This window comes from Luteibacter anthropi, assembly GCF_023699965.1.
In the GTDB taxonomy this organism is placed as follows: Bacteria; Pseudomonadota; Gammaproteobacteria; order Xanthomonadales; family Rhodanobacteraceae; genus Luteibacter; species Luteibacter anthropi.
The window spans coordinates 514,895-572,565 of the sequence record NZ_CP077072.1; the positions used below are offsets into that span (position 1 = coordinate 514,895).

The window sequence follows — 57,671 nt, forward strand, 5'->3', positions numbered from 1 at the left end:
CCTGCTCGCCGCGCTGTCTGCCACGTGCGGTACCGCGCTTGCCGCGAATCCGCCGGCGCCGGCAGGCGGACTGGGTGAAAGCTGGCCCAACGCCAGTGACGTCAGCAGCAGCTCCAACTGGCATGTCTATGTGTTCCAGCGCGGCAACACCCGCTACTTCCAGGTCAACGATGCGCAGGGCAAGGTACGCGGCGCATTCGCGCGGACACCCTATGCCCTGGTCGGCCTGCCCATTGGTTCGGATGCGGCGAACCTCGCCACGCCGGACGAGCCGTTGCCCAGGCCCGCCAGCGTCGCCGGCGAGACTATCTATCGCGGCAATGGCATCCAGGTGTTCGTGGCTCCGCAGACGGATGGCACCGCCCGCCTCATGGCTGTGATGGGGGATTGCACGAATCCTGCTGTGTGCAGCGTACCGCGACAGTAATCGGCACAAGGTGATGCCCGATGGTCATCACCTCTCTGATATCAGAGTCTCGCGAGATGCGTTCGGCAACCTTGCCGCGGTAAACAGACTTGCCGAAACCACCAGAGAAAGAACGACCTGAAACTGGATCATCTTCGGATCCAGCAGGGCGTCCGCGGTGGCCGCCGAAGCAATGCTCGATACCATGCCTGCAATGGCACCTCCATGCCAGCCATGCCGCCATGTCATGGCCACGACAGGAACCAGCATCGCAAATCGTGCCAGCTGTTTCGCAACTTCGTCGTGCGTCGAGAAGGCATACCAGCAAAGCATTCCCAGAATGGGGACGATAGCCATCGTGTCCCGGAAAAGCGGACTGCGCGTCAGCATGGTCATGCTGAAAAAACCCTGTTCGTCGAATCGTTGTTTAAGCGCCAGAATCATCGGCGTGAGCGTGAGCGCCCCGAGATAGGAACCCAGCAGGTAGGCCCAGAAATAAAGATGCAGATCTATGTCGGGCCATGCCCCCGGGGAGTCCATCAGGGCAGTAAGAGTCGTCACCGACGTTTTGATCGCAGTCAGCAAGGCGCAGGCAAGTGTGGCGCCTAGCAGAAACACCTTGTTTAGCCGCCCATCCGGGCTGTAGTAGGACCATCTGGCGCGCATGGGCTTTATGCATGCCATGCAGAGCACGATCATCGGTACGGAGGCCGATATAGCCCATGGAATCCCAAACTGGGGAATGCACAGCAAGGCGTTTTCCACCATGGGCAGCAATTCGCCCAGCGCCAGCGCAGGCCAATATCGGACAGGTACCAGCAGGAGGCAGCTGAGGCGCAGCCCTGCCGTCAGTATCCAATGCGGAAAGGTGACGTGACGGGTGACTTCGTAGCAAGCGGCATAGGCGCCGGCAATCGCGATGTATTGTCCCCAGGCTTTCCAGTGCTCCGTGCTCGCGCTCACGCCGTCCCCTTAGCGTCTCCATGGAAAGGTCGAGGGTGCCAGATTCCCTGCCCCCTGTCAGCGATGAAGATGAGAACTCGTTGGCTGAAAAGGATATTTGCCGAAAAAGCTCCTGCCCGAACATCGCCCGGCAAATTTACGCATGAACCGCTGGGGTGTCCCATGGCACGGCCGAACGTGGCCCAGATCACGCCCCGCCGTTGCCAGGCCGCACTTCCGGCCGCCAGCCCGCTAAAATGACCTCGTCCATCAAGATCCACAGGGGAATCGGGCGAGTGCAGTCACGAAATTTCGCGGTATCCGTCGTTCAGCCTGGCGGCAAGGCCGCCATCGAAATCGAATTCAACGAAAAGGTCCATGGCCTTTCCGGCGACACGCTGTGGCTGTCGCTGGATGAATCGGCCTCGCTCGAGGACGCCGAGGCGCTGCGCGCCCTGCTCGAGCGGCTGGGTCACCGGATCACGGTAACGAACGTACGCTCCTGACCGGCAGCTCGGCGGGTTCCACTACCGCCAGCGGCCGCAGGTGTGGCGACAGCCGGTGGTTGACGCCGTGCACCCGGCCGCAGCCCAGGCAGCGCCGGGTCTTTCCCAGCCCTTCGCGCACAGGCCGGGCAGCGCCCAGCAGGCAACCGCAGACGTAGCAACTGGCATAGGCCCCCCGCTCCCACTGCCTCACCCTCACCGTCTGGGCCACGGCCAGCAAGGCCGACAGCGTGGCCGCACCGGCGAAAAGCCAGCTCGGCAGGTGGGAATAAAGAGATGCGATGCCCAGTTCGCCCGGCAGGTCCTGCACTGCATGGGCAACCCATGCCGAGAGGGCACCCGCAGCCAGCACGAAGGCGCTGGGCAGGTACATCCGTAGATACATGCGGCCGGTGTGAGACATCGGTTTCCCCTTCCCGGAACGTCCGGTCGCCCGCAGCATGTGGACCCGGAGGTCTAGCGACCGTGAATGTACCGCGCGGATGATCCGCGCGGTACCTGCCGCCCTCAGATGCCAGGCGAACGGGTGTAGCGGTCCCAGAGGGTATCCACGCTGGCGCCGGTAATCTGCACCCAGGTATTGGCCGTGTACCGGCGTCCACGCAAGGCGGCGTCGAAACGCTGCACGGCACCCGGGAAGTGCTGCTCCACCCAGACCAGGAAGCGAGCGGTGACGCGGTAGCTGTCGGTGTATTTCTGCCCTGCCTGATAGGCCGGCAGCGACCATCCCGCGGCCGCGTTGTTCACGCCATAACGATAGCGCGCATAGTCTGCGATGCCTTCGACCAGCCAGCCCGGGATGTTCTGCTGACCGTAGTCCTGCACGATGTGCATGGACTCGTGCGTAACGGTATCGGTGTCCTTCGGGTGCGAGATCATGTAGTTCGCGCCATAGGTTTCCGTCGCATTGGCCGTGGCGGCCACGCCGTCGTACGACGGATCGAGCACGATGGTGACCGTCTTCGAGGTATCGGGATTGAAATCCCTGGCTTCCTCGGGATAGATCGTGAAGAACGTATTCACCATCGTGTCGACGGTGGACTGTGCCACTTTCGAATCCTTGTCCGTCACGATGAGCGTGTAGCCGTTGCGCTGGTAAGTCTTCGTCGTTTCCGCCGATGCGGTAGTCACGGCAAAGAACGACAACGCGAAGACGAACGGTACGGCGAAACGCGTGCCTTGCTGCATGGTGCGTGCTCCTGCGTAGGTGGTCTTCGCATGATGAGGGCCATGACTACCTGGTTTTGTTGCACCCGTCACAGCTCAGGCACCCTGTAGGAGCGCGCCTTGCGCGCGACCGGCCATCGCGTCATACATCATCGTTTCCGTTCTGCCGGTCGCGCGCAAGGCGCGCTCCTACAAGGGTGGGGTTAGTGGATGAAGTGGCGCAGGTCGGTGGCGAGGGCGGCGCGTTGCGTGGGGTCGTCGCCGATGGTGTGGCCGGCCGGGTAAGCCTTCGAAGTCCAGCGGGTCATGTCGATGCCGGTGTGCGACAGGGCGTAGCGGCCTGCTTCCAGCGGCGTATTCGTGTCGTAGTAGCCGCCGGCGGTGAACAGGCGCAGGTTCGGGTTCGCCGTCATGGCCGGTGCGAGGTACTGCACCACCGATCCGGGATGCGACTCGTCGCCATAGCGCCACTGGCGGTTGATCGTGAGGTTGAGGGCGCGATACGGCAGCGCAGGCACGTAGCCGAGGCTGCGCAGGTAATCGTCCATGACTGCGGACGGACGACGCCCCAGGCTCATGCCGGGGTCGTCGTAGGGAACCGGCAGCTTGTCCAGTGAATCATCCACGACCATGCGCGTGTCCAGACGGCCGACGCGCTTGCCGCCCGACAGCAGGCCCGTGCGGAATGCATCGGGTGAAAGACGCAGATGCATCGCTTCCAGGCGTTCTGCAGGGATGCCCGTCCGTTCGCTGGTCGCCAGCGCGACCTCGTGCAGATCGGCAGCACTCAGGCGATCGCCCTGAAGCAGGGCGCCGATATACGCCGTGCGTGCAAAACGCCATGCTTCGTCGTATGCCTCGCTCGCGGACGCGGCCGGCATCCCCTGCTTGTGGTGAAACCATGCCGTGGCGGCATAGCTGGGCAACAAGGCCATCGATTCCACATCGTCGTTGTCGATGCCGCCCACGTACATCGACAGCAAGGCCACGCCAGAAAGGTGCAGGCGCGGATACGGTGCATCCTCGTGCAGCATCGCCAGCGCACGCGTGGTGCCGTAGCTTTCACCGATCAGGTACTGGGGAGATGCCTCGCGGCCGTTCCTGTGCAGCCAATCACTGATCAAACCGACGAAGAAACGCGCATCGCCCGACAGGTTCCACAGACTGCCCGCATCGCCGCCTTCCACGGGAAAGCTGGCCCCGGTGCCAATGGGATCAATGAAGACCATATCGGTCACATCGAGCAGGCTGGCCGGGTTGTCACGCAATGTGCCACTGGCAGCGTCGTAGACCTTCGGGCCGAGGCCTTCCATGTGCAGCGGCCAGGACGATGCGCCGGGACCTCCGTTGAAGACGAAGGTCACCGGCCGACGGGCAGCATCCACCCCCTGGGCGACATAGGCGTAGGTCACGGCGATGCCTGCCGGCTTGCCATCGCTACCTTCCACCGTCGTTTCCTCGACGATGGCCCGATAGGCGATGCGTCGCCCGTCCAGTGCCAGCACGTGGTCGCTCGCCACGCGGCGATGACCCGCATCGGGGCGGCTCTGCGTCGGCGCGAAGGCTGCCCGTGCAGCAGCGTCGGCAGATAGATCCGTAACAGCGGCACAGGCAAGGGAAGGCAACAGAAAGGTGGTCAGGCCCAGCATCAGAAAGGACAGGGGCAGGCGCATGGTTATGGACATCTGTAAGGAAAGCCACGAGCGGAGCAACGAACATGCCATCCGGGGCAGGTGCCGTCGTCGGGCTTCCGGTTCCGGGCGGACTGTCTGCAACCGTCTACGTACATGTCCGCGGACAGTAGGCGCCGTCGCCGTCTGGCCTCTTCCCCAGGTAAGGGGTTGCCAAACCGGTCGGTACTGGATTACAAGCCCTCACCACCCCCAACCCTGATCATGCCGATGCGCTGCCTGCTTATCGAGGACGACATGCCCACCGCCTTCCTGGTCAGGGAGGGGCTGGTGGAGGCAGGGCACCGGGTCGAACTGTCTCATGACGGCATCGATGGCATGGTGCGCGCCTGCGGCGAACCCTGGGACCTGATCGTGCTCGACCGCATGCTGCCGGGTGAATACGATGGCCTGGACATCGTGGCGGCGCTTCGCTCGCGCGATGATCGCACCCCGGTGCTCGTGCTGAGCGCACTCAGCAGCCTGGACGAGCGTATCCGCGGCCTGCGTGCCGGTGGCGACGACTACCTGACCAAGCCTTTCTCGCTCGACGAATTACTGGCGCGTGTCGATGCACTGACGCGCCGTACTTATACCCACGGCGACGCGGAACGCCTGGCCTTTGGCGACCTGGTACTGAACCCGCGCATGCGCCGCATCTACCACGGCGATCGCCAGCTCTCGCTGCAACCACGCGAATACATGCTGCTCGAATACCTCATCCGCCATCGCGGCGAGGTGGTCACGCGCAAGATGCTGCTTACCGCTGTATGGGGTTACCACTTCGACCCCGAGACGAATGTCATCGACGTGCAGATGAGCCGCCTGCGCAGCAAGCTGGAGCGCGAAGGCGTTCCTCCCATCATCCGTACCGTGCGCGGCGCCGGCTTCACCATCGGCGCGCCGGACGGGTCCGACGACGGTGGCTGACTTCCGTCACTCCGTGGTTTTCCGCATGTCGGCGAGCTACGGCGTGGTGCTGATGTTGTCCGTGGCGCTGATTTCCACCGTGTTTTACGTGGGCACCGCGGGGCTGCTCGGGCGGAACATCGACACCCAGCTGCGCGGAACCATGCGCCAGCTGGTCGAAACACGCGAGCAGCACGGCGCCGATGCGCTGGTGCGGCAGATCCATGCACTACTGAGCGACGATCGCGACATCGACACCGAGATCTACCTGGTGACCGATGCGAGCGGACGCAAGATCATCGGCAACCTCACGGCATGGCCTACCGCGGCCATCTGGCCCGACGGACTGCGCACCATGCAGGTGAAGCGCCTGGGACGCGATGCGTCCAGCCGCTTGCTCGCCTATCGCTTCGGTGACGGCAGCCGCCTGCTGGTGGGTCGCGACATGCACGATGTCCGCGAGCTTGAGCGCATGGTGATCGAAGCGCTCGCCCTGGGTGGCGGCCTCGTGATCGTGCTCGCCACGGCCGGCGCCATGCTTTTCCGGCGCCAGCTGCAACGCCAGCTCAATGCCATCCATCGCGTCACCACCGAAGTGGCCGGTGGCAGCCTGGACCGGCGCATCGCCATCGGCCAGTCGCGCGACGAATTCGCACGGGTGGCCCGTGACGTCAATGACATGCTCGACCAGATCGAGCGCCTGATGGAAAGCGCACGTAACGTCTCCAATGCCATCGCGCACGACATGCGCACGCCGCTGGGCCGTATCCGAAGTTCCATGGAACAGGCCCTGCGCTCGCCCCAGCGCAACGAGCGACTGGTGACGGGCGCGGAAAACGCCATCACGGAAATCGATGGCCTCATCACGCTTCTCGACAAGCTGCTGCAGATTGCCGAGGCGGAATCCGGCGTACGCATGCAAAGCTTCGCACCGGTCCCCCTGCGTGAGCTGGTCGAAGACATCGTGGAGCTTTACCGGCCCGCCGCCGAGGCGCGCATGATCGACCTGGAAGCCGATGTCGTGGGCGAGCCGGTGGCCCTGGCTGATCACCACCTGCTGGCGGGCATGCTTGCCAACCTGCTCGACAATGCCCTGAAGTACGCCGGCGACGGCGCCACCGTGCGTGTCAGGGCCACGCAAGCCCAGGAGCCCGGCATGGTGGCCCTCAGCGTGCGCGACGATGGTCCGGGCATGCCGGAGGAAACCCTTGCGCGTGCAACGGAACGGTTCTTCCGTGCCGACGCCAGCCGCCATCGGCCAGGCAACGGACTGGGCCTCAGTATCGTCGCCGCCGTGATTGCCCTGCATCGCGGCAGGCTTGTGTTGCGCAACATGGCGCCGGGCCTCGAAGTCTGCATGCTGCTTCCGGTCGCAAACCTTTCCGGATCGTAACTGTCACCCGCCGTAACCCGGCGCTAAGGTGAAAACCGTCCCCGCGTCGAACTTCCCCATCGACGCCCCCCCCTGCCGATATGACGCGGGCGACACCTCTTTTGCCGGATGACGCACCGGCACACCACCCGGATGACGACGATATGAAAAACACGGGCGGAAGGCTCGTCACGACCGTATGCCTGCTGGCAGCCCTCGGACTCGCCCTGGAGTTCCGCCATGGAGGCGCCGTGGCGGCGGCCGCCACCGCCACGGCGCCGGCCGAGGACCCGCAGAAGGTCACCGTCGATGCCGAACAGGCCAAGCAGGTGCATGTCACCACCACCATCGAGCGTGACTTCGCGCCCCGCGTGGAGGCCACCGGTCGCGTCGATTTCGATCAGGACCGCCTCGCCCAGGTCACCTCGCCTTATGCCGGTCGCGTGCGCGATGTCTTCGTACGCGCGGGCGCCAGCGTGACCCAGGGTCAGCCGTTGTTCTCCGTGGACAGCCCGGACCTCACACAGGCCGAAGGTGCGCTCGTCGGCGCGGCAGGCGCGAGGGAACAGACGCATGTGGCCCTGCAACGGGCGAAGGGCATGGCCGCCGTGCAGGCCAATGCGCCGCGCGACCTGGAACAGGCCGTGGCCGACGAACAGACGGCCGAGGGCAACTACCAGGCCGCACGTCGCACCCTGCACCTGTTCGGCAAGAATGACGCCGAGATCGACCAGATCGCTGCCGGGCGCAAGGTCGATGGCGTGCTGCGCATCGACAGCCCCATCGCCGGCGTGGTCTCGCAGCGCAACGTCGCCCCGGGCGATCTGCTCCAGCCTGGCACCGGGGTGCCATTCACCATCGGCGTGCGTGATTCGCTGTGGCTGGTGGCCGATGTGCCGGAGAACGATGCGGTGCAGGTGCGCGTGGGGCAGCCGATGACCGCTACGGTGGCCGGCAGGCCCATCGACGCGACGGTCAACTACGTTGCCGACAGTTCCGATGCGAACACCCACCGGGTCACCGTGCGTGCCGTGCTCGACAAGCGCCCGGAGGGTATCCGCGCGCAGATGCTCGCCGCCATCGCCATCCGTACTGCAACCCCCGAACGCCACCTTGCCGTACCCGAGGATGCGGTGGTCCGTGAGTCCGATGGCGGCATGGTCGTGTTCACCACCGACGACGGCCTTACCTTCACCCGCCGCCCCGTTCACCTGGGCGAGCCGCGGGATGGCTATTACCCCGTGCTCTCCGGCCTGCCCGGCCATGGCCGCATCGCTGCCGAAGGCGCGCTCTTCCTGAGCAATGCCCTCGCCCTGCGCGCCCGCTAGTCCGAAGGAACCATCGTGCTCAGAGGTATCGTCGCCTTCGCCCTGACCCGCCGGGCCATCGTCCTGATGGCGCTGGTGGCCTTCGCCGTTGCCGGCATTGCCGCCTACGCCAGGCTTAACATTGAGGCCTACCCGAACCCCGCACCCGTGATCCTGGAGATCACCGCGCAGTCGGCCGGCCTGTCCGCCGAGGAAATGGAACGCAGCTTCACCCGTCCCATGGAGGTGGGCCTCGCCACCGTGCCTGGCGTGCAGAGCATCCGCTCCACGTCGTTCTACGGCCTGTCGTTCGTGCGCGTGACCTTCAATTACGGCACCGATTACTACTTCGACTACACCCAGGCCGCGCTCGCGTTGCAGCAGAACGTGAGCCTGCCCGGCGGCGTACAGCCGCAGATCCAGGCATCCAGCCTCGTCGGCGAGATCATGCGCTACCAGCTGGTGGGGCCTCCGGGCACCAGCCTCACCGAACTGCGCACGTTGCAGGACTGGGTGGTCACCCGCCGGCTGCTTTCCGTCCCGGGCATTGCCCAGGTCGTGACCTGGGGCGGCACCACGAAGGAGTACGACGTCGAGGCCGACCTGCACAAATTGCAGGGCTATAACGTGACCCTGCCCCAGCTGGTCGCGGCTATCGGCAATGCGAACACCAATGTCGGCGGCCGCACCGTCAACATCGGCCAGCAGTCGGTGAATATCCGTGGCGTCGGCCTGGTGAAGGATGTCGACGACATCGCCGAGGTCGTGCTCAACCAGAACAACGGCGCGCCGATCCGGGTGAAGGACGTCGCCACGGTGAAGATCGGCGCCGTGCCACGCCTGGGCAAGGCCGGACGCGATCACCAGGACGACGTGGTCACCGGCATCGTCGTGATGAACCGCACCTTGCAGACCAACGAGGTCGTGGCCGCGGTAAAGAGCGAGGTCGACAAGCTCAACAGCGACGGAACCCTGCCGCATGGGGTACTGCTGCAACCGTTCTACGACCGCTCCACGCTCGTCGGCGTCACCACGCACACGGTGCTGCACAACCTCATCTTCGGCTGCATCCTGGTGTTCCTGATCCAGTGGGTCTTCCTGGGCGACCTGCGCAGCGCGATCATCGTCAGCGCGAACATTCCCATTGCCCTGTTTTTCAGCATCATCATCCTGGTGCTGATGGGCGACTCGGCGAACCTGTTGTCCCTGGGTGCGGTGGACTTCGGCATCATCGTCGATTCGGCGGTGATCCTGATCGAGAATGTCTTCCGTAACTTCCAGAAGACCAAGGAAGAACGGCAGGCCCTGCTCCACGACAGCGCCCAGGGCGAACTGCGTGAATACCTGCACGGACCTGCATCGCGCGGCTGGACGGATCGCCTGCGCATCCTGTTCATCAGCACCCTGCAGGTGGATCGCGCAGTGTTGTTCTCCTCGGCGATCACGGTGGCGGCCTTCATCCCCCTGTTCACCATGCAGGGCGTGGAAGGCCAGATCTTCAATCCGATGGCGCGCACCTATGCTTATGCGCTGTCCGGTGCGCTGATTGCCACCTTCACCATCTCGCCCGTACTGGCCTCCCTGCTGCTTCCGCGCCATGTCGAGGAAGTGGAAACCTGGTTCGTGCGTGCGATCCGCAAGGTCTATTCACCGGCACTGCGTTGGGCACTTGAGCGCCGGGGGCTGACCGTCACGCTGGGCGTGGTCTTCCTGGGTCTCGCCGGCCTGCTGTGCACGCGTGTCGGCACGGAATTCCTCCCCGCACTGGAAGAAGGCAACCTGTGGATCCGAGCCACCATGCCCACCACCATCTCGCTGGAAGCCGGCGAAGACAAGGTGCATGTGCTGCGCGAGATCCTGCTGCGCCACCCGGAGGTGATCACCGTCGTCTCGCAGCATGGTCGCCCCGATGACGGCAGCGATGCGTCCGGGTTCTACAACGTGGAACTCTTCGTACCGCTGAAATCCCAGGACGATTGGCCGGCCGGCCACACCAAGGCAAAGCTCGTCGAGGACCTCACCCACGAGTTCGAGGATGCGCTACCCGGCGTGGATTTCAATTTCTCCCAGTACATCCAGGACAACATCGAGGAAGGGCTGTCCGGCGTGAAAGGCGCCAACTCGGTGAAGATCGTCGGCCAGGATCTCAAGGTGCTGGAAAACCTTGCCGACCAGGTGCAGGCCCAGATGCAGCAGGTACGCGGCATCGAGGACCTCGGCGTATTCCACGTACTGGGCCAGCCCAACCTCAACATCGTGGTGGACCGCAAGAAGGCCGCGCGCTATGGCCTCAACACCGGCGATGTGAACACGGTGCTCCAGGCGGCCGCTGCCGGTACGCAGGCATCGACGGTGCAGGAAGACGATCGCCAGTTCCCGCTGGTGGTGCGATTGTCGCCGGAGTACCGCAAGAGCCTCGCCGACATCGGCAATATCCAGGTCAACTACACGCGTTCCGACGGGGGCACGGGTTACGTGCCGCTGCGTGACGTGGCCGACATCAGCCTGGATACCGGTGCCTCGTACATTTACCACGAACGCAACGAGCGCTTCGTGCCCGTGAAATTCAGCGTACGTGGCCGCGACCTGGGTGGCACCGTGGCCGAAGCACAGGAGCGGATCGCAAAGCATGTCGTGTTGCCGTCGGGTTATCACCTCATCTGGGCGGGCGAGTTCGAAGACCTGCAACAGGCGAAGCACCGGCTTGCCATCGTACTGCCGATCGCCATGGGCCTGATCCTCGCCCTGCTGTTTGCCTTGTTCAATTCCTTGCGTGACAGCCTGCTCACGCTGGCAGCCATCCCCTTCTCCATCGCAGGCGGCATCGTGGCGCTGTATCTGACGGGGCTGGATCTCAGCGTGTCGGCGGCCATTGGCTTCGTCTCGCTGTTCGGCGTGTCGGTCATGAACGGCATCCTGGTGATTACTTACTTCAACCATCTCGTCCTCGAGGGACTGACGCCGCTGGAAGCCATGTATCGCGCGGCCGAGCAGCGCATGCGCCCGATGCTGATGACCGCCCTGTCGGCGTGCATCGGCCTGCTTCCCGCCGCGCTGTCGCACGGTATCGGCAGCCAGGTGCAGCGCCCACTGGCCACGGTGGTGGTCGGCGGCATGCTGATCGGTCCGGTCATGTTGCTTGTTGTCGCGCCGGCCTTGCAGGTGATGGTGGTCGAATGGTCGCAACGCCGCCGTCGCCAGCGTGGAGGCACGCCATGATCCGCTCCCTCGTACTGTGTGCCGCCATCGCGACGATATGTGCCGGCTGCGCTGCCGGCCCTGACTACAAGCGTCCGTCGCTGCCGGCACCTTCTGGCTACGTGCGCGGCGAGCAGCCTGCGGTCATTGGCACGGATACCGCGCAGGCACAGCGCTTCAGCCCTGCACCTGTGCAGGCCGAATGGTGGACGATGTTCGGCTCGGCCGCGCTCGATGCACGGGTGAAGCAGGCGCTGGCCCACAATGCCTCGCTGGATGCCGCGCTGGCGGCGCTGGATGCGGCGCGGGAAAACGTTGCGGCGCAGCGGGCCACTTATTTTCCGTCAGCGCAGCTGAGCTATGCGCCTTCGCGCCAGCGTGATGCCGTGGGCACCCTGTCGCCGACGCTCTCCAATAACGCCACGTATTACAGCCTGCATACCGCACGACTGGACGTGAACTATGCGCCGGATGTGTTCGGTCTCAACCGGCGCACCGTCGAATCGTTATCGGCTCAGGCCGAGGGGCAGCGCTACCAGCTCGACGCCGCACGGCTGACCATCGCAACCAACGTGGTCAACGCGGCGATCACGGAAGCCTCGCTGCGTGCGCAGATCGATGCGACCAACGAAGTCATTGCCGATGGTGAGCGTGCGCTGGCGGTTCTTCGTGACCAGGCGCGCCTTGGCTATGCCTCGGCGATGGATGTGGCCGCGCAGGAAAGCGCACTGGCACAGTCTCGCCAGGCCCTGCCCGGTTTGCGCAAGCAGCTGGCGCAGAATCGCGACCTGCTGGCCGTGTTATGTGGCGAGGCGCCGGCCGATGGCGGCTCGCCCGAGTTCGTCATGGATGGCCTGACGCTGCCTGCGACGTTACCGGAGGTGGTGCCGGCGAAGCTGGTGGACCAGCGTCCCGACGTAAAGGCAGCCGAAACCGATGTGCAGGCGGCCAGTGCGGCTGTGGGTATCGCACTGGCGAGCCGCCTGCCCCAGCTGAATCTCACGGCCAGCTATGGCAGCAGCGCCACGACGTTCTCGCGGATGTTCACGGATGACAATGTGTTCTGGTCGCTGGCTGGCAGCGTGACGCAGAGCGTATTCGACTTCGGTGCGCTGAAGCATAAGCAGCGTTCGGCCGAAGCGGAGTTGCGGCAGTCGGCGGCGCAGTATCGGGGCGTGGTGCTGGGGGCATTCCAGGATGTGGCCGACACGCTGTATGCGCTGGAGGAAGATGCTCATGCCTATGCGGCGGCGAACGATGCCGAGGTGGCGGCGCAGCGCACGATGAAGCTCACGGGTGAGCAGCAGCGACTGGGTTATGTAGGTACGCTGGCAGCGATTACGGCGCGACAGGCCTGGCAACAGGCACGCATCGCGAAGATCCAGGCCCAGGCCACCCGCCTGCAGGATTCGGCAGCCCTGGTGCAAGCCCTGGGTGGCAACTGGATGTAGGAGCGCGCCTTGCGCGCGACCGGAGGTTATCGCAACACCCGTCGCGCGCAAGCACGCTCCTACATGTAATAGCTACGTTGCAGGAGCGCGCCTTGCGCGCGACCGGAGGGCATCGCAACACCCGTCGCGCGCAAGCACGCTCCTACATGTAATAGCTACGTTGTAGGAGCGCGCCTTGCGCGCGACCGTGGTCTATCAGGCGGCGGGCTGGCCGTAGGACGGCGGGCGGTCGACCATGGCCTTGCCGAAGGCCTCGTTCGGCTTGTCGCCCATCACGAAGGTGAGCGTGCCGCCGGCGGCGAGTTCGGCGTGGGAGATCCACGTCTTCGACCACGGCTGGCCGTTCCAGGTAACCGACTGGATGTATGGACGGTCGGCACCGTTTTCCTTCGCCTCGATGGTGAGCACCTTGCCGCCGCCGAGCTGGATCTGCGCCTTGTCGATCACCGGGCTGCCGAACACATAGTTCGTGCTCACCGGGTCCACCGAATAGATGCCCATGGCGCTCATGATGTACCACGCGCTCATCTGGCCGCAGTCTTCGTTGCCCGGCAGGCCGTCCGGCTCCGGCATGTACATCGTGTCGAGCAGCATGCGCACGCGGGCCTGCGTCTTGTGGTGCGAACCCGAGTAGGCGTAGAGGTAGGGCATGTGGTGCCCCGGCTCGTTGCCGAACGCGTACTGCCCCACCATGCCAGCGATATCCGGCGGCGCATTGTCCGGCAGGCGCGGATCGGCATTGAACAGGCCGTCGAGCTTCTTCTCGAACGCCGCCTCGCCACCGAACAGCGTCATGTAGTGATACACGTCGTGCTGGTTGAGGAAGGTAGCCTGCCAGGCATTGGACTCGGTGAAGTCACGCCAGCGGTTCGAATGACCGATGGCGATCGGGTCGAACGGCTCGATCCACTTGCCATCCGCATCGCGCGGACGCGTGAACTGCGTGTCCTTGTCGAACACGTTGGCGTAGTTGCGTGAACGCTTGCGCAGCAGGTCGGCATCGTCGGTGTGACCGAGCGCCTCGGCCATGTGTGCCACGGCCCAGTCGTCATAAGCGTATTCGAGCGTCTTGCTGACCGCCTCGCCTTCCTTGTCGCTGGGGATGAAACCCATCTTGCGGTAGTACGGCAGGCCGAAGTAGTCGTCCTGCATCGCGCGACGGCGGAACACCGGCCATGCCTTCGCATAATCGATGCCCTTGAAACCCTTGGCCTGCGCCTCGGCAACGACCACGGCGGAGTGGTAACCGATCATGCATACCGTCTCGACACCCTGCAGCGGCCACACGGGCGCACCGCTCGGGCTTTCCACGGCCAGGCGCACGAGACCATCGACGATGTCCGGCACGCGATCGGCCTGGTACAGCGTGAACAGCGGATGCTCGGCGCGATAGGTGTCCCACAGCGAGTAGGTGCTGTAGTTGTGACGGCCTTCCGGCAGCGTATGCACCGCCTTGTCCATGCCGCGGTAACGACCATCGATGTCGCTGAACACGGTCGGGGCGAGCATCGAGTGGTAAAGCGAGCTGTAGAACGTCTTGCGGATCTTGTCCGAGGTGGTGTCGATCTGGATCTTCGACAGTTCGGTGGTCCACTCGGCCTCGGCCGAGGCACGCACGCCGTCGAAGTCCCACGCCGGGATTTCGCCATCGAGGTTGCGCATGGCGCCATCGATATCCACGCCGGAGATACCCACCTTGACCAGCAGCGGCTCCTTCGACGCATGGTCGAAGTGGATGGCAGCCTTCAGCGTATCGCTCCTGGCTTCGCTGGTGCCCTTCGGCAGGGCCTTGCCACCGTCGTACAAGGTGACTTCCTTGAATGGACGCGACACCTTCATCGCGAAGTAGATCACGCGACCCGAAGCCCACTGGTAGACGCGACGGCCACCCACCAGGGTGTCGTTGCCGATCACACGCACTTCGACGTCGCTGACGCGGGTAGCTTCGCGCGGGTTGTCCTGGAAGCCGTGGGTCATGTCCAGCAGCACGTGGGCATCGCCATCCTTCGCAAAGGTGTAGCGATGGATGCCCGCGCGCAGCGTGGCCGTGAGTTCGGCAAGGATGTCGTGCTTGGTGAGCTTGACGCGGTAGTAGCCCGGATGCGCCTGCTCGCCCGTGTAATGCGAGCGGTAGCCCTTCACGCCGGTCTTGTAGCCCTTGGGGGCCTTCTCGCCGCTGATCTTGGCCGCGTCATAGCGCGATACGTAGTTCACGCCGTCGTAATCGCGATCACCCGGCTGCAACAGCACCGGACCCATCGACGGCATCACCAGGAAGTCGAGCATGTCGCTCGCACCCGTGCCGGACAGGTGGGTGTGCGAGAAGCCCATGATCGAACCGTCGCCCTGGTGGTAACCGGACGAACCGTCCCACTCGGCGTTATACGTATCGGGGCTGAGCTGCATCATGCCGAACGGCCGGGTCGCACCGGGATAGGTGTGACCATGGCCGCCCGTGCCGACGAAAACGTCGACGTAACCCAGGATGCCCTCCGCGGCGGTGCCGCCGCTGGCGGAAGGCGTGTTCACGGCGCGCTGTACGCCATGGGCAAGCGCGGAGAGGGAGCCGAGCTGGCCGATGGCGGTGGCCGCAGCCATGCCCTGGAGAAAACGTCGACGAGTAACCATGAATCGCTCCAAACAGGGGCGGCGCGTCAGACGCGCCGCAGTGAATCGGGGGTCGTGCCGGCAAGATGCACGATGAGTTCGCCAAACAGCGTGTTGGCCCAGGCAAACCAGCTGCGCGTATACGTCGCCGGGTCGTCCTGGTCGAAAGCCTCGTGCATGAAGCCCGTGCCTGCGTGCGTGGTCTTCAGCCAGGTGAGGCACTGGCGGATTTCGGCCACGTCGTCGGTGGTGAAGGCCTTCATCATGATCGACATCGGCCAGATCATGCGCAGGCCCTCATGCGGGCCACCGATACCTTCGGCGGCCTTGCCCTTGAAGAAGTACGGGTTGTGCGTGCTCCACACCTGGGCACGCGTACGCGCGTAGCGGGCATCGCGCGGCGTGCATTCCAGGTACGGCAATGCCAGCAGGCTGGGGACGTTGGCATCGTCCATGAAAAGCTGCTGCCCGTAGCCGTCCACTTCGTAGGCCCAGTAGTCGCCCTGCTCGCCCTTGACCACGCCGTACTGTTCGATGGCGTTCGCCACTTCGTCGGCCAAGGCATTGCACTCGGCCGCGAACGTGGTGTCGCCATACAGGCTCGCGTGCATCTGCGCGAGACGGCGCAGGGTGATCACGGCGAACAGGTTGCCGGGGATATTGAACGGGTACAGCGTCGCGTCGTCCGAAGGACGGAACATCTGGTGGATCATGCCCACCGGACGGGTGGGATTGCCGTAGCCCTTGAGGAACTGGCTTTCGCTGGGGTGCGGCGACTGGCGCTGGAAATGATACGGACCCGGGCCATCCTTGCGCTGCTGTTCGCGGAAGGTGCGCACGATCAACTTCGACGCCTCGCGCCAGCTGTCGTCGAACGGCTCGCGGTCACCCGTGGTCTGCCAGTAGCCGTGCGCCAGGCGCACGGGATAGCACAGCGAATCGATTTCCCATTTGCGCTCGGCCACGCCCGGACGCATGTCCGTGTCGTCGGCCTGCGCCCAGTCGAGCGTGCTCTTGGCCTTCGGATCGGGCAGGAAGGCGTTGGCGTAGGGGTCGATGGAAATACAGCGCGACTGGCGACGGATCAGGCCGCGGAACAGCTTGCGCAGGGCTTCGTCCTTCGCAGCCAGCGGCAGGTACGGCCAGACCTGGGCGGACGAATCGCGCAGCCACATCGCATCGATGTCGCCGGTAACGACGAAGGTATCTTCGAAGCCGTCCAGGCGACCGACCTCGACCGTGGTGTCCAGGGTATTCGGGAAGCAGTTCTCGAACAGCCACGCCAGCTCAGGATCGGCGATCTTCTTCTTCGCGGCGACGATCAATGCCTCGACGGCCGGGCTCGTGAACTTGCGACGCTCCACCGGGGGGCGCTTGCTCACGAAGCGCGGCGCGGCGAAGGCCGTACCGACGCCGCCGGCCACGGCAAGACCGGGAGCCAGCGACAGCCACTTGAGCAGGTTACGACGGCTTGGATTCAAGGCATGTTCTCCTTCAGGGCATCGACCAGCGACATGACCGAGAGGGCATGGCGCAGGGTGGCGGCATCGACCTTGCCATCGACGGCGATCTCGCGGCTTTCGCCGGGCAGCAGGTCAAATGCATTGTCGGCAAGTCGCACGTCGGTGTCTGCGGTATCGATCCAGACGGCACGGGCCAGGCGCTTCGCCTTGACCGTAACCACCAGACCCTGACCGGCCTCGCGCACGTCCCATTGCAGTTCCGGCTTCGGCAGCGCCAGGTCGCGCGCCGCGCCGAAGTAAAGCAGGTGACGTGTTACCGGCGCGCCCTGTTCCACCAGCTCGAAGGACACCACGGTGTGTTTCGGATCGGCGCCCTTGAGCAGCGCGGCGTCATCGAGCTTCAGCACGGAGGTGCTGGACAGCGCCGGCGCATGCACGGGCTGGCTGGATTCGCGCAACAACTTGCCACCCATGTCGTAGACGCGCACGCGCAGGCTGGCATCGAAAGCGCTGGTGCGATCGGAGACCGCGAACACCTCGGTCACGCCGTTACGGCGCAGCGGCACCACGTCCACCGGCGCATAGAAGCGCTTCGCATGGAATTGCAGGGCCTTCCAGCGGTTGAAGTAATCGACCGAGGCCCAGGACGCGCCCGGCCACACATCGTTGAGCTGCCAGTACAACGAGCCCATGCTGCGCGGACGTGCGCTGCGCAGGTGCTCGGCGGCCAGCTCGATGCCTTCGGCCTGCATCACCTGGCTCAGGTACACGAACGACGGAAAATCCTTCGGCTCGCCGTATTCCTGGCGGATGTACAGCAGCAGGCGCTGGTTGCCGTCGCCGTTGGCGAATTTCTGGTGCGCACGCATCACCTTCGATTCCGGCTGCATGTCTTCCGGTTTCGCGAAGGCCTTGATCGTGGCCATCACCGGGAAGGACTGCAGGCCGTACTCCGACTGGAAGCGCGGCGTAATGTCGAGATAGTGAGAGATGGGCTCGGAACCCGACCAGACCTTCCAGTAATGGAAATCGCCGTCGTTCTCGACGTTGGCCGGACCATCGAAATCGGTGCTGGGCGAGCTGGCCCAGTACGGCACCTGCGGCGAGAGATCCTTCACCACCTTGCGCAGGGTCTTGTCGAAGATGTCGCGCATGCCGTCGTCGATGCGCCTGACCTCGTCGGCATTGACGAACTTGCGGAAGTCCTGGCGATCCGGCCAGTCGTCCCAGCCAGTCTGCACTTCGTTGTTGCCGGCCCACAGCACGATCGACGGGTGATCGCGCAGGCGGGTGACCTGCTCCACGGCCTCGATGCGGGTGCTCTCGCGGAAATCGGCGTCGTACGGTGTGATGGCACCGCCGAACATGAAGTCCTGCCAGATCATCAGGCCCATGCGGTCGGCCAGGGTGTAGAACGCGTCGTCCTGATAGGTGCCGCCGCCCCACATACGCAGCATGTTCATGTTGGCGTCGTGTGCCGAACGCAGGATGGCCTCCATCCGCTCAGGCGTGACGCGCGAGGGGAAGCTGTCGAACGGGATAAGGTTGGCGCCCTTGGCAAAGATGGGCACGCCGTTGACCACGAAGGCGAAGCCACGGCCCCATTGATCCTTCTCGCGACGCAGCTCGACACTGCGCAGGCCGGTCTCGCGATCGGTGCTGGCCAGCGTAGCGCCGTCGCTGGCGACCTCGGCATGGAACGTATAGAGACTGGGCTCACCGTAGCCCACCGGCCACCAGCGCTGCGGATGGGCAATGGCCACCGGCAACGCCACGTGATTCTCGCCCTTGGCAAGGGTCACGGTGCGCTCTTCGTGGCCGTGGCTGCCGTCGGGCGCTTTCCAGTCGACCTTGAGCATCACGGGGCCGGCCTTGTCGCTGCGCACGTCGAACTGTGCGTCGAGCTGGGCGTTGTCGGCATCCACATGCTGCTGGGCCACGTGGAAATCGGCCAGGCGCAGGGTGTCCCAGGTTTCCAGGCGCACCGGGCGCCAGATGCCGGCGGTGACGTAGCGCGGACCCCAGTCCCAGCCGTACTGGTAGTTGGCCTTGCGCACGTAATTGGAGGTCTGCTTGCCCTTGGGTTCGTCGCCGAAGGCGGAATCGAACTCGCCCGGCAACGAATACGGCTGTTTCATCAACCAGGGAAGCAGACGCGAAATGGGGGACTGGAAATGCACTTCCAGGGTATTGCTGCCCTTGTGCAGGGTGTCCTTCACCGGCAGGCGCCACTGGCGGAACATGTTGTCCGCCGCGACCAGCTTCTTACCGTTGAGATTAACCTCAGCAAAGGTATCCAGACCGTCGAAAACGAGATCGACGTGACCGCGTGCCAGGGTGGCCGCGTCCACGTCGATCTCGAGTCGATAATCCCAGTTGGCGAGGCCGATCCATTGCAGGCCGGCCTCGTTGTCACGCCAGAACGGATCCTCGATCCGTCCCAGCGCCAACAGGTCTGTCTGGACGGCACCCGGCACGTGGGCCGGCTGCCAGTCCTTCAGGTTTGCATGCGCGTCGGCTTCCGCCCCTTGGGCAAGGCGGAAGCGCCAGCCAGCGGAGAGGTCTCTCTCCGCCGGCACGGTGGCACTGGCCGCTCCGGCGGCCAGCCAGAACGCCAGGGCCAACGACGCGCGGCGCATCACAGCTTCAAGCCCAGCGACACCGTGTAGGTACGACCGTTCTTGTACGCATTGAGCGGCTCCGAAGGCGTGTTGTCATACTGGTAGTAGGTCTCGTCGAGCAGGTTGGTGGCATCCAGCGACACACGCATGTGGTCGTTGATCTGGTAGCCGACCGAGGCATCCAGTTCACGGAAGATGCCCGTGATCTGCTGCGACTGCAACTGTGCGATCGAGGTGAAGTACGACGAACGCCAGCTGTAGGTCACGCGAGCGCTCCACGGACCCTGCTCGAAGAACGGCGACAGGTTGAAGGAGTTCTTCGAGTTGTACGGCAGCGGGAAGTCGTTGCTGGTGTCCACATCCGAGTACGTGTAGTTGGCAAGCATGCCGAAACCGTACTTGAAGTTCTGCTGATAGGTCAGCGACACGCCCTTGACCTTGGCAACACCGGCATTGATCGGCACCTGCATCTGGTACACGGCGTTCTGCTGGGTCGTCAGGTTGAACTGCGTCTGCTCGACGTTGGTGTTGAGGATGTAACCCGAGATGCGGCGATAGAACAATTCGGCCGACAGCAGGCTGTTCTCCGAGAAGTACCACTCGGCCGAGAAGTCGTAGTTGGTCGACTTGTACGGCTTGAGGTTGATGTTGCCGCTCGAACCGGTAAGGGTTCGGTCGTCCAGCGCCACGTACGGGGTCATCTGCTGGTAGCGCGGACGGGCGATCGTCTTCGCAGCGCCGAAACGCAGGGTGACGTTCTCGGCCGCGTCGTAGGCGATGTTCAGCGACGGCAGCCAGTCGTGGTAGCTGCTGCGCTTGTTCACCGGTGCGTACTGGTTGTTGCCGATGTTGGAATAGCCGTTGACCGTGTCACGGGTGCGGAAGTAGCGCACGCCGAGGTTACCGCGGTAGTCGTCGCCCGAGAAATCACCCTGCAGGTAGAACGCGCGATTCTGCTCGGCGATGCTGTACGTCGCCTTCGGATCGAGCGAATAGCCATACTTGTCCTTCAGCGCGTTCACATAGTTCTTCAGACCGCTCTTGCTGATGGTCGTCCAGTCACCCATGTTGCCGGCAGGCGAGAGGCCATCGAGGAAACCGCTGGGGGTACCACCGCCGGCAATGCTGGACAGCGGCATGCCCGAGGCGGCAAGCACGTCGTTCGGGAAGTTCGACGAATACGCATCCTGGCCATCGAGATGGTTGGTGGCCTTGATGCCGGTTTCGATCTGGTTGAACGGCCCCCAGCTGACGTCGTGCGCGAAGTCGGCCTGGAAGTAACGCTCGCGGTCGTAGCTGGGCGCATGGCTGTAGCCTGCACCATTGATCAGCGACTGGTTCGGGTTGTCGCCGTTGTTGAAGTTGATCTGCGGATGCTGGCCGTCGAGGTTATAGGTGTAACCGCCGAGGCTCTTGAACTGGGCGTTGTAGATGCCTGCCGAACCACCCGTGGAACCGGTGTAGCCGATCTGGCTCGATGCCGTCCAGCCGTCGCCGTACCAGTCGGCGCGCAGCTGCGCGGTACCGGTGTTGACGGTGGATTCGCGCTCGTAGCCGTCGAGGTAGGTGGCGGCGTTCGGGCCGTAGGTGCCCGAGGTGGCCACGCCATTGTCGAAGCCGAGCTGGGTGGCGTCCTTGGCCGAACCGGACCATTCGCCGTAGTGGCTCTGGTTGAAGTTGTTGAACTTCTCGGTGACGTACAGGCCGGTGAAGTTCAGCTCGAAGCCGTCGTTCGGCTTCCACTGCACGCCGGTGGACACGCCGTCACGCTTGCGTTCCTGCTGGAACCACGCGGTGTTGACGGCCGTCGGGTAAACGCCCTGCTGGTTCTTCGGCACCACGGCCGGATCGAACTGGTGGCTTGCGTTGGTGTCGGTCGGGTCATTGACACGCTGGTAACCGAACACTTCGGTGCCCTGGCGATCGATGATGCGATCGGAGTGCATCACCGAACCCAGGATGCCGAAGGTGTTGTCCTGGTTCTTCCAGCTGTACATCACCGAGGCGTTCGGCTTGCCGCGGTCGGCGCGGTCGTTGTAGCTGTAGCTGACGTTGCCGGTAAGGGTGTTGGCCTTCAGGTCGAGCGGGCGACGGGTGTTCACGATGACCGTGCCGCCGATGCTGCCTTCGTCGATGTTCGCCTGCGGGGTCTTGTAGACCTGGGCGTTACCGATGATTTCCGAGGTGAGCAGGCTGTAGTCGAACGAGCGGCTGTCCGGGTTGTTCGGATCGGACGTCCAGTTCGTCGAGGCCAGGGTCTGGCCGTTGAGCAGCAGGCGGTTAAGCGCCGGGTCGGTACCCAGGATGCTGACCTTGTCGCCTTCGCCGAAATTGCGGTCGACGCTGATGCCCGGAAGGTGCGACAGCGACTCGGCCACGTTGGTGTCCGGGAACTTGCCCACGTCTTCGGCCGAGATGGCATCGACGATGGAGTCGGAGTTGCGCTTCAGGTCCAGCGACTTCTGCAGGCTGGCACGGATACCGGTGACGGTGATGCCGTTGAGGTTGGCGGCATCCTGCGCGGATGCCGAACCCGGCGCGCCGGCGGTCGGGTCTTCGTTCTTCTTGGCAGCGGCGGTCTTGGCGGGCGGGGTCGTCGTGCTTGCGTCCTGCGCCATCACGCTACCCGTGGCGAACAGCCCGGCCATGATGGCCATGCTCAGTGCGCTGATACGGTGGTTCACATCGATCTCCTGGAGATTGAATCGGATAGCCGGAACAAGCCGCTCGCGCGCACTGGTTGCCTTAGCCCCGCTGGTTTGTTTTCGCGAAGCGAACGCCACCGCGCTGGCTTGCGCCAGCGTTCCGAAGACGTTCGATCCCTTGAATGTTCCGTGCCCTGTTCGTTGTCGCCGCGGCCAAACGTGGGGAGAGCAACCGGCGGCGTTAACCCAGTGTCGTTGCACCGGTGTTACGAGGCGGATTCTTGGGTGGGCTGACAACGTTGTCAACCAATTTTTTAACTCGATCCAAGGATGACAAGTTAGCATCAACGTATTGATTTATATAACTTTGATGAAAATACCAAAATAGTGCAGTGCGGAAATTCTCAGGAGCAATTTGGATCGATCCATCTTTAGTCAATACGCTGGATATATATTTTCAACTTATTGGTTTTCATTGTTTTTATTTTCATCCACGAACAGAGGTGACCGGAACCGGCTTTGGATACCCTTGCTTGCTGCACTGCAGCGTAAAAACATCCCCAAATCCGGCAATTCGCCCACGCTGCGTCCAACACTCTTCTAACGCAGGGCGCCGTCGTCCCCCCGCAGGTTCCCGCGAAGTCCGACGCGTAGCTAAATGCCCCTGCAGATTCGCAAGTGATTACGGCAGCAGACAGCGCGCAGTCACGCAGTAAAACGGAATCTGGCGCCATGTTGGATCGATCCCCGATCCGGGACTAAAAGCCACCATGAAACGAAGCACGAGGGATGTCTTCCTGATGTCTGCCCTGTCGGTCGCGACGATCGGTTTTCTTGCCGGTTGCCAGCGCCAGGCCCCTCCCGACGAGGCGGCGCAACCGGCGCCCGCACCGGGCGCGAGCGCCCCCCAGGTATCGCAGCAGGCGGTCTACCAGCCGCCCACGGCCGAGCAGCTCTATGCACTGGTGTCGCCGATCGCGCTGTTCCCCGACAAGCTCGTGGCGCTGACGCTCGCTGCGTCCACCCACCAGGACGATGTGAACCAGGCGCGCAGCTTCCTCGAAGGCAACCGCAACCTCACCGGCGCGGCCCTCATCGATGCCGCCGACGCCCAGCCGTGGGACCCCAGCGTGAAAGCCCTCGTGGCCTTCCCCGCCGTGGTGGACCAGCTCGCCACAAACGCCGACTGGACTGCCGCCCTCGGCGCGGCCTACGCGGCGGAACCCACCGACGTGATGAACGCCATCCAGGTGATGCGCCAGCGCGCCCGCGCGCATGGCTCGCTGAAGGATTCAGCACAGCAGAAGGTACAGGTAGTGGAAACCGCGCCCGCGCCAGCCGCCGTGGAAGAACGGCGCATCGTCGAGGCCCCGGCCGAGACCATCGAGATCGAGCCCTCGCAATCCGACGTGGTGTACGTGCCGCAGTACGACCCCGATGTGGTCTACGGCGAGCCGGTGTATTCCACGGTGTATTCCGAGCGCTGGTATTCGCCGCCGATCAGCCGTGGCGACCTGGTGGCCACCGGGCTGGTCTCGTTCGGCGTCGGCGTGCTCGTGGGCGAACTGTTCGCGCACGGGCACCACGATCATCCGTGGGGCTGGAATGCGTGGAATACCTCGTGGGGTGGTCCCCGCGGCGGTGGCGGTTTCTCGCGGCCGGCCGTGGTCTACGACAACCATCCGTATGTCGTGAACCGGAACACGGTGATCAACAACTATACGAACGTCAATCGTTCGGTGCACATCGACAACCGCCACAACTTCGGCAACGTCAACAACATCAATAACTCGGTCAACAATTCAGTCAACAACAACACGACCAACAACATCCACAATCATTTCAACAACGGGCAGCCCGCCGCAGGCGCACCGGCCGCCGGCGCCGCCGACTTCGCGCACATGCAGCGCCCGAACTTCAGCCCGCAGATGATGCGCGCCACGGCACCCAACGAGCACCCCAACCTGCCGCAGGCGCAGACGCGCCCTGGCGTGGAAGGTTTCCAGCGCAATGCGGCGGCCCCCGGCGCCGGTCCGCAGCCTCCGCAGGCCGCGCCAGGCCAGCCGCATACGCCCAACGCAATGTTCCGCAACGACCGTGTCGAGCGCCCGACGGCACCGCAGGCAGCGCACGTCGCCCCCCGGATGGACATGGCCACCCCGCCGCACCCGCAGCAGCAGGCGCCACACAACGAAGCCCGCGTACCACCGGCCAATGAACCCTCGCGGCCGGAGCCCAGGAACGAAGGCCCGCGCCCGGAACAGCGCTTCGAGCAACATAGGCAACAGCAACAGCAACAACAGCAGCAACAACAGCAGCAACGCGCCGAGCAACAACGTGCTGAACAGCAGCAACGTTTCGAGCAGCAGCGCATGGAGCAGCGCCCGCAGCCCCAACGCCAGGAGCCACCGCGCCAGGAGCCCAGAAACCAGCCCCGCCCGGAACAGCGCCCGCAGGAACACCACGACGAAAAGAAGCCGCCGGAACACGAACACGACAAGCACGACAACTGATCGCCACACTGCCTAAAGTCCTCCTGTAGGAGCGCGCCTGCGCGCGACCATTCATGGCGCAACCCATCATCGCCGCCGTTCCACCGGTCGCGCGCAAGGCGCGCTCCTACACTTTCCACCGCGACAACACCCAGAACGCTACAGCACCCGACGTTGCCAATCCCATCCCCGTCATCGCCAGCCGAAACAACACAAACGTCGTCTCATCCTTTGGATGAATCCACACCTGGATCATCAACTGATCCATCGCCAGCAAGGCCACGATCGCGCTGCCGAAGGCCGCCACCGCGAATCCGCGCGCACCGCGCATGGCGATGGTCATACCCTCGCGGCGATCCATGAATACCAGTACGTTAATCACCATCAAGCCCAGCGCCATCGTGATCTGCGCGATCTCAATCCCCATGGCGCACCTCCTCCGTGTCCGGAAGCAACGGTGACTCGAACATCACCTGCACATGCGCGCGCTGCACACAGTGCTGACCGACGGCCACCAGCGCCGCCACACCGCCGATCGCCAGCGACAGGTCGCGATGGTCTGCATCGTCTGCCTCTTCATGCGCTACTTCGGCCAGCAACCGCGCGGTGCCCTGCGCATACGCCAGCCACTCCGTCGCTTCATTGAGCAAGCGCTCGGTGGACGCATCGTCGTCCTCCAGAATCCAGTGTTCGTTGATGTCCTTCATGTACGACTCCATGGGTCAGCGCCGCCCTCCCATCCCAGGTGTGGCACGCCATGGACTCCATGAACGTGCCACGGGTTAACGCAACGTCAGGTTGACGTTTTACTGCGCATCGCTCCGGGACGATGAGGCTCTCCGGCGTGTCCGTGAGCGGACGCCGGGCGGCGTGATTGTCGAAGTGGATGCGGCGTCAGCGGGCCATCACCGGGCAGCCGGCAACGCGCCGGATGTGTACGGCAAGGCCAAAGCGCTAGAGGCGCGGCGAACGCCGCGGTTCGTCAACCGCGTTCGGGCAGGGCCGGAACGGCCCGGGCACCGGAGGGTGGGCCACCGCGGAGAAGCGGCGGGCGGACGAGTGACGTAGAATGGCAGATAGCCATGGACGACTCCTTGCTAGTTCGTGCTAGTTGAGGATGACTCGGTGGTTAGCGTGTCATCGGGGACGGCAATCCCCGATGGCATGCGCCCCCACCGCCTTGGAGCGAAGGCTGCCTGCGAATACGAGTGAACCGACAGCGCAGTCAGCGGTGACAACGTAGCAAAACAACACAGAATTGTCTGTAGGCGCCGCCCGCGTGTTGCCGTCGTGAGGCCACCGCGCGACCACCTGCTTGTGTAGGAGCGCGCCTTGCGCGCGACCGGTTTTTGCGATCACGCCTCACGCTCATCGTTCGCGATCATCTTCATTCCTTCGCTTCGTTCGGTCGCGCGCAAGGCGCGCTCCTACACAAGCAGGAATTTCGCGCAGAAACCGATACCTCGCATCCTCCCGGCCGTTTCTGTCTATTCGCGCCTACAACGGACGCCCTATATCGTCCCCCCATCCCACGGTTCACGCTGCTAGCCAGCGCGTCGACGCGCGCCTCCCGAACCCCACATCCGCACCGCACAGGAGAGCGACATGGACCACAATGCGATGGGCACGGACCCCTGCGATAGCCAGAACGACGCCATCTTCAACACCACGACGCAGAAGCGCACGCATGTCGACCCACGGACGGGCTTGTTCGAGGCACTGGTGCCACTGCCCAAAATCACCGGCAACGCCGGACAGGGCCCGGTCATGGACCTGAGCCTGTACTACTCCCCTGTGGTGAACAACATGGCCGCCCTCGGCGATGGCTGGTCATTTGCCGTTACCACCTGGTACGAGAAGAACGACGACCTCACCCTGCATACCGGTGAGGTGATCGACGTCAAGAAGGGTGCAACCTTCAAGAACGCCGCCGTGAAAATCACCTGGACGGACAACAACACGACCATGACGGTCGAACGCACCGACGGCCGCGTGGAGACCCTCAAGAAGCAGGGCAGCAGTCAGATCTGGGTACCGGTGAAATTTACGACCGACGGCTACCGTTACCTGAATCTCACCTGGGTCGCCGTCGCACAAACAGTGGCCGGCAACACGCAATACCAGATCCGCCTCACCGCCATCAACGACGATGGCGCCACCGACGCGTCAGGCAAGAAGGCAGCGGCACGACGCCTGCTCACGATCAACTACCGCGCCAGCGCCACCGGGCCAGCCGATGACCAGGTCGCCGCCCCCACGGATATCCGCCTGAATTTCTGGCCCGGCACCACCGAGGCCATGACCTACACGCTTAACCTGAACGCCCAGTACGCGCTTACCTCCATCGAACCGCCGGAGTATGGCCTCTGGAAAGCCGAACAGGACAGGGCAAAGAAACCGGTAGGCGCCGCCGATGGACCGAAGGCCCGTTTTGCCTATCAAGAGCATGCCACCTGCGGCTGGTTGCTCAACGACATCGTGACCTTCGAAGGCCTGCGGCAATCCGTGACCTACGCGGATAACGGGCTGAAGTTCCCGGGCAACGAGAAACTCTCCGCCCTGCCGTGCGTTGCCCGCCACACCATCACACCTCGTGGTGAGGGCGACGCCACGACGGCGGATTACAGCTACTTCTGGCAAGACGATGACAAGCGCTACAAGCTAACTGGGTCATGGATGCCCAATGGCTACCAGACGGAAATCGTGCAGGGCAACAGAAAGACAATTCATGTCTACACATCAAGCCATGCAGAGTCGGAGGAAATCACGGTCACCGATGAGAAGACCATTACCATCTCGCATCCGTCTCATGAGTTACTCACCCCAGAGAGAAAATCATCAACTAGCTTAAAAACATACAAACACATACGAAAGGAAGCTGCTGAAAACTACGTAAAAGCAAAAACCGACAAGGAGAAATCCAAGGCATTAGCTGACGAGAAAATGACGCGTGCATCCATCTCGTACATCCGCTTTGAAGACGGAAGATCACCATTAAAAATGGATGTATCGTCACGAACAGCTTATGCCTATGCATCCTCCAACCCTGAGTTTGACGATACCAATCCCACGAAAGAAATAGGCGTGTTCGCGACGCTCACAAAGAATGACTTCATTTCGCTTTATTTTGGAGAAATGATTTCGGAAGCAGGTTCATCGTTGCATCCGAATTTCTTCTCCAAGCCAGGCGAACAAGACGACCCATCCTCACTGCAGGCAGGCATGGTCATTCCACCGACGCTCGCACAAGGATCTATCGAAACGATCGACAATCGCCAGACCATCGTAGCGATGATCGAAGAAGATGAATCATGCATCACCTATTGGAAGGACTATAACTATCACAACATCACCGGATTGAACCGAAAGAAAATAGAAACCACCAAACAAGCCTGCGGACCGATGCTCGACGCCACGCTCATCCAGAAAACTACATGGTGGGAGGACGACGACTTCCGGAAGGGCCTGAAGAAAAGCATCACTCAAGGCAACAACGATGCAGACGATGATGGTAACGAAAATATCGTCGCCGGCACCGGAACGTCTCTGGCATTCGCCTACGAACTCAACGACGACCAGACCGAGCTGACCACGACGACGACGGAAACGCGCAGCGGAATCTCTCGCACCACCAGAGAAACCGTCAGCACGCTCAGCGGCCGACTCATCGAACAGCTCGATGCCGATAACAACAAGGCAACCTATGCCTACGATGCCCATGGCCGGCTCGTCACCCACGTCGTCTGCGCACAGAGCCCCACCTACGCAGAAACCACCACCTTTGCCTACCCGTCGCCAGGCCGCGTTGAAATCACCGATCCCGACGGCCAGAAGCACGCCAGCGAACACGATGGCGGCGACCAGCCCATCCTTGAACAGGTATGGCACGCCGACACCTCGGCGTGGCGCAACGTCAAGACCATCACGTACGACGCGCTCGGGCGCGAATCTGTCGTCAGGGAATTCGACTATCTGGCCGACGGCACCGCTCTGGAGAGCACCTGCACGACCGAGTACGACGACTGGGGTGAGGCCTGCCACCATACCTACAGCGATGGTCGCAAGGAGTTTAACGAATACGACCCCATCGACCGCGTCCGCGAGGAATGGTCAGGCACCGCCAGCGACAAACAACGCAAGCGCACCACCTATAACCTCAACGGCTCGGTGGCCAAGGTCGAATCCGTCGACACCAACGGTGATGTCACATGCACCGATACGTATGCCTATCGTGCGAACGGCTGGCTCCTGGGGCTGTCCCGTGTGACGCCTCACGGCACGCATACCACCACCTATGGCTACGACGCCATCGGCCGGGTGACCAGAGAAGCCCACGACGAGGATGGCAGTACCTACGCCTATGACTACGAATACCCCACCGACTGGCTCATCAACGAACCCACCAAACGGACAGTGACCTGGGACAGCACCACCCGCACCCTGGGCGAACGCACCTTCGACGCCTGGGGCCGCTGCACCTCCCTCACCCGTGCCGGGATTACCGAGACCTATACCTACAGCGGCGCCACACCCGTGCCTGCCACCAAGACACATGGCGACGGTACCTCGCTGACCTACACGACCATCCCCGAGATGGGGCATCAGCCGAAGATCGTCACCCAGGGCACGTTATCGCAAGCCTTCAGCTACCTGCACGGCAACACCCGTACCTCCTCGGCCACCGAAGGCGCGGCCAAGGTCGACTGCGAGCACGATATCAACGAACGGGTCACCAAGCAGACGACCACCGTACGCACTGGCGTCACACGCACCGTGGAGCGCAGCTACACCTCGGCTGGACGCCTGCTCTCGGACAACGACGGTGGCGGCAACGCAGCCACCTACACCTACAACACCCAGGGACAGCGCGTGACCACCGTCGCCGGTAATGTCACCACCACGCATGCCTACGATGCCCAGGGGCGCCTGGCAAGCGACACCATCGTCCGTGGCGCCGACACCGTCACCGTCACCTATAGCTACGACAGCGAAGGCAAGGAAACCAGCCGCCGGTTCCAGCAGAGTGGCACCGGCGGGTTTGACTACACGCTGACGCACAGCTACTTCGGCGATGATCGCATCGACAGCGTGGAGTGGAAGGACGGCAGCACCAGCAAGGGCAAGCGCAGCTACACCTACACCGCGTCCGGCTGCATCAAGTCGTGCCGCTATACCGGCGATTGGCAGCCGAAGACCCCCGGTGGCAAGACGATCAGCCAGCAAGACTTCACCGTCGATGGCCTGGGCAACGTCACCGCCTGCACCACCACCTTCGATGGCGGGAGCTGCACCAGCAGCTACACCTATGACGACACCAGTGGTTGCCGGCTCTCAGGCATCACCCATAGCCATGCGGATTATCCGGCCGCCACGACGCCCGTCTACGACAAGAACGGTCGCATCACCAAGGACATCACCGGCAAGACCTACACCTACGACTGGCTGGGCCGGCTGACCCAGGCCGGGTCGCGGTATTACACCTACACCCCGTTAAACGGCCTGTCGGCCACCGGCCAGGGTAACGCCGAGCACCATCTGGTCTACGACGGCACCGACCTGCGCAGTGAGCTGAAGCCAGACAACGATGGTCGCTGGCTGGCGCCCGGCAGCGCAGGGTGCACCGTGCAGACCGTCAAGCGCTCAGGTGTGCTGCGTATCCTGTTCGAGCTGCGCGATATCGACGGCACCGTGCTGCTGACCTTCGATGCCACGGCGAAAACACCGAAGTACCACACCTATACCGCCTGGGGTGCGCACAGCTCCACCGAGACCGATTCATTGCTGGGCTTCAAGGGCGAGTACCGCGATCACCTCAACGACCAGTATCCGCTAGGCTGCGGCTATCGCTCGTACCACCCCGATGGCATGCAGTTCGGCGTACCCGATGACTGGAGCCCCTTCGGGGATGGCGGCCCACAGTCCCACGGCTGCTTCGATGGCGATCCGGCGAACATGGCCGATCCGAGCGGGCACATGGCGGTGGGATCGGGCGCGGTGAACCGCGGGCTTCGCAGGATATGGGGTGACACCCTCCCCGGGCCCTTGGGCATGGGCAAAGGAGGAGGGATCTTCAAAGCAATCATCTGGGGTGCGCTCGGCGTCCTGACTGCCGCCCTGACCGGCGGTGCCTCCCTGTTGATCACCGCCGCCCTGGTCGGGCTGGCGGCCGTCTCTGCCGGACTCGGTATCGCGGCCGCCATCCTTGAGGACAGCAACCCCGAACTGGCAAAGGCCCTCAGCTGGGCATCCCTGGCCACCGGCCTGGCAGGTGGCCTCACCACCCTCGGAAAGAAAGTGGCCCAGTTGGCGCTCAAGCTGGGGCGATCTGGCATTCGAATGGTTAAGGAACTCTTTCAGAAGGGCGCGGCCGCCGGTAGTCGTCTGTTGAATCAGGGAAGAAATACGCTATCTCGCCTGACCGGGCGTGCCCTTGGTTCATCGGGTACCCGTGCCGCGCCCAAAGGCTCCGGTTACGCCGGACGGATGCTGGGCTCGCCCCGTGGGGCCACGCCAAGCGTCGGTGGCGCTATCAAGGACAGGCTGAGGGCACTCACCAACGATGCGTTCTATTCCACATGGACGGAGCATCTGAAGGCTTTCGACCTTGACGACTTCATGACCGTTGTATCGGGCTACGTCGGGCGCAGAAACGCCAAAGGGCTTTCGGAGATCGAGGATGGTTACGTCTCGACGCCTTACGATATGCACAACCTTGCTATGCAATCACCACGCGTGACCGGCTCGTCGTTCCTGGGGAGGCTGTTTAGCATGCGCTTCCGATGAAAATGGGGGGCGGTGGATGACTCTGCCGCCCCTTCTCACCACCTGTCGATACGCGCCGCCCTGTTTGTGTAGGAGCGCGCCTCGCGCGCGACCGAAATCACCGATACCTATCCTGATTGCCGGTGAGAACGGATCGCATCCGCGATGGGTGCCCGCGAAGGTGATGGGTTTCGCTCCGCAGGCATCGTCGACACGGTCGACTCCCACCCCTTCGGTCGTCAGGCCACCGCAATAACCGGTCGCGTGCAAGGCGCGCTCCTACATAAGAAAACGCCCCGTGAGGACGGGGCGTTTTCTTTGCTCGGGACGAGGTACTTACTTGGTGCGTGGGCGCTTTGCCGCGCGTTTCGTGGCAGGGGCCTTGCGTACCGCGGCCTTCTTCACCGCTGCTTTCTTCGCCGCTACCTTTTTTGTAGCGGCCTTCTTCGCAACTGCCACGCGGGACGAAGCTACCGTCTTCTTGGCTGCACGTTTCTTCGTGGCGCGCGGCTTGCTCGCGGCAGGTGTGGGTGCCGCTGGCGTGGCCGATTCTGCTTTCTGTCGCGGCGACTTGCGCCCCGCCGGCTCCGTCGACGAATTCAACGGACGCCATGAACGGCCGCCCATCGCCAGCAACGTATCCGACGATGCCGGACCCGCACTGCCCGAGGCATAGTTCGGGAAATCGGCCGGCGTGCGCTGTGCCCAGTCGTCCAGCACCGGCTGCACGGCGCGCCAGCAGGCTTCCACCATGTCCGCGCGCTGGAACAGCGTGGCATCGCCGGTCATGCAATCGTAGAGCAGCGTTTCGTAACCCACGGCAGGTTCGGCGCGGAACCAGTCGGCGTATTTGAAATCCATGCGCACGGGTGCCAGCTCCACGCGCGGGCCCGGACGCTTCACGTCGAACTGCAACGAGATGCCTTCGTCCGGCTGGATCTGCAACACCAGCCAGTCGGGGCCGAATGCATCCATGCCCGTGCTGCGGAACGGGGCGAACGGCGCCGACTTGAAGCGGATGGCGATCTCGGTGGTGCGGCGACCCATGTGCTTGCCGGTGCGCAGGTAGAACGGCACGCCGGACCAGCGCCAGGTATCGATGGACACCTTCATGGCCACGAAGGTCTCGGTGACCGAGTCCGGCGCCACGTCGGGTTCGTCGCGGTAGGCGCGGGCGAGCTGGCCGTTCACCGCGCCGGGACCGTACTGGCCCCGGATGGCGTCTTCGGGAAGGATCGGACGGATCGCTTCGATGGTTTCGGCCTTGCGCGTGCGCACGGCCTCGGCATCGAAGGAGGTCGGCGGCTCCATCGCCACCATGGCCAGCAGCTGGAACAGGTGATTGGGCACCATGTCGCGCATGGCGCCGGTCTGCTCGTAGAACGAGCCGCGACGCTCCACGCCCACGGTTTCGGCCACGGTGATCTGCACGTGGTCGATGCGATCGCGGTTCCAGATGGGTTCGAACAGGCCGTTCGCAAAACGGAAGGCCATGATGTTCTGCACCGTTTCCTTGCCGAGGAAGTGATCGATGCGGTAGATCTGGTCTTCGCGCAGCACCTTGAGGATGCGCTCGTTCAGGGCACGCGCCGAATCGAGGTCGTGGCCGAAGGGCTTCTCGATGATCACGCGACGCCAGAAGCCGCCTTCGTGGCTTTCGTCTTTCACAAGGTCAGCATCGCGCAGGCGTTCGATCACGTCGCCGAAGAAACGCTCCGGCGTGGCGAGATAGAACAGCACGTTACCCTTGGTACCACGCTTGCGGTCGATCTCGCGCAGGCGCGTGGCGAGGCTCTGGAAGGCCGAGGCATCGTCGAAGTCGCCGGCGTGGTAGGTCATCTGCGCACTGAGCCAGTCCCAGGCGTCTTCGTCGAGCTTGCCGCCGCCGTTGCCGACGTAGCGCTCAAGTGCCGTGTGCAGGTTCTTGCGCCAGGCGTTGTCGCTCATCTTGCCGTGGTTGAAACCGACGACGGCGAAGTTATCCGACAGCAGGCCGGTGCGGCGCATGTTGTACAGCGCGGGCATCACGAGGCGGCTGGTGAGGTCGCCGGCCGCGCCGAAGATCACGACGGTACACGGATCGGCCGGATGAGCCCGCGAGCTGACTCGCTTCGGTTGGGCTTGGCTCATGCACTGACTCCTTGGGGAATGGTGGACTCGGGGGTGGAATGGACATCCGCCGTTGCACTGCTGCCACGCGCCAGGCTATAGGCCGCGTTGACCAGCGCGACATGCGAAAAGGCCTGCGGGAAGTTGCCCAGCAGACGCTTCGAATGCGGATCGTACTCCTCCGCGAGCAATCCGAGGTCGTTCGCAAGGCCGGCCAGCAGTGAAAACAGCTCGCGCGCCTCGTCCATGCGGCCCTGCTGCACGTAGTTTTCCACCAGCCAGAAGCTGCACGGCAGGAACTGGCCCTCGCCCGGCGGCAGGCCGTCCACGCCGCTGCGGGTGTCGTAGCGGAGCACGAAGCCGTCTACCAGAAGATCCTCTTCCACGGCTTTCACCGTGGCGACGATGCGCGGGTCGTCCGGCGGCAGAAAATCGGTGAGGGTGACCAGCAGCAGGCTCGCGTCCATCTCCGTCGAGCCATAGGCCTGGGTAAAGCAGCCGCGTGCCGGATCGATGCCCTTGGCGAGGATATCGGCCTTGATCTCGTCGGCAATGGTCTGCCAGCGCTTCGCGTAGCGCGGATCGCGACCGCTGAAGTCCTGCTCGGCTGCCCGCTGGAAGGCCAGCCATGCCATCACCTTGGAATGCACGAAATGCTGGGATTCGCCGCGGATCTCCCAGATGCCTTCGTCGGGCTGGCGCCAGATGCTGGCCAGGTGATCGAGGAAGACAGCCTGCACCTCGTCAGAATCCGATTCGAACTCCACGCCGTGCTTCACGGCATGCGAGAACGCGCCGACCAGCTCGCCGAAGATATCGAGCTGGAACTGTGCCGAGGCCGCATTGCCAACCCGCACAGGGCGCGAGCCTTCGTAACCTGCAAGCCAGGGCAGTTCGTACTCTTCCAGGCGACGCTCGCCAGCGATGCCGTAGAGCACTTGCAGCTGGTCGGGCGAACCGGCCACCGCGCGGCGTACCCAGTCACGCCAGGCGGATGCTTCCTCGTGATAGCCCGCGTTGACCAGGGCGGACAGCACGAAGGTGGCGTCGCGCGCCCAGCAGTAGCGGTAATCCCAGTTGCGCTCGCCACCCAGCTGCTCGGGCAGCGACGTGGTGGGTGCGGCAACGATGCCGCCGGTGGGCAGGTAGCTCAGGCCTTTAAGCACCACCAGCGAGCGACGCACGATGTCGTTCCACTCACCAACGTCGACGCAGCGGCCGGACCACTCTTCCCAGTAGGTGATGGAGCGTTCCAGGGCCTCCAGCGCATCGGGGGTTTCCGGGGGCGGCAGGTGGGACGGCCCCCAGGCCAGCACGAAGGGCACGCGTTCCCCGGCCGATACGGCGAAGCGGGCGATGCTGTGCATGCCCTCGCCTTCCACCGCCACAGGGCTGCGTACCACGATGAGATCGGGGCCGGCCACGGCGGTGAGGGTCTGGTCATCCACACGGCGTACCCAGGGCACCGCGTTGCCGTAGTCGAAACGCAAGGTAAAGATGGACTGGAAGTCCACCCGGCCTTCGAGACCCTCGACGATGCGGGTCACACCGACCTGATCGCCCGCGAAGGGCATGAAGTCGGTCACCTTCGCCCGGCCGGTGGCCGTCTGCCATTCGGTTTCCAGCACCAGGCTGCCGTCGTTGTACTGGCGGATGCAGGTGGCATCCGGGTCGGAAGGGGCCAGTTTCCAGTAGCCGTTCTGTCTGTCGCCGAGCAGTGCGGCGAAGCAGGCGGCCGAGTCGAATCGCGGCAGGCACAACCAGTCGATCGAGCCGTCGCGGGATACCAGGGCCGCGCTCCGGCAGTTGCCGATCATCGCGTAATCTTCGATCCGGGAAGCCATCGTGTCCTCGTTTTATCGAAAGCCAACCTCTCAAAGTTAGCGATCAGGACGTTAGGACGACGTGTCGACCCCTGTAGGAGCGCGCCTTGCGCGCGACCGTTCGAAGCGATGTGCGTATCGTTTCCAACCGGTCGCGCGCAAGGCGCGCTCCTACAGGGTTAGTGGGAGGATGGGGCGGGCCTGGGGCCCTTGGCCGCCTCGAACATGCTGTGCGCCAGTTCTTCCTCGCCGTACAGCACCTCGCTGGCACCCAGGCCCGAGAGATGGGACACGCATTCCTGCGAGTGGGCGCGGGCGACGATGGGCAGGTCGGGACGCAGCGCACGGGCGGCACGCACGATCTGGCCGCCTTCGAAGGGATCGGGCACCGCCACGATCAGCGCGCGTGCGCCGGACAGGTTGGCTTCGGCCAGCACCGGCGCCGAGGCCGCATTGCCGATGACCACCTGTGCACGCGTGTCGTCGCGCAAGCCGCGCACGGCATCCTCGTCGGTTTCGATGACCAGGATCGGCGTACCGGCAGATGCCAGTTCGGTAAACACGCGGCGCCCCACCCGGCCGAAGCCCACCAGCACGGTGTGCCCCTTTACGTCCGGATGCTCGTCCGGTGCGTCGGCGTCGTTCTTCGCCACCCATTTGTCGAGCGCCACGAACAGCAACGGATTGACCAGGATCGAGACGATGGCCGCTGCCAGCAACACGTCGCGCGCCTGTTCGCTCAGCAGACCCTGCGATACGCCCAGGCTGGCGAGGATGAAGGAGAACTCGCCGATCTGCGCGAGGCTGGTGGCAATGGTGAGCGCGGTCTTCGGCGGACGGCCGAACGCACGCACGATGGCATAGGCCGCGACCGACTTGCCGAAGATGATGATCAGGCAGGCCGCGAGCACAATCCACGGATGCTCGATGAGCACATGCGGGTTGAACAGCATGCCGATGGACACGAAGAACAGCACCGCGAAGGCGTCACGCAACGGTAATGTTTCTTCCGCCGCCTGCTGGGACAGCTTGGACTCGCCCATCATCATGCCGGCGAAGAACGCACCCAGCTCGAAGGACACGTCGAATAGCTTCGCCGCCCCGAAGGCCACCCCCAGTGCGATGGCGAGCACGGCCAGGCGGAACAGTTCACGCGAGCCGGTGGCCGACACGGCCTGCAAGGTCCAGGGGATGAGCCGCTTGCCCACGATGAGCATCACGGCAACGAACAGCACGACCTTGCCGATCGTCCAGGCCACGGTGCCCAGCAGGGCCGCGGTAGTGGGTGCGTCCGCACCGTTCTCCGCGCCAAGGAAACCACCGATGGCCGGCAGCAGCACCAGCGCCAGCACCATCGCAAGGTCTTCCACGATGAGCCAGCCCACGGCGATGCGGCCGCGGTCGGTATCGAGCAGGCGACGTTCCTCCATGGCCCTGAGCAGCACGACGGTGCTGGCCACCGACAGCGCCAGGCCGAAGACGAAGCCCTGGGCCATGGGCCAGCCCAGCGACCAGCCAAGCAGCATGCCCAGGCCGGTGGCGACACCCATCTGCACGGCGGCGCCGGGGATGGAGATGGCCTTGACCGAAAGCAGGTCTTTCAACGAGAAGTGCAGGCCCACGCCGAACATCAGCAGGATGACGCCGAGGTCGGCGAGTTCCTGGGCGATATGGGCATCGGCGACATAGCCGGGAGTGAACGGGCCGGCGACTACGCCGGCCAGCAGGTAGCCGGCCAGCACGGGCAGGCGTAACCGGTTCGCGATGGCACCGAAGAAAAAGGCGAGGACGAGACCACCGACAATGGTGGCAATGAGTGGCGTGGCGTCGTGCATGGGCGGCTCCCTGAGTCGTCGTTGGCCGCCACCGGGAAGTGACGGCATGCACCCTCGTCATCGTCACGTCGGGCAGGCGAACGTATCGATTGGGGCTAACCCCGAAGGTTTGGGGACGGCACGGCTTCGATGCAAGCGTCGCTGACGATTTTTTTCAGGCGTGGCGCGGAGTTGAGAATAACCTCAACACAGAATGACGTACATCAGACCACTACCGGTGGAGATGCAAAAACGACCATCGAAGGAATGTAGGAGCGGGCCTCGCCCGCGACCCCTTTAGGCCATCTACGGCGAATGAGGCATTGCATCGAACGGGGCGAGCGGTTCGGTCGCCGTCATGGAGGTGAGGCACATTTGAAACGATGACGGCCCCCGGTCGCGCGCAAGGCGCGCTCCTACAGGGGCAATGGCCTATTCCGCGTGGGTCAGTACGGCCAGGAAATCCTTGCCGTAGCGCTTGAGCTTGTTCTCTCCGACACCGCTGATCGAGCCCAGTTCGTCTTCGTCCTGGGGTAGCGAGCGCAGCATCGCCAGGAGGGTGGCGTCGTGGAAAATGACGTAGGCGGGCACGCCGTGCTGCTTTGCCAGTTCGGCGCGTACGCGGCGCAGTTCGTTCCACAGCGGCATCTCGATTTCCTCGATGCCCAACGAGGCGCCGGAGACGGCCGGTGAGGATCTGGCAGTGCGCCGGCCGCGCGTCGGGCGTGCGTCCTCGCGCAGCCATACCTTGCGCTCGCTCTTCAGCACTGGTCCGCTCTGCGATGACAGGCGCAGCGTACCGTAGCCTTCCGGATCGGCCTCGATGAGGCCGGCGGCCAATAGCTGACGGAACACGGAGCGCCATTGCGTGGCATCCATGTCGGCGCCGACACCGAAGGTGCTGATCTTGTCGTGGCCCATGTCACGCACGCGCTCGCCGGCCTCGCCACGCAGGATATCGATGAGGTGCCCCGCCCCGTAACGCTGGCCACTGCGGTAGATGCAGGACAACGCCTTCTGCGCCGCCACCGTGGCATCCCAGGTCTTCGGCGGCACCAGGCAGTTGTCGCAGTTGCCGCAGGGCTCCGGATAGATTTCGCCGAAGGCTTCCAGCAAGAGCTGGCGACGGCAGCGCGTGGCTTCGGCGTAACCCAGCAGCGCATCGAGCTTCAGCCGCTCGATGCGCTTGCGGTCGTCGCCTGATTCGGACTGCGAGATCATCTGGCTCATCGTCACGACGTCGCCCAGGCCGTAGACCATCCATGCCTCGGCGGCGAGGCCGTCGCGGCCGGCGCGGCCGGTTTCCTGGTAATAGCCCTCCATGCTGCGCGGCAGGTCGAGGTGCGCCACGAAGCGCACGTCGGGTTTGTCGATGCCCATGCCGAAGGCCACCGTCGCCACCATCACGATGGCGTCCTCGCGCAGGAAGCGCTGCTGGTGGCGCATGCGTGTGTCGGCGTCGAGGCCGGCATGGTACGGCAGCGATTCCACCCCGGCCTCGGACAGCCACGCGGCCGTTTCGTCCACCTTGCGGCGGCTGAGGCAGTAGATGATGCCTGCCTCGCCGCGGTGTGCATCGAGGAAATCGAGCAACTGGCGACGGCCGTTTTCGCGAGGTGCCACGCGATAGCGGATGTTCGGTCGGTCGAAGCTGGAAACGAAGCGCCGTGCCTGCTGAAGGCCCAGGCGCTCGGCGATTTCCTCACGCGTGCGCTCGTCCGCCGTGGCGGTGAGCGCGATGCGCGGCACTTCGGGGAAGCGCTCGTGCAGGATGGTGAGTTGGCGGTATTCGGGCCGGAAGTCGTGACCCCACTGCGAGACGCAGTGGGCTTCGTCGATGGCGAACAGGGCGATGGGGATGCGGTCGAGCAGCGCCAGGAAGCGGCCGGTGAGCAGGCGCTCGGGCGCGACGTAGAGCATGTCCAGTTCGCCGGCGACGAGCAGGTCTTCGATCTCGCGCTGGGTGACGGCATCGAGGCTGGAGTTGAGATAGCGCGCCTTGACGCCGGCTTCCAGCAGGGCGTCTACCTGATCCTGCATCAGGGCGATGAGCGGCGACACGACGATGCCGGTGCCGTATCGCATGAGCGCGGGTATCTGGAAGCACAGGGACTTGCCGCCGCCGGTGGGCATCAGGACGAGAGCGTCGCCGCCAGCGGCGACCTCCTCGACGATGGCCTGCTGCTGGCCGCGGAACGCGGGATAACCGAATACGGTGTTGAGAAGGTCGAGAGCCTGGGACTGCATCCGCGAATGCTAGCAAACCCCGCCCCTGCTCAACCGCCCGGCCAGCCCCAGATCGCGCGATCCAGATCGTGATCCAGGCCGAAAGCACTCATCGGCACGCGGCCGTCCTTCACCGTGACGCCCTCGGCCTTCAGCCGCTTGCATTGTTCGCGGTAACTCCGCGTGCCTGCGGGAATACCGATCTTGCCATCGGCACGAAGCACGCGGTGCCAGGGCAAGTCCGGGCGATTGGGCGCATCGCCCAGCACCCGCCCGATCAGGCGGGCACGGCCGGGGTAGCCGGCGCGGGCGGCGATGGCGCCATAGCTGGCGACGCGCCCACGCGGAATGGCGGCCACGGCCTGGAGGATGCGGCTGGCACGCAGCTCGCGGGCTTCGTCGTCGTCGAGTTCGTCGGTCATGGGCGTGGCGTGCATGCGGGGGAAACATCCGGGAGCGTACCATCGGATTCCCGAACGACGGACCCCAAGGCCATGCGTCACTTCGAGGCGATCCGCTCCCATATCGGCGGGCTGCACAAGCTGCGCCAGAACGAGCCCTATGTCATCAGCTTCGACCTGCAACTGCGGGGTGGAAGGCATCAGGGCATCTATCTTGCCGAGTTGGAAGACGACGACGGGCGGCGGTATGTGCGGCTGTCTACGCCGATCGGGCCGCTGGCAGGGGTGGATGCGCGGCGCTGCCTGCGGTTCAACTGGGAGCAGCGCACGGGGTTTCTGGCCGAGGCGGATCTCGATGGATCGCCGTATCTGCATCTGTGCGAGAACCGGCCGTATGACTCGCTGGACGAGCGGGAGCTGGCACGGTTGATCCAGGTGCTGGGGTATACGGGGGATCAGCTGGAGCAGGTGGTCAATGGGGAGGCGGATGCGCTGTAGGCATCGCGGACACGGTCTGCTCCTACGCCTTCGGTAGGAGATTCATTGCCGGAGGCGGTCGCGCGCGAGGCGCGCTCCTACACAAGCTGCCTTGTAGGAGCGCGCCTCGCGCGCGACCGGACCGAAGCGGCGTTTGCACGTGAATCAGACACGGCGGTAAAGCCGAAGCCTCGGAAAGCGCCCTGTGCGCGACCGGTTCTGGCCGCGACTCAGAAGAACAACCGCCCCAGCTTCACCAGCCCGTAGCCGATGGCCGCCGTGATCGGCAGCGTGAGGATCCACGCCCAGACCATGCGCTCCACCACCGACCAGCGGATGGCATTCAGGCGCTTGGCCGCGCCCACGCCCATGATCGAGGCCGATACGTTATGCGTGGTGGATACCGGCACGCCCAGCATCGAGGCGGTGAGGATCACGGCCGCCGAGCTGCCTTCGGCCGCAAAGCCATTGATGGGATGCAGCTTCACCATCTTGTGACCCAGCGTCTTGATGATGCGCCAGCCGCCACCGGCCGTGCCGGCCGCCATCGTGAGCGCGCAGACCACCTTCACCCAGATCGGGATCGGGAAACCACCCGCGGCAGCCGGATCGTGCGGAATACGCAGGAAGTCGAGGAACACCGGCAGGTGGTCGAACTGCCCCGCCGCCGTGGCGCCGGCCAGGGCCAGCGCGATGATGCCCATGCTCTTCTGCGCGTCGTTCATGCCGTGCGACAGCCCCATGGCGCTGGCGGAGAGTATCTGCGCCTTGCCGAAGAAGCTGTTCACGAAGGGCGTACGACCCAGGCGATGCAGGAAACCCTTGCGGCTGGAGAAGAAGCCCAGCAGCGCATACAGGCCGCCCATGATGAGAAAGCCGATCACGAAGCCGAGGAAGGGCGAGACGATCATCGGCACGATGACCTTGGGCAGCACGCCCTTGCCCAGCCACCAGTGTGCCCCGCCCTGCCACCAGATGATCGAGTGGACATTGCCTTCGGACGCCGCCAGCGCGGCGCCGCACAGGCCACCGACCAGCGCATGGCTGGAACTGGACGGCAGGCCCATCCACCAGGTGATGAGGTTCCAGATGGTGGCGCCCAGCAGCGCGCTGATCAACAGGTGCGAGCCGACATCCACCACGCCGGTGTCGATGAGGCCCGAGGCAATGGTGGCGGCCACGGCCGTGCCCCACAGGGCACCGGCAAGATTGGTGACGGCGGCCAGCAGGACGGCCTGACCGGGCGTGAGTACCTTGGTGGCGACCACGGTGGCGATGGAGTTCGCCGTGTCGTGGAACCCATTGATGTACGTGAACGCGAGGGCGATCAGGACGACCGCGATAACCATGCTCATGAGACGGCCGCCGTCAGGAGTTCTTGAGCACGATGGAATAGACGACGTTGCCGACGTCGCGACACTTGTCGACCGCCTTCTCCACCAGCTCGAAGAGATCCTTGGCGAGCACGGCGCGGATCGGGTCGGAGCCTTCGGCGTAGAGCGTGCGGTAGGGGTCGAGCAGCAGGCGATCGGCCTCGGACTCCAGCGCCTGGAGCTGGTCGCGCAGTTTCTTCACCGGATCGATCTTCAGGCCGTGGCGCAGCTGGCCGATCATGGCCACCACGACGTCGGCCGAGCGCTCCAGCAGCACCGCGCGCTGGCTGAAGTCGATACCCTGGAGGCGTTCGGCCACGATGACGTAGCGCTCGGCGAACTTTTCGATGGTCTTGGGGATCTTGTACAGCGCCGAGTTCAGGGCTTCGATGTCTTCGCGGTCGAGCGCAGTGACGAAGGTGTTGACCAGTTCCTCGCCGATCTGGCCGTGCAGGGCCTTCTCGCGGGCCCGGGCCGTGCTGAAGGCGGCCATCACGGGCGTACGGTCGGTCTGGGTCACCAGTTCGCGCATGGCCTTGGCGCTCTCGCGGGCGGCTTCGGCACTGGCCTCGAGCAGGCCATAGAACTTGTCGCCCTTACCGAAGATCGTCTGGAGTGAAAACATGGGGTTGCCTGAAGGGACATGGGAAAATATGACGACTATGTTACCGGACACCTTCGTGCGACCGCAGCATCCCGCCCACACCCCGGGTCTGGTATAAGGCCCGCGCATGCTCACCGAACTCCTGCTGGTATTGCTCCTGTCCCTCGGCAACGGGTTCTTCGCCCTGTCCGAGATGTCCGTGGTCGCCTCGCGCAAGAGCCGCCTGAAGCAGCTGGCCCGCGACAGCCGGCGCGCCCGGGTGGCCCTGCAACTTGCCGAATCGCCCGAACGGTTCCTCTCGACCGTGCAGATCGGCATGACCCTGATCATCCTGGTCACCGGCGCCCTGGCGGGCGACCAGCTGGCCGAGCACTTCGCCGAGCTGATCCATGGCGACGGCCCGGCCTGGCTGGAGCCCTATATGCGGGTGCTGGGCTGGCTGGCCGGTTTCCTGCTGATGTCGCTGGTGCAGATCGTCGTCGGCGAGCTGGTGCCCAAGCGGGCGGCCCTGACCGCGCCGGAGCGCATCGCCTGCCAGATCGCCGTGCCCATGCTGGTGATCTCGCGGATCGTGCTGCCCATGGTGTGGCTGCTGAACCACCTGTCCACCGCCATCCTGCGTGTCATGCGCCTGCACCGGCATAGCTCGTCGGCAGCCACGGAAGAGGAAATCCGCCTGCTGGTGGCCGAAAGCGCCGAGCAGGGCATCCTCGACAGCGACGAGCGCAACATGGTCAATCGCGTGCTGCGCCTGGGCGACCGCACCGTGGGCTCGGTCATGACCCCACGCAAGAAGATCGCCTGGCTGGATATCGGCCTGTCCCGCGAGGACAACCTGGAAATCCTGCGTGCCACGCCGTATTCGCGCTACCCCGTGTATCGCAACGATGAGAGCGAGGTGGTGGGCACGGTCGAGGTCAAATCACTGATCCGCTCGCTGGAACGCGGCGAGGTAGACCTGTTCGCCCATATCGCTCGCCCCCTGTTCGTCCCGGCCACGGCGCGTGCGCTCGACCTGCTGGAATCCTTCCGTGACGCCGACACCCAGCTGGCGCTGGCCGTGGACGAGTACGGCGACATCGAGGGGCTGGTCACCCTCAACGACCTGCTCTCGGCCGTGGTGGGCGCCACCGCGCCAGGGGCGGACGACACCGACCAGGACGGCCCGATCATCCGCCGCGACGACGGCAGCTGGCTCATCGACGGCGTCCTGCCCGCCGACGACCTGCGCGAACTGCTTCAGCTGGATCGCCTGCCGAACGAGGACGAGCACGACTTCCGCACGGTGGCCGGCATGATGACCACGCAATTCGGTCATATCCCCCGGGCGGGCGAAGCCTTCGACTGGCAGGGGCATCGCTTCGAGGTGATGGACATGGATGGCGCGCGCATCGACAAGCTGCTGGTCAGCCCGGCCGCCCCCACCCCCCCGAACCCGGACGCCCTGTAGGAGCGCGCCTGCGCGCGACCGGGTGGAACGAAAAACCTGATATTTCCCGCACATTCGGTCGCGCGCGAGGCGCGCTCCTACAGGGACGCCCGCGCCCGGAGCCGTCGTTCCAGCGAAAGCTGGAACCCAGCGCGGTGCAATAGGTTGTCGCCATAGGGCTACCTACGCAAAAAGCCGATGCAGCGCCCCTGCCTTACTGCCAAACCGGGGCGCTGGGTTCCTGTTTTCACAGGAACGACGAATAGGCAGGTGACGTCACCGTGGATGTCTCAGTCGCCCTTTTCCGCCATGTAGGTAGGTGGCCTCACCGTGGATATCTCCGTCGCCCTTTTCCGCCATGTAGGTGGGTGGCCTCACCGTGGATATCTCAGTCGCCCTTCTTCGCCATGCCAGCCATGCGCTGAGCGTCGGCCAAAATGCCGTGCAGGATGCGCAGTTCGCGCAGTTCGGGGCGTGCGCGCAGGAACAGCTTGCGCAGCTTCAGCATGATGGTGGTGGGCGAGCGGCCCTTGTGGAACTCGATGTCGTCGAGCGTCTCGGCCAGGTGGGTGAAGAAGCGCTCCACCTGCTCCGCGTCGGCCGGTACCTCGTCGGGGTCGAGGGCGACCTCCGGGGCCTTGGCTTCCTCGGCCACCAGGGCCATGCGGATCTCATAGGCCACCACCTGCACGGCCTGCGACAGGTTCAGCGAGCTGAAGTCGTCCACGCTGGGAATGCGCACCATGGCATGGCAGCGCGACAGCTCGTCGTTCTCCAGGCCGGTGCGCTCGTTGCCGAAGACCAGGGCCACCTGTTCGCCACGGCGGGCGGCGGCAATGGCCTGGGCAGCGCCCTCGCGCGGGTCCAGCTCGGGCAGGTTCACCCCACGGCGGCGGGCGGAGAGACCCAGGGCGAAGGTGGTGCCGGCCAGGCCGGAGACCAGGTCCTCGTGGATGGCAGCGTTCGCCAGCACGTCGTCGGCACCGGCCGCCAGGGCCGTGGCTTCCGGGTCGGGGAAGCGGTGCGGAGCGACCAGGGTCATCCGGTCGAAGCCCATGGTGCGGATGGCGCGGGCCGCCGAGCCGATGTTGCCCGAATGGGAGGTCCGGACAAGGACGAAGCGAAGACGGTCGTGCAATTCGGACAGGGCCATGCGGACAAAGGGCTGCTAAGGACGGGTCGGAAAGTCTACACCGCCCCTCGGCTTGGGCCTCACGGCTGCCGGTGGTAAACTTCCCGGTCGTTGCGGCTTAAGACCGCATCCCTGTTCTTTTGCCAAGCCGATCCCCATGCCAAGACCCGCCGTCAACGTCGCGGCGCGCGCCGCGCGCTCCGCAGGAAACATCATCCTGCGCTACATGAACCGCATCGAGGGCCTTTCGGTCGTCGAAAAGCAGCGGATGGACTTCGCGTCCGAGGTCGATCGCCTCGCCGAAGCCGAGATCGTCAAGGAACTCCGCCGCGCCTACCCCACCCACGCCATCCTGGGCGAGGAGTCGGGTCAGATCGGCAAGGGACCGCTCACCTGGGTCATCGACCCGCTGGACGGCACGCACAATTACCTGCGCGGCATCCCCCACTTCTGCGTCTCCATCGCGCTGCTCGACAAGGGCGAGCCGGTGTATGGCGTGGTCTTCGATCCGCTGCGCGACGAGCTGTTCACCGCCAGCAAGGGCGACGGCGCCTACCTCAACGATCGCCGCATCCGCGTCGGCCGTCGCGACGGCATCGCCGGTGCCTTGCTCGCCACGGGCTATCCCTACCGCGTGCGCAACCACATCGAGTCGCAGCTGGCCATGACCAGCGCCCTGCTCCGTGAGGCCGAGGACATCCGCCGCATGGGTTCGGCCGCGCTGGATCTCGCCTACGTGGCCGCCGGCCGTATGGACGGCTTCTTCGAGCCGGGCCTCAACGTGTGGGACATCGCCGCGGGTGCGTTGCTGGTAGCCGAGGCAGGTGGTGTCTACAACGACTTCGCCGGTCGCAAGGGCCTGCCGGAAAGCGGCAACATCATTGCCGCGAACCACAAGGTAGCGCTTGCGATGACGGAAGTGGTGGGTGCCAATGCCACGCCGCGCCTGCTGGGTGTGTCGGACTGATTCGCGATACCGGTCGCGCGCGAGGCGCGCTCCTACAAGAGCACGGTGCCTTGCGCGCGCACGATACCCTGTAGGAGCGCGCCTCGCGCGCGCACGATAATCCTGTAGGAGCGCGCCTCGCGCGCGACAAGCCAACGAAGCCCTGACGCCGCAAGGCTCATCGCTCACGCTGGCGTATCGTGCGTGGGGCGTATTTTCTGGGGTTTACCGTGTCACCCGGTCGCGCGCAGGCGCGCTCCTACATGGCCTTGAGCAGGTTGCGCAGGAAGGGCACGGTGACGCGGCGCTGTGCCGCCAGGGTGGCGCGGTCGAGCGTGTCGAGAAGATCCAGCAGGGCGCCAAGATCACGCGCGTGATGCGAGAACAGCCAGTCGAGCACGGTGTCGTCCAGCTCGATGCCACGGCCCCGCGCATGCTCGCGCAGCACGTGGCGACGTTCGGCGTCGTCCAGCGGCTTCAGCGTGAGCTGGGTGAGCGAACCCAGGCGCGAACGCAGGTCGGGCAAGGCAATGCCCAGCGACACCGGCGGACCACTCGCTGCGAACAGCAGTGTGCAGCCTTCCGCGCGATAACTATTGAAGGTGTCGAACAGCGCGTGCTCGGCATCGGCATCGCCGGCCACGGCTTCCAGATCGTCGATCGCCAGCACATCGCTGCCCGCCAGCCCACGGATGGCTTCCGCGCGCGAACCGCGAAGGGCTGACAACGGCAGGTATTGCACGGTACGGCCCGCATCGATCGCCGCCTGGCAGGTGGCGATGAGCAGGTGGGTGCGACCACTCCCCAGCGAACCACTCAGGAAGACCCACGGCGCATCGGCAGACACCGAGGCTGCGCGCAGGGCTTCGACCGCGGCGGCATTGCCCACGGGATGGAAATGCTCGAAGCGCTGGCGGCGTGGCCAACGCAAGGCGAGCGGGAGTTGCTGACTCGTCATGAATTTCCGTCGTCGGGAAGCATCGGACGAGGACGCCGGGCATTGACCGTGACGTCCACATCCACATCGACATCCACCTTCGCCGGCTCGGGATCGGGCTGGGCAGCCGGCTCCGTGTAGAGATCGCTCTCACGGTAACGGGCGAAGACGTAGCGCAACAATACCACTACCACCGACGCGGCCGGCAGGGCCAGCAGCACGCCGAGGAAGCCGAACAGGTGACCGCCTGCCAGCACGGCGAAGATCACCGCCACCGGATGCAGGCCGATCTTGCCGCCGACCAGCCGGGGCACCAGCACGTAGCCTTCCAGCAGCTGGCCCACGGTGAATACCACCGCCACCAGGATCACGTGCAGCCAGTCACCGTACTGCACGAGGCCGGCGATCATCGCGGCCACGAAGCCGATCATGAAACCGAGGTAAGGCACGAAGCTGAGCAGGCCCGCGATCATGCCGATCAGGGGGCCGATGGAAATGCCTACAGCGGTGAGCGCGATGCCATAGAACACACCCAGCGCCAGCATCACCAGCAACTGGCCGCGAACGAAGGCGCCAAGCACCTGGTCCGATTCGCGCGACAGGCGAACCACGGTGGGTTCGATCGAGCGCGGCAGCAGGCGCTGGATGTGCGCGATCATCGTGTCCCAGTCACGCAGCAGGTAGAACGCCACGACCGGGATCAGCACGAGATTGGCCATCCAGGTGATGATGCCCATGCCCGACTGCGTGACCTTGGCCACCGTGCGGGCGGCGATGCTGCCGATGGAGCCCATATGCTCGCGAATGGCGGCCAGCACCTTGTCGGCATTGAACGTATCCGGCTCCAGGTGCAGGCGCTGCTGGATCCACGGCAACGCCGTGCCACGCACCCATTCGATGTAATGCGGCAGGTTTTCCGAGAGGTTTTCCACCTGGTGCGAAATCAGCGGCACCAGCAGGATCAGCACGCCGATGAAGATCACGATGATCACGGTGAACACGATGCTCACCGCCCAGGCGCGTCCCATGCCCAGGCGTTGCAGGCGATCGGCCAGCGGGTCGCCCAGGTAGGCGAGCATGCCCGCGATGGCGAAGGGCATCAGCACCGGTGCCAGCAGCCAGATCACGAAAACGATGACGGCGGTGAGGCCCAGCATCTGCCAGCGGCGCGAGTTGTCGTGAGTCATGCGTGTCCTGGATGGGCATGGGAGCAAACCGCCATGGTCCGGTGGCGGAAGTGACGGCATTGTCGCGGATCGTGCCCCCTTCGGGCGAATCCTGCCGTGTCAGGGAACCCAGCGCGCGGCGAGGTCGGCACCATCGTGGGCGGCGGCCTGGAGCACATGGCCACCCGAGGCGTACCCGGCCACGAGACGAGCCAGCGGCGCGCCCGCGCTCACGTTGAGCATCACGCCATCGGCCGTGGCGCCGACCGGCACCACCGACTTCACGGCCGGGTCGTTCTGGAAGGTGGAGAGCAGGCCGGCGTAATCGTTGGCCGAATGCAGGCCGGTGACCCAGACCTTGCCGCTGGTGCTGCCGCCCTGGGCGGCCGCGAACTGGCGATCAAGCTTGTCGGCCACGGCATTGGCGCCGTTGGTGAGCAGGGCCGGACGGGCTTCGCCGCTGTCCTTCCAGTCGCTGGAGCGGCCGCCGGCCAGCAGGGTCCAGTCGACGGTCTGGTCGGCATTCAGCCGGCCGATCAGGACGGTGCCCGTGTTGTACTGGCGCGTCACGGTGGCCATGGCCGCCGTATCGCCCTTGGCCAACGCATCGGCATCCACCGGTGCGTCGGCGCGCGGGGTCACCACCTGGTAGCCACGGGTGTCGGCCATCTGGGCCAGCGGGGTCACGTCCTGGGCACCCAGCGGCTTGCCCGCGGCATCGTGGATCACCACCAGCAGGGGCGGCTTGGGCGCTGCCACGGCCGCATCGCCTACGGCGAGCACACGGCGGATGGCACCCGGGTCGAACACGATCTCGAGACTGAGCGGCGCGCCGTTGGCCCCGCCCGTGCGCGAGTACTGGTATTGCTGGACGAGGCCACCGGGCGATTTCATCGCCTCGGCATAGCCCGGCTTGTTGCGCGGATCGGCGCCATTGGTGGCCCGTGCCAGCACCTGGGTAAGACCGTTGGAGAAGGCCTGGTCGCGCACCGCCGCACTGGTGTCGGCCACGGGCACGGTCACCGTATACAGCGGGGTCTGGGCCATCGCGCCGCCCGCGAACAGGGTCAGGGCGAACAGCAGGAAGGCAAGGAGGCGGACTGGGCGCATGGTCTTGGCGTCGCTCTGTGAAGGCGGGAAGTCTGCCCAAAGCGTGTCATGGCGTCCATCCAGGGGGCGTGAGAACCCCGGACGCCAGTCAGCTTGCTGCTATCATGCACGGTTTCCCATACGTGCCGGAACCGTCCATGTCCTCCGATCAGGGCTCCCTCACCTACCGCGACGCGGGTGTCGATATCGATGCGGGCAATGCGCTCGTCGAGCGTATCAAGCCGATGGTCAAGCGCACCTTCCGTCCCGAAGTGATGGGCGGGCTGGGCGGCTTCGGCGGCCTGTTCGACCTTTCCGGCCGCTACAAGGAGCCCGTGCTGGTCTCGGGCACCGACGGCGTGGGCACCAAGCTCAAGCTGGCCCACCAGCTCGATCGCCACGACACCATCGGCATCGACCTGGTTGGCATGTGCGTCAACGATGTCCTGGTGCAGGGCGCCGAGCCGCTGTTCTTCCTCGACTACTTCGCCACCGGCAAGCTGCACGTGGATACCGCGGCGGCCGTGGTCTCGGGCATCGCCCGCGGCTGCGAACTGGCCGGCTGCGCCCTCATCGGTGGTGAAACGGCCGAAATGCCGGACATGTACCCGCCGGGCGAGTACGACCTCGCCGGTTTCACCGTCGGTGCGGTGGAGAAGTCGGCCATGAACGACGGTTCGAAGATCGTCGCCGGCGACGTCATCCTCGGCATCGATTCGTCCGGTCCGCATTCCAACGGCTACTCGCTGGTGCGTCGCATCCTCGAGCGCGCCGGCTCGCCGCTCGACACCGACGTGGGCGGCATGAAGCTGGTGGACGCCCTGATGGCGCCCACCACCATCTACGTGAAGCCCATCCTCGACCTGCTGTCGAAGGTGGACATCCACGGCATGGCCCACATCACCGGTGGCGGCCTCAAGGAAAACATCATCCGCGTGGTGCCGGACGGCCTGGGCCTGTCCATCGATGCATCCTCGTGGGAGCTGCCGCCGGTGTTCCAGTGGCTGCAGCGCGAGGGCAATGTCGCCCGCGAAGAAATGTGGCGCACGTTCAACTGCGGCATCGGCTTCACGGTGCTGATCTCGGCCGGACAGGTCGAGGCCACGCAGGCCGTGCTGAATGGTCATGGCCTCGCCTCGCGCGTGATCGGCAAGGTCGTCGCCGCTTCCGGCGACGAGCGCGTCCACATCGCCTGAGCCCGTCCGTGGATCGCCCCCTGCGCGTCGCCGCGCTCGCCTCCGGGCGAGGCAGCAACCTCGCCGCCCTGATCGCCGCGCGGCTACCCGTGGAGTTCGTGCTGGTCGGCAGTGACAAGGCCAGGGCCGGTGCGCTGGCCGTGGCCGCCGAGGCAGGCATCCCCACGATGCACCTGAGCCCGCGCGACTTCCCCGATCGCGTAGCGTTCGACCGTGCGCTTTTCGGCAAGGTGGCCGAAGCGAAGCCCGATTTGCTCGTGCTGGCCGGCTACATGCGCATCATCGACGGCAGCGTGGTAGCCGGCTGGGCAGGCCGGGCCATCAACATCCATCCGTCGCTGCTGCCGAAGTACCGGGGCCTGCATACGCATCGGCAGTGCCTTGAAGCCGGCGATGCCGAGCATGGCGCCAGCGTGCATTTCGTCACCGCCGAACTGGATGGCGGCCCGGTGATCGCGCAGGCGCGCATTCCGGTGCTTGCCGGGGACACCGAGGAATCACTGGCCGAACGCCTGCTGGTCCAAGAGCACCGGCTGCTGCCGGCGGTGGTGTTGGCAATGGCCGCAGGACGCCTGTCCTGGTCGAACGGCCCGATGTTCGACGGCCACCCCCTGAAAGCCCCCCTATCCCTGTAGGAGCGCGTCTCGCGCGCGACCGGCCAGATCCGTGAATCTCAAAAACTCCGCTCCCCCTGTAGGAGCGCGCCTCGCGCGCGACCGATCAAGGCCGCGAACCCGGTTTTCTCGCGACAACCGGTCGCGCGCGAGGCGCGCTCCTACACGAGCAGGCGGTGTTGAGGGAAACCGTCGGGTTGTCGACCTGCGTTCAGTCAGGGCCGTTATATTGAGCCCATGAAGACGCCCAACCTCCTCCGCGCCGGCCTTGCGCTGGCTCTCGCCCTGCCTGCCGCCGCGTTCGCCGCGGACGTGCCGCAGTCCTTCACCGCCACCTATCACGTGCTCCAGGGCGGCAGCCCGCTCGGCGATGCCACCGTGACCCTGAAGCCGGCCGCCAACGGCCAGTTCGAGTACACCAACAAGACCCAGGGCACCTCCGGCCTTGCCGCCGCACTGGGCGCCAGCACGTCGGAGACCTCGGTATTCACCTGGTCGGGCAAGGTGCCGCAGGCTGTGTCGTATCGCTATGAACTGGCCTCCGCGCTGAAGCCCAAGAGCCGCTCTCTGACGATCGAAGGTGGCAACGTGCAGGTGCAGGACAACAAGAAATCGTACAGCTACCCGGCCCAGCCCGGCATGGTCGAGCGCAACACCCTGCCGCTCGCGCTCGGTGTCGCCCTGCGTGGCGGGGCCAAGGAAGCCAGCTTCCCGGTGGCGGTAAAGCAGCGGGTGGAACAGCAGGCGTTCAAGATCTCCGGCAACGAAAAGGTGACGGTGCCCGCGGGTTCGTTCGATACCGTGGTGGTGTCGCGCAGTGACGGCGAAGGCGGTTTCAGCGCGTGGTACGCGCCGACGAAGTATCCCGTGCCGGTGAAACTGGCTCAGAGCGACGGCGGTGACCTGACGCTGGAACTGGTGAAGTTCGAAGGCAAATAAAAAAAGAACCCGCCGAATAGCGGGTTCTTTTTTTCCGGTGCCCTGCGGCTTCTCGTAGGAGCGCGCCTTGCGCGCGACCGGTTTTCGCGACCACAAATCCGGGTTTTTCGCGAGAACCGGTCGCGCGCAAGGCGCGCTCCTACAGGGGCATCGCATGCGGCGGGGCGGACAGTGTCCGCTGCGGGGAATGCAATCAGCCCGGCAGGCGGCGGATGCGCGCGCCCAGGACGCCGAGCTTTTCCTCGATGTTCTCGTAGCCGCGATCGATGTGGTACACGCGATCCACCGTGGTGTCGCCTTCGGCCACGAGGCCGGCGAGCACGAGGCAGGCCGACGCACGCAGGTCGGTGGCCATGATCGGGGCACCGCTCATCTTGGGCACGCCCGTGATGATGGCGGTGTTGCCTTCAAGGCGGATATCCGCACCCAGGCGTTGAAGCTCAAGCGCATGCATGAAGCGGTTTTCGAACACCGTTTCCGTGATGACGCCAGTGCCCTCGGCCACGCAGTTGAGCGCGGTGAACTGTGCCTGCATGTCGGTGGGGAACGCCGGGTACGGCGCGGTGATGATGTTCACCGCCTTCGGACGGCGACCCTGCATGTCGAGCTCGATCCAGTCCTTGCCCGTGCTGATGTGCGCACCGGCTTCTTCCAGCTTCTGCAACACGGAATCCAGCGTGTCGGCACGCGCGCCACGGGCGCGGACCTTGCCGCCGGTCATCGCGGCGCCAACGAGGAAGGTGCCGGTTTCGATGCGGTCGGGCAGCACTTCGTAGTGCGCGCCGTGCAGGCGTTCCACGCCTTCGATCACCAGCGTGGAGGTACCCACGCCGTCGATCTTCGCGCCCATTGCGATGAGGCAATGCGCCAGGTCGACGACCTCGGGCTCCTGCGCCGCGTTTTCGATGATGGTGGTGCCCTGGGCCAGCGTGGCGGCCATCAGGATGTTCTCGGTGCCGGTGACCGTGACCATGTCCATGACGATGCGGGCGCCCTTCAGGCGGCCGGCCTTCGCCTTGATGTAGCCGTTCTCGACCGTGACCTCGGCGCCGAGCGCCTGCAGGCCGCGGATGTGCTGGTCGACCGGACGCGAGCCGATGGCGCAACCACCGGGCAGCGAGACCTCGGCCTTGCCGTAGCGGGCCACCAGCGGACCGAGCACGAGGATGGACGCACGCATGGTACGCACCAGCTCGTACGGGGCGATGCAGGAGTTCTCGGGGCGCGGGTCGATGTGCATCTTCATGCGGTCGTCGAGGACCACGCTGACGCCCATGCGGCCCAGCAGTTCGATGAAGGTGGTGACGTCGTGCAGGTGCGGCACGTTGCCGATGCTGACCGGTTCGTCGGCGAGCAGGCAGGAAGCGAGAATCGGCAGGACGGCGTTCTTCGCGCCCGAAATACCGACCTCACCCTGGAGCGGCTGACCGCCGCTGATGAGGATCTTGGCCATGGATGGATGCCTTGAAAGGAAAGACGTGACGGAAGTCGAAGGGCGCCTTAGCGGCGGCCGGCGGCTTCTTCCGGGGTGAGGGTCTTGAGGCCCAGGGCGTGGATGGCGCCGCCCATGAGGTCGCCAAGGGTGGCGTAGACCAGGCGATGACGGGCGAGAGGCAGCTTGCCGGCGAACTGTTCCGAGATGACGTCGGCTTCGAAGTGGACGCCGTCGTCACCGCGCACGTCCACCCGGGCGCCGGGCAGGCCGGCTTCGATCAATGCCTGGATGCGGGCAGCGTCCATGGATTCTCCGGTAGGGGGAGTCGCTGCGGCCGGGCGGAGGTTCCGAAACGGAGCCTGAATCGCCGGTCGATGGCAGCGACGATAAAATGAGAATATGTAATGGTAATGGAAATCCGGTGTCGCAGAAATGGACATCCCGGGTTCGCCGCCCCGACCCGGACCCCAGAGGCCGCATGAACGCCCGTACCGCTTCGCACGCCGAGCAGCCCCTCGTGAACGCCGACACCGTCGTCCGCAGCGCCCGTACCGTCATCGCGACCGAGGCCGCCGCCATCCGTGCGCTCGAATCGCGGGTGGATGCCGCCTTCGTCACCGCCTGCCAGATGATCCTCAGCTGCAAGGGGCGCGTGGTGGTCTCCGGCATGGGCAAGTCCGGCCATATCGCGCGCAAGATCGCCGCGACCCTGGCATCCACCGGCACGCCGTCGTTCTTCGTGCACCCGGGCGAGGCCAGTCATGGCGACCTGGGCATGATCCAGCCCGACGACATCCTGCTTGCCATCTCCTACTCCGGCGAGACGGACGAACTGCTTTTCATCCTGCCGGCGATCAAGCGCCAGGGCATTCCCCTGATCTCGATCACGGGCAAACCCACGTCCTCGCTGGCGAACCAGGCCGAAGTGAACCTCGATGCCAATGTCGCCTGCGAGGCCTGCCCGCACGGCCTGGCACCCACGGCGAGCACCACGGCCGCACTGGTGATGGGTGACGCCCTCGCCGTGGCCCTGCTGGAAGCCCGTGGCTTCACTTCCGACGATTTCGCGCGCTCCCATCCGGCCGGCAGCCTTGGCCGCCGCCTGCTGCTGCGCATCTCCGACGTGATGCATGCGGGCGAAGACGTGCCCCGCGTCACCCAGGAAGCCACCGTCAGCGAGGCGCTGGTGGAAATGACCCGCAAGCACCTGGGCATGACCGCCGTGGTCGACGCCGAGGACCGCCTGCTGGGCGTGTTCACCGATGGCGATCTTCGCCGCGCCCTCGACGATCACGCCGTGGACCTGCGCGGTGCCACCGTGGCGCAACTGATGAGCCGTGGCCCGAAGACCATCGGCCCCGACAAGCTCGCCGGCGAAGCCGCGCAGCTCATGGAACGCCATGGCATCCACTCCCTGCTGGTCACCGACGACAACCAGCGCGTGGTCGGCGCGTTGAACATCCACGACCTCCTGCGCGCCCGCGTCGTCTGACGCCCTCCCGGCGCCAGCCTCTCGTCCCCATATTGCTGACCATGGCCTATACCCACTATTCCCCGATTCCCGCCGATGTCGCCGAACGCGCCGCCCGAGTGCGCGTGGCTGTGTTCGACGTGGACGGCACGCTCACCGACGGCCGCCTCTGGTACGCCGAGGACGGCCGCGAGACCAAGGTCTTCCACGTGCATGACGGCCTTGGGCTGAAGCGCCTGCAGGAAAACGGCGTGAAGGTCGCCATCATCACGGCGCGGATCAGCCACCCGGTGTCGCTGCGTGCCGAGGAACTGGGCATCCAGCACGTCTACCAGGGCCAGAAAGACAAGCGCGCCTGCCTGATCGAGCTGCTGGACGCCCTTCGCCTCACCCCCGAACAGGCCGCCTTCATCGGCGACGACCTGCCCGACCTGCCGGCCATGGGTATCAGCGGCCTGGCCGTTGCCACCGCCAACGCCCACCCCTGGGTGGCCGAACGCGCCCATTGGCGCACCCGGCTGTCCGGTGGCTATGGCGCCGCCCGCGAGGTGGCCGACATGATCCTCGCCGCCCAGGGCAAGGCCGAAGCCGAGCGGGACCGCTGGCTGTGAGTGTTCTGAACTTCTTCAAGGACCGCAGCACCGCCGGCGTGGTCGGCATGCTCGCGGCCGCCCTCGGTGCCAGCGTCCTGCTCTATTACTGGGTCGCCCCGGCAAAGAAGGTGCAGGATTTCATCGGCCCGCCGCGCTCCGGCTACACCCTCACCAATTTTCACCTCGACTCGTACAACGATGAGGGCAAATACGGCTTCACGCTGGTCGCGCCCCACCTGGAGCGCCGCGAGGACGACGATTCGCTGTACATCAACGCCCCCGATTTCGTGCTGCCCTCCGTAAAGGAGCCAGACAGCCCGCCCTGGAAGGGACACTCGGAATATGGCTGGGTGAACAAGGACGGCACCATCCTGAAGCTGCAGGGCAAGGTCCACATGGACCGCATCGCCTTCGACACGAACCCGCCCGCCAGCATCGATACCTCCGAGGTCACCGCGTGGCCCAAGGAGAACCGCCTGGAAACGGCCGAGGCGGCGCGTATCGTGCAGGGAACCTCTACAATGGACGGCGTCGGCATGCGCGCCAACCTCGATACCAAGCATTTGGAGCTCCTCGATGCAGTCCACACCGTCTACATGCCGCGCAAGCGCTAAGGCCGTCCTCGCGGCGTTCGGCGTGGCGCTCCTGGCGAGCGGCGCCGCCTTTGCCAAGCAGTCCGATCGCCAGCAGCCGATCAACGTCATCTCGACCTCGTTCGACGGCACGCAGCAGCAGCCCACCGACAAGAATCCGGGCCATGTCATCTGGACAGGCAACGTCAAGCTCACCCAGGGCACCCTGACGGTCACCGGCAACAAGGCCACGGGCTATCTGGATGCCGACAACCAGCTCATCCGCGTGGTCGTGGACGGTAACGCCCACATGCAGCAGCAGGACGAACAGAACCTGTGGATGCGCGGCAACGCGAACAACATCGACTACACGCCCGACAACGGCGACGCCAAGAACACCTCCAGCGGCATCGCCGTGCTCACGGGCAAGGCGCACGTCGAGAAGGAAGTCGACCCGGCCGATCGCAAGAAGCTCAACCAGAGCAACGGCGACAAGCTCACCTACAACACCAACACCAGCACGATGACCGGCGAAAGCAACGGCGCCGAACCCGTGCACATGATCTTCCAGCCGAAGCAGCAGCCCGCGCCTGCGCCTGGTGCCGCCCCGGCCAAGCCCGCCACGCCGCCGGCTGCTCCGGCCGCACCCACCAAGAAGCCCTGACACGATGCTTTCAGCCCAAGGCCTGCAGAAGCGCTTCCGTGCGCGCCAGGTGGTCCGCGATTTCGCCTTCTCCATCCGCGAAGGCGAAGTGGTGGGCCTGCTCGGCCCCAACGGCGCCGGCAAGACCACCTGCTTCTACATGGTGGTGGGCCTGATCCAGGCCGACGCCGGCGAGATCAAGCTCGACCAGCAGGACATCACCGGCCTGCCCATGCATTCGCGCGCCAAGCTCGGCATCGGCTACCTCCCGCAGGAAGCCTCGGTGTTCCGCCGCCTGAGCGTGGCGGACAACATCATGGCCGTGCTCGAACTGCGCGAAGGCATGACGCAGAAACAGCGCGAAGACGAACAGGAAAGCCTGCTCGACGAGCTGAAGATCACCCACATCGCCGAACAGAAGGGCATCAGTCTCTCCGGCGGTGAGCGTCGTCGCGTGGAGATTGCCCGCGCACTGGCCGCGCGCCCGCGTTACATGCTGCTCGACGAACCGTTCGCAGGCGTGGACCCCATCTCGGTGGGCGAGATCCAGCGCATCGTGCGTCACCTGAAAGAACGCGGCATCGGCGTGCTCATCACCGATCACAACGTGCGTGAGACCCTCGGCATCTGTGACCGCGCCTACATTCTCAACGACGGCGTCGTGCTATCGCGCGGCACCCCGCAGCACATCCTCGCCGACGAAAAGGTGCGCGAGGTGTACCTGGGACGTGAATTCCGGATCTGATCCTGCACCCTTCCGGCCAGAACACCCCTGTAAGGGTGCTGGCCGGGTGCCACGCAAGGGGTTACGATGGCTTCGGCACCCTGAGCATTGCAAGGCATGAAACCCGGACTTCAGTTTCGCCTCCATCAGCAGCTGACGCTGACCCCGCAGTTGCAACAGGCCATCCGCCTGCTGCAACTGTCGCAGCTTGAGCTCGAGGCCGAACTCCGCCAGATCGCGGAAGGCAACCCCCTGCTCGAGTTCGCCGAAGACGCCGAACCCGAAGCGGAAGCCACCGTCGAGGAAGGTTTCCAGGCCAACGATTTCAGCGTGCGCGACGACACCTCGTCCAAGTCGACGAAAGAAGTCGACTCCGCCGCACCACCTTCCGACGAACACACGCCCGAATGGGGCGACGACGATCGTTTCCATGGTGAAGG

44 protein-coding genes (2 of these 44 running past the window's edge) are annotated in these 57,671 nt (G+C 64.8%); 21 read left to right on the forward strand and 23 right to left on the reverse strand.

Annotation, left to right across the window (positions count from 1 at the left end; genetic code table 11):
• On the forward strand, positions 1–427 hold the 3' portion of the coding sequence (locus KR767_RS02410; protein WP_250877973.1) for a hypothetical protein. 35 nt of this gene lie to the left of the window's left edge; only the last 427 of its 462 coding nucleotides appear in the window; the start codon falls outside the window, past its left edge; its stop codon occupies positions 425–427.
• 27 nt (positions 428–454) lie between these two features.
• Here the strand turns inward: KR767_RS02410 and KR767_RS02415 are convergent, their stop codons facing one another.
• A complete protein-coding gene (locus tag KR767_RS02415) occupies positions 455–1,369 on the reverse strand; it encodes an MASE1 domain-containing protein (RefSeq protein ID WP_166951080.1) in 915 nt (304 codons plus the stop codon).
• Between the two features lie 275 nt (positions 1,370–1,644).
• On the opposite strand from KR767_RS02415, the gene KR767_RS02420 reads away from it, so the two are divergent.
• A complete protein-coding gene (locus KR767_RS02420) occupies positions 1,645–1,854 on the forward strand; it encodes a hypothetical protein (protein WP_166951078.1) in 210 nt (69 codons plus the stop codon).
• Here KR767_RS02420 and KR767_RS02425 read toward each other — a convergent pair.
• The 3 genes from KR767_RS02425 to KR767_RS02435 all read right to left on the reverse strand — a co-directional run bounded on the left by KR767_RS02425 (position 1,829) and on the right by KR767_RS02435 (position 4,694).
• The gene (locus KR767_RS02425; RefSeq protein ID WP_166951074.1) at positions 1,829–2,257 is read right to left on the reverse strand and encodes a hypothetical protein; all 429 of its coding nucleotides are present in this window, start codon (positions 2,255–2,257) and stop codon (positions 1,829–1,831) included. The two genes, KR767_RS02420 and KR767_RS02425, sit on opposite strands and share 26 nt — an antisense overlap.
• 104 nt (positions 2,258–2,361) lie before the next feature.
• Positions 2,362–3,042: a basic secretory protein-like protein gene (locus tag KR767_RS02430; protein ID WP_166951071.1), complete on the reverse strand. Its 681-nt coding sequence runs from the start codon at positions 3,040–3,042 to the stop codon at positions 2,362–2,364.
• A 182-nt stretch (positions 3,043–3,224) separates the two neighbouring features.
• Positions 3,225–4,694: a S10 family serine carboxypeptidase-like protein gene (locus KR767_RS02435; protein ID WP_250877974.1), complete on the reverse strand. Its 1,470-nt coding sequence runs from the start codon at positions 4,692–4,694 to the stop codon at positions 3,225–3,227.
• A 228-nt stretch (positions 4,695–4,922) separates the two neighbouring features.
• Between KR767_RS02435 and KR767_RS02440 the strand changes: the two genes are divergently transcribed.
• From KR767_RS02440 to KR767_RS02460, 5 genes are all read left to right on the forward strand, one after another.
• The gene (locus tag KR767_RS02440) at positions 4,923–5,621 is read left to right on the forward strand and encodes a response regulator transcription factor (protein ID WP_166951060.1); all 699 of its coding nucleotides are present in this window, start codon (positions 4,923–4,925) and stop codon (positions 5,619–5,621) included.
• Positions 5,614–6,993: a sensor histidine kinase gene (locus tag KR767_RS02445; RefSeq protein WP_166951058.1), complete on the forward strand. Its 1,380-nt coding sequence runs from the start codon at positions 5,614–5,616 to the stop codon at positions 6,991–6,993. The genes KR767_RS02440 and KR767_RS02445 overlap by 8 nt, the downstream gene beginning before the upstream one ends.
• A gap of 143 nt (positions 6,994–7,136) precedes the next feature.
• A complete protein-coding gene (locus tag KR767_RS02450) occupies positions 7,137–8,300 on the forward strand; it encodes an efflux RND transporter periplasmic adaptor subunit (RefSeq protein WP_250877975.1) in 1,164 nt (387 codons plus the stop codon).
• A gap of 15 nt (positions 8,301–8,315) precedes the next feature.
• Positions 8,316–11,498, forward strand: a complete 3,183-nt coding sequence (locus tag KR767_RS02455) for an efflux RND transporter permease subunit (protein ID WP_250877976.1) — start codon at positions 8,316–8,318, stop codon at positions 11,496–11,498.
• On the forward strand, positions 11,495–12,928 hold the full coding sequence (locus tag KR767_RS02460; RefSeq protein WP_250877977.1) for an efflux transporter outer membrane subunit: 1,434 nt from the start codon (positions 11,495–11,497) through the stop codon (positions 12,926–12,928). The genes KR767_RS02455 and KR767_RS02460 overlap by 4 nt, the downstream gene beginning before the upstream one ends.
• Positions 12,929–13,123: 195 nt before the next feature.
• Here KR767_RS02460 and KR767_RS02465 read toward each other — a convergent pair whose 3' ends face one another.
• The 4 genes from KR767_RS02465 to KR767_RS02480 are packed head-to-tail and all read right to left on the reverse strand — an operon-like array spanning position 13,124 to position 22,276.
• Positions 13,124–15,556, reverse strand: coding sequence for a GH92 family glycosyl hydrolase (locus tag KR767_RS02465; RefSeq protein ID WP_250877978.1), 2,433 nt, complete (start codon positions 15,554–15,556; stop codon positions 13,124–13,126).
• Positions 15,557–15,582: 26 nt separating this feature from the next.
• On the reverse strand, positions 15,583–17,016 hold the full coding sequence (locus KR767_RS02470; RefSeq protein ID WP_425602717.1) for a glycoside hydrolase family 125 protein: 1,434 nt from the start codon (positions 17,014–17,016) through the stop codon (positions 15,583–15,585).
• Positions 17,013–19,637, reverse strand: a complete 2,625-nt coding sequence (locus KR767_RS02475) for a beta-mannosidase (RefSeq protein ID WP_250877979.1) — start codon at positions 19,635–19,637, stop codon at positions 17,013–17,015. The genes KR767_RS02470 and KR767_RS02475 overlap by 4 nt, the downstream gene beginning before the upstream one ends.
• Positions 19,637–22,276 (reverse strand): TonB-dependent receptor, encoded by a 2,640-nt coding sequence (locus tag KR767_RS02480; protein WP_425602764.1) that lies wholly within the window; start codon positions 22,274–22,276, stop codon positions 19,637–19,639. Before KR767_RS02480 ends, KR767_RS02475 begins: the two co-directional genes overlap by 1 nt.
• 788 nt (positions 22,277–23,064) lie before the next feature.
• On the opposite strand from KR767_RS02480, the gene KR767_RS02485 reads away from it, so the two are divergent.
• Entirely contained in the window at positions 23,065–24,777 is a 1,713-nt protein-coding gene (locus KR767_RS02485) for a DUF3300 domain-containing protein (protein WP_250877981.1), read from the forward strand.
• Positions 24,778–24,883: 106 nt separating this feature from the next.
• Here KR767_RS02485 and KR767_RS02490 read toward each other — a convergent pair whose 3' ends face one another.
• Complete coding sequence (locus KR767_RS02490; protein WP_250877982.1) at positions 24,884–25,183, reverse strand: hypothetical protein; 300 nt, start codon at positions 25,181–25,183, stop codon at positions 24,884–24,886.
• On the reverse strand, positions 25,173–25,463 hold the full coding sequence (locus KR767_RS02495) for a hypothetical protein (RefSeq protein WP_250877983.1): 291 nt from the start codon (positions 25,461–25,463) through the stop codon (positions 25,173–25,175). The genes KR767_RS02490 and KR767_RS02495 overlap by 11 nt, the downstream gene beginning before the upstream one ends.
• A gap of 898 nt (positions 25,464–26,361) precedes the next feature.
• On the opposite strand from KR767_RS02495, the gene KR767_RS02500 reads away from it, so the two are divergent.
• Complete coding sequence (locus KR767_RS02500; protein ID WP_250877984.1) at positions 26,362–31,539, forward strand: RHS repeat-associated core domain-containing protein; 5,178 nt, start codon at positions 26,362–26,364, stop codon at positions 31,537–31,539.
• A gap of 315 nt (positions 31,540–31,854) precedes the next feature.
• On the opposite strand, the gene zwf is transcribed toward KR767_RS02500, so the two are convergent.
• The 5 genes from zwf to KR767_RS02525 form a co-directional block, all read right to left on the reverse strand.
• Positions 31,855–33,648 carry a glucose-6-phosphate dehydrogenase gene (gene zwf / locus KR767_RS02505; RefSeq protein ID WP_250877985.1) on the reverse strand — a complete coding sequence of 598 codons (1,794 nt, stop codon included), beginning with the start codon at positions 33,646–33,648 and terminating at the stop codon, positions 31,855–31,857.
• Entirely contained in the window at positions 33,645–35,471 is a 1,827-nt protein-coding gene (locus tag KR767_RS02510) for a glycoside hydrolase family 15 protein (protein ID WP_250877986.1), read from the reverse strand. The genes zwf and KR767_RS02510 overlap by 4 nt, the downstream gene beginning before the upstream one ends.
• 158 nt (positions 35,472–35,629) lie before the next feature.
• Positions 35,630–37,285, reverse strand: coding sequence for a YbaL family putative K(+) efflux transporter (gene ybaL, locus KR767_RS02515; RefSeq protein ID WP_250877987.1), 1,656 nt, complete (start codon positions 37,283–37,285; stop codon positions 35,630–35,632).
• A 411-nt stretch (positions 37,286–37,696) separates the two neighbouring features.
• Positions 37,697–39,511, reverse strand: coding sequence for a DNA helicase RecQ (gene recQ / locus KR767_RS02520; RefSeq protein ID WP_250877988.1), 1,815 nt, complete (start codon positions 39,509–39,511; stop codon positions 37,697–37,699).
• A 29-nt stretch (positions 39,512–39,540) separates the two neighbouring features.
• On the reverse strand, positions 39,541–39,927 hold the full coding sequence (locus tag KR767_RS02525; protein ID WP_208392725.1) for an MGMT family protein: 387 nt from the start codon (positions 39,925–39,927) through the stop codon (positions 39,541–39,543).
• 57 nt (positions 39,928–39,984) lie between these two features.
• Here KR767_RS02525 and KR767_RS02530 point away from each other — a divergent pair, with 57 nt between their 5' ends.
• Positions 39,985–40,389, forward strand: a complete 405-nt coding sequence (locus tag KR767_RS02530) for a hypothetical protein (protein WP_166952949.1) — start codon at positions 39,985–39,987, stop codon at positions 40,387–40,389.
• A 209-nt stretch (positions 40,390–40,598) separates the two neighbouring features.
• On the opposite strand, the gene KR767_RS02535 is transcribed toward KR767_RS02530, so the two are convergent.
• Both KR767_RS02535 and KR767_RS02540 read right to left on the reverse strand, forming a co-directional pair.
• Entirely contained in the window at positions 40,599–41,723 is a 1,125-nt protein-coding gene (locus tag KR767_RS02535; protein WP_166952952.1) for an inorganic phosphate transporter, read from the reverse strand.
• A 13-nt stretch (positions 41,724–41,736) separates the two neighbouring features.
• Positions 41,737–42,366: a DUF47 domain-containing protein gene (locus KR767_RS02540; RefSeq protein WP_166952955.1), complete on the reverse strand. Its 630-nt coding sequence runs from the start codon at positions 42,364–42,366 to the stop codon at positions 41,737–41,739.
• A 106-nt stretch (positions 42,367–42,472) separates the two neighbouring features.
• Between KR767_RS02540 and KR767_RS02545 the strand changes: the two genes are divergently transcribed.
• On the forward strand, positions 42,473–43,795 hold the full coding sequence (locus KR767_RS02545) for a hemolysin family protein (RefSeq protein ID WP_250877989.1): 1,323 nt from the start codon (positions 42,473–42,475) through the stop codon (positions 43,793–43,795).
• Between the two features lie 367 nt (positions 43,796–44,162).
• Here KR767_RS02545 and KR767_RS02550 read toward each other — a convergent pair whose 3' ends face one another.
• The gene (locus tag KR767_RS02550; protein ID WP_250877990.1) at positions 44,163–44,927 is read right to left on the reverse strand and encodes an RNA methyltransferase; all 765 of its coding nucleotides are present in this window, start codon (positions 44,925–44,927) and stop codon (positions 44,163–44,165) included.
• A gap of 136 nt (positions 44,928–45,063) precedes the next feature.
• Between KR767_RS02550 and KR767_RS02555 the strand changes: the two genes are divergently transcribed.
• Complete coding sequence (locus KR767_RS02555) at positions 45,064–45,873, forward strand: inositol monophosphatase family protein (RefSeq protein WP_166952964.1); 810 nt, start codon at positions 45,064–45,066, stop codon at positions 45,871–45,873.
• A 238-nt stretch (positions 45,874–46,111) separates the two neighbouring features.
• On the opposite strand, the gene hda is transcribed toward KR767_RS02555, so the two are convergent.
• From hda to KR767_RS02570, 3 genes are all read right to left on the reverse strand, one after another.
• Positions 46,112–46,810 carry a DnaA regulatory inactivator Hda gene (gene hda / locus KR767_RS02560; protein WP_166952967.1) on the reverse strand — a complete coding sequence of 233 codons (699 nt, stop codon included), beginning with the start codon at positions 46,808–46,810 and terminating at the stop codon, positions 46,112–46,114.
• Entirely contained in the window at positions 46,807–47,976 is a 1,170-nt protein-coding gene (locus KR767_RS02565; RefSeq protein ID WP_166952970.1) for an AI-2E family transporter, read from the reverse strand. The genes hda and KR767_RS02565 overlap by 4 nt, the downstream gene beginning before the upstream one ends.
• A gap of 99 nt (positions 47,977–48,075) precedes the next feature.
• The gene (locus KR767_RS02570; protein WP_250877991.1) at positions 48,076–49,065 is read right to left on the reverse strand and encodes a DUF2066 domain-containing protein; all 990 of its coding nucleotides are present in this window, start codon (positions 49,063–49,065) and stop codon (positions 48,076–48,078) included.
• A 137-nt stretch (positions 49,066–49,202) separates the two neighbouring features.
• Here KR767_RS02570 and purM point away from each other — a divergent pair, with 137 nt between their 5' ends.
• The 3 genes from purM to KR767_RS02585 all read left to right on the forward strand — a co-directional run bounded on the left by purM (position 49,203) and on the right by KR767_RS02585 (position 51,793).
• Complete coding sequence (gene purM, locus KR767_RS02575; RefSeq protein ID WP_250877992.1) at positions 49,203–50,240, forward strand: phosphoribosylformylglycinamidine cyclo-ligase; 1,038 nt, start codon at positions 49,203–49,205, stop codon at positions 50,238–50,240.
• Between the two features lie 8 nt (positions 50,241–50,248).
• Positions 50,249–50,875: a phosphoribosylglycinamide formyltransferase gene (gene purN / locus KR767_RS02580; RefSeq protein WP_250877993.1), complete on the forward strand. Its 627-nt coding sequence runs from the start codon at positions 50,249–50,251 to the stop codon at positions 50,873–50,875.
• Between the two features lie 216 nt (positions 50,876–51,091).
• On the forward strand, positions 51,092–51,793 hold the full coding sequence (locus KR767_RS02585; protein ID WP_250877994.1) for a DUF3108 domain-containing protein: 702 nt from the start codon (positions 51,092–51,094) through the stop codon (positions 51,791–51,793).
• Positions 51,794–51,986: 193 nt separating this feature from the next.
• Here the strand turns inward: KR767_RS02585 and murA are convergent, their stop codons facing one another.
• Positions 51,987–53,246 carry a UDP-N-acetylglucosamine 1-carboxyvinyltransferase gene (gene murA, locus KR767_RS02590; protein ID WP_166952988.1) on the reverse strand — a complete coding sequence of 420 codons (1,260 nt, stop codon included), beginning with the start codon at positions 53,244–53,246 and terminating at the stop codon, positions 51,987–51,989.
• A 47-nt stretch (positions 53,247–53,293) separates the two neighbouring features.
• Positions 53,294–53,533: a BolA family protein gene (locus KR767_RS02595; RefSeq protein WP_166952991.1), complete on the reverse strand. Its 240-nt coding sequence runs from the start codon at positions 53,531–53,533 to the stop codon at positions 53,294–53,296.
• A gap of 173 nt (positions 53,534–53,706) precedes the next feature.
• On the opposite strand from KR767_RS02595, the gene KR767_RS02600 reads away from it, so the two are divergent.
• From KR767_RS02600 to KR767_RS02625, 6 genes are all read left to right on the forward strand, one after another.
• Positions 53,707–54,720, forward strand: a complete 1,014-nt coding sequence (locus KR767_RS02600) for a KpsF/GutQ family sugar-phosphate isomerase (protein ID WP_166952994.1) — start codon at positions 53,707–53,709, stop codon at positions 54,718–54,720.
• A 41-nt stretch (positions 54,721–54,761) separates the two neighbouring features.
• A complete protein-coding gene (locus KR767_RS02605; RefSeq protein ID WP_166952997.1) occupies positions 54,762–55,310 on the forward strand; it encodes a KdsC family phosphatase in 549 nt (182 codons plus the stop codon).
• Positions 55,307–55,906, forward strand: coding sequence for an LPS export ABC transporter periplasmic protein LptC (lptC, locus tag KR767_RS02610; protein WP_250877995.1), 600 nt, complete (start codon positions 55,307–55,309; stop codon positions 55,904–55,906). The genes KR767_RS02605 and lptC overlap by 4 nt, the downstream gene beginning before the upstream one ends.
• Positions 55,907–55,928: 22 nt before the next feature.
• Entirely contained in the window at positions 55,929–56,528 is a 600-nt protein-coding gene (gene lptA / locus KR767_RS02615) for a lipopolysaccharide transport periplasmic protein LptA (protein ID WP_250877996.1), read from the forward strand.
• Positions 56,529–56,532: 4 nt separating this feature from the next.
• Positions 56,533–57,252, forward strand: a complete 720-nt coding sequence (lptB, locus tag KR767_RS02620) for an LPS export ABC transporter ATP-binding protein (RefSeq protein ID WP_166953003.1) — start codon at positions 56,533–56,535, stop codon at positions 57,250–57,252.
• 96 nt (positions 57,253–57,348) lie between these two features.
• Positions 57,349–57,671, forward strand: partial view of an RNA polymerase factor sigma-54 gene (locus tag KR767_RS02625; protein WP_166953006.1) — the 5' portion only. Its footprint extends 1,162 nt past the window's final position; the window shows 323 of its 1,485 coding nt (coding positions 1–323); the start codon lies at positions 57,349–57,351; its stop codon lies off the right edge, out of view.

Bases quoted from the DNA above. Each gene is read 5' to 3' on its own strand.
- KR767_RS02490 (WP_250877982.1), bottom strand. From the start codon at position 25,183: ATGGGGATTGAGATCGCGCAGATCACGATGGCGCTGGGCTTGATGGTG.
- KR767_RS02535 (WP_166952952.1), bottom strand. From the start codon at position 41,723: ATGAGCATGGTTATCGCGGTCGTCCTGATCGCCCTCGCGTTCACGTAC.
- KR767_RS02475 (WP_250877979.1), bottom strand. From the start codon at position 19,637: ATGCGCCGCGCGTCGTTGGCCCTGGCGTTCTGGCTGGCCGCCGGAGCG.
- ybaL (WP_250877987.1), bottom strand. From the start codon at position 37,285: ATGCACGACGCCACGCCACTCATTGCCACCATTGTCGGTGGTCTCGTC.
- KR767_RS02480 (WP_425602764.1), bottom strand. From the start codon at position 22,276: ATGGCCATCATGGCCGGGCTGTTCGCCACGGGTAGCGTGATGGCGCAG.
- KR767_RS02460 (WP_250877977.1), top strand. From the start codon at position 11,495: ATGATCCGCTCCCTCGTACTGTGTGCCGCCATCGCGACGATATGTGCC.
- KR767_RS02525 (WP_208392725.1), bottom strand. From the start codon at position 39,927: ATGCACGCCACGCCCATGACCGACGAACTCGACGACGACGAAGCCCGC.
- KR767_RS02425 (WP_166951074.1), bottom strand. From the start codon at position 2,257: ATGTCTCACACCGGCCGCATGTATCTACGGATGTACCTGCCCAGCGCC.
- purM (WP_250877992.1), top strand. From the start codon at position 49,203: ATGTCCTCCGATCAGGGCTCCCTCACCTACCGCGACGCGGGTGTCGAT.
- KR767_RS02550 (WP_250877990.1), bottom strand. From the start codon at position 44,927: ATGGCCCTGTCCGAATTGCACGACCGTCTTCGCTTCGTCCTTGTCCGG.
- KR767_RS02595 (WP_166952991.1), bottom strand. From the start codon at position 53,533: ATGGACGCTGCCCGCATCCAGGCATTGATCGAAGCCGGCCTGCCCGGC.
- lptB (WP_166953003.1), top strand. From the start codon at position 56,533: ATGCTTTCAGCCCAAGGCCTGCAGAAGCGCTTCCGTGCGCGCCAGGTG.
- KR767_RS02600 (WP_166952994.1), top strand. From the start codon at position 53,707: ATGAACGCCCGTACCGCTTCGCACGCCGAGCAGCCCCTCGTGAACGCC.
- zwf (WP_250877985.1), bottom strand. From the start codon at position 33,648: ATGAGCCAAGCCCAACCGAAGCGAGTCAGCTCGCGGGCTCATCCGGCC.
- KR767_RS02440 (WP_166951060.1), top strand. From the start codon at position 4,923: ATGCGCTGCCTGCTTATCGAGGACGACATGCCCACCGCCTTCCTGGTC.
- KR767_RS02435 (WP_250877974.1), bottom strand. From the start codon at position 4,694: ATGCGCCTGCCCCTGTCCTTTCTGATGCTGGGCCTGACCACCTTTCTG.
- KR767_RS02450 (WP_250877975.1), top strand. From the start codon at position 7,137: ATGAAAAACACGGGCGGAAGGCTCGTCACGACCGTATGCCTGCTGGCA.
- KR767_RS02565 (WP_166952970.1), bottom strand. From the start codon at position 47,976: ATGACTCACGACAACTCGCGCCGCTGGCAGATGCTGGGCCTCACCGCC.
- recQ (WP_250877988.1), bottom strand. From the start codon at position 39,511: ATGCAGTCCCAGGCTCTCGACCTTCTCAACACCGTATTCGGTTATCCC.
- KR767_RS02500 (WP_250877984.1), top strand. From the start codon at position 26,362: ATGGACCACAATGCGATGGGCACGGACCCCTGCGATAGCCAGAACGAC.
- KR767_RS02585 (WP_250877994.1), top strand. From the start codon at position 51,092: ATGAAGACGCCCAACCTCCTCCGCGCCGGCCTTGCGCTGGCTCTCGCC.
- KR767_RS02530 (WP_166952949.1), top strand. From the start codon at position 39,985: ATGCGTCACTTCGAGGCGATCCGCTCCCATATCGGCGGGCTGCACAAG.
- KR767_RS02510 (WP_250877986.1), bottom strand. From the start codon at position 35,471: ATGGCTTCCCGGATCGAAGATTACGCGATGATCGGCAACTGCCGGAGC.
- KR767_RS02555 (WP_166952964.1), top strand. From the start codon at position 45,064: ATGCCAAGACCCGCCGTCAACGTCGCGGCGCGCGCCGCGCGCTCCGCA.
- KR767_RS02545 (WP_250877989.1), top strand. From the start codon at position 42,473: ATGCTCACCGAACTCCTGCTGGTATTGCTCCTGTCCCTCGGCAACGGG.
- KR767_RS02540 (WP_166952955.1), bottom strand. From the start codon at position 42,366: ATGTTTTCACTCCAGACGATCTTCGGTAAGGGCGACAAGTTCTATGGC.
- hda (WP_166952967.1), bottom strand. From the start codon at position 46,810: ATGACGAGTCAGCAACTCCCGCTCGCCTTGCGTTGGCCACGCCGCCAG.
- KR767_RS02485 (WP_250877981.1), top strand. From the start codon at position 23,065: ATGTCTGCCCTGTCGGTCGCGACGATCGGTTTTCTTGCCGGTTGCCAG.
- KR767_RS02605 (WP_166952997.1), top strand. From the start codon at position 54,762: ATGGCCTATACCCACTATTCCCCGATTCCCGCCGATGTCGCCGAACGC.
- KR767_RS02495 (WP_250877983.1), bottom strand. From the start codon at position 25,463: ATGAAGGACATCAACGAACACTGGATTCTGGAGGACGACGATGCGTCC.
- KR767_RS02465 (WP_250877978.1), bottom strand. From the start codon at position 15,556: ATGGTTACTCGTCGACGTTTTCTCCAGGGCATGGCTGCGGCCACCGCC.
- KR767_RS02430 (WP_166951071.1), bottom strand. From the start codon at position 3,042: ATGCAGCAAGGCACGCGTTTCGCCGTACCGTTCGTCTTCGCGTTGTCG.
- murA (WP_166952988.1), bottom strand. From the start codon at position 53,246: ATGGCCAAGATCCTCATCAGCGGCGGTCAGCCGCTCCAGGGTGAGGTC.
- KR767_RS02570 (WP_250877991.1), bottom strand. From the start codon at position 49,065: ATGCGCCCAGTCCGCCTCCTTGCCTTCCTGCTGTTCGCCCTGACCCTG.